This is a genomic window from Streptomyces sp. NPDC059668 (genome assembly GCF_042734135.1).
In the GTDB taxonomy this organism is placed as follows: domain Bacteria; phylum Actinomycetota; class Actinomycetes; order Streptomycetales; family Streptomycetaceae; genus Streptomyces.
Window position 1 is genome coordinate 31,163 of sequence record NZ_JBHWEL010000034.1, and the last position, 53,458, is coordinate 84,620.

Here is a 53,458-nt window from a genome sequence, read left to right on the forward strand (position 1 = left end):
GTTCCCGGGCCCCCTGGTGCCGGGGGCCCGGCAACACGCGAAAGAACAATGGCCTACCGCGCTGACTCTGTTGGACATGAAGCAGAACAGAAGGGCCGAGGATGTTGCCGGCATCCTGCGGCACGTTGGTGTGACGGGCAAGCCGACGGAGGTGGCTCACGCGGTGGCCGCGTGCAGGGCATGTGGGCTGGGTTCTGAGGCGGACGTGATTCTCCGGTACGCGCAGACCGGGCGTGATGCGCGCCAGCTTGCAGAGATCGCCTATGAGTTCATGAGGATCGAAGACAACGCCATGGCCCAGCGCGCACTCGGGATGTTCCTGGCTAGGTAGGAGCGTCCGCCTCGCTGGCGGGGGAGGCCGGACGCCTGGATAGCACCGCTTGGCGGATCGCTTCACTGCATTCTTCCGCCGGCTCGTGTTCCCAGAAGCGCAGGACAAGCCAGCCGGCTGCCCGCAGGCGCTCGTTTGTATCGCGGTCACGGGCCATGTTCCGGGCCACTTTGTCGGACCAGTAGCCGGGATTGGTCTTTGGGGAAACGTAATGCTCAGGACAGCCGTGCCAGTAGCACCCGTCGACGAAAACGGCTACTTTCGCGGGCCGGAAGACCATGTCGGCGGTGCGGCGGAGGTCGGACAGGGGGCGAGCCGCGACTCGGTAGCGCAGACCTTGGGCGTGCACCAGCCGGCGGATAAGCCGCTCCGGAGTGGTGTCCCGGCTTCGGATCGCCTGCATGTTGCGGCGACGCGCGGCAGACGAAGCCCAGGACCCCTCAGGCGGTACCCAGGTGGTCCCTGACGGATCTGGTTCTGACTTGGGGGTTGTCATCTGTGGTGATTTACCAGGTGGACAGAGTGGGTGGCAGCGTTCCGTAAGGGAGGAGGCGGCCTTGTTCGATGATCTCGTCAAGGTCGTCCCTTTGCTGGCTGCTGCCGACAGCGGCAACTGCGGCCTTCAGGGCGTCGAGAGCTACGTGGTAAATGGCATCGGCTTCTCCGGTCCCCCGCGCGATCGAGGCGATCCGGCTTGGCATTGGCTCCGCGGTCACGACCACTAGGTGCGGCAGTCGTCCGCGCCGGTGCCTGATCATTTGAAGGAACTCATGACGTACGTTTTGCACTCGATCTGACCTAATTGTCCATTTGCAGGATACTGCGGCATGCAGATGGTGGCAGGGCGCGACATCGGCCGCGGGGCTCGTAACGCCTACGGTCACATCAGGCTTGATGAGGTAGTCGCGGCCCAGGTCGACACGGAGAGTGACGTTCTTGCGGACCGCTTCGGCGACTCTGTCCAAATGCTCATACTGTGCGAAGTCGGCCACTGTCTTCTTGTGATCCACGTGCCATGAGCGCTCCGGGGCCAGGAGGGGCAGCGCCGTTTTCAGGTGATCGCAAACGGCGTGCTCCAGTGCGGGGCCAAGACTCTCAGGAGTATTGGGAAGTACCGCACCGGGCTCCACCCCCAACGCCTCAAGCATGTGTCCTGCGAGCAGCTTCGATGTATTGCTGTCGGAGTCAGCGGTGTTCGGGACGAGTTTTCCGGTCTTCTCCAGCTTTTTCCAGCCGAGGAGACGGGTGGCGAAAGGCGCGTGCATCGTCAATCCTGTCTGGTGTGTGAAGGCAAAGGTGGTGCGGATTCAATGGGGTCGTCTGGCTGGGCGAGGACCCATTGCTTTCCGTCCAGGACGGCCACGGGGGTGTCCTGGTGATGGGCCCGTGCGCTGACCACTCGGGCGCTGACGAACTCGCCTTCCTCCGGGAGGGGGAGCCCCAACTGGGCGGCGATCTCGCGATGGCTGGCGTAGTCCCCCATGATGAGGATTCCCTCTGTGCTGAGCGCCGACCGGCTGCCGCCGTTGCCGCGGACTCGCTTCATGTAGTCCTTCTGCTGGGCCACGGTGCGCACCACGTTGCGGCCGATGTGTCGCCTCTGGGCGCGCCGGAAGAGTTCGTTCAAGCGGCGTTGGCCTGAGTCCGAGGCGAACACCGCGGCCCGATCCGCGGTGTCCATGTGGAGGAGTACGTTCTCGGGAAGGGCTTCATTCCGCCACAACCACCGTATCTTGTTCCGGTGTTCAGCCTTGATCGTGAGCTTGAGGTCGCGGTTGTTCCCCGTGTTCAGCCACTCGTTGCGTATCCGGACGAGGCCGACACTCCAGAGGGACTTGTAGTCGTCCGCCCAGGCCAGCAGGCAGAGATGATCCATCGCCTCTGGCGGGATCATCCAGCCTCCGAACTGCTGGGAGTACTTGCAGTCCACGTCGACGCCGGCGATCTGATAGTCCATTGCGTCGCCGTCCGCGAACCTGAACTCACGCTGGAGATTGATCTCCACGAGAGTTCCCGCATGGGTCTTCTCGGTCTTGAAGAGTGTCTTCCAGTCGTAGCGCCCGGTCACCTCGCCGTTAAGCAACTGGTCGATGGTGTCGCGGAGGACCCTGGCAAACCGTCGGCCCGTAGGGTCCTGCGCCTTGATGCGGTCGTAGACCCGGTCCAGTTCAGGGTCCACTCCGGCCGCCAAGTTCGGTAGCGCGACCGAAACGGCGGCTCTGATGTCGGCCTCTTCGAAAGGAAGCATGTTCTCCCCGTTGGTGAGTGATCCGCTACGCGCAGAGCCTTCGCGCCTTAGTCTGCGTTGACGATAACCGCGTCCGGGCGAGTGGAGTCCTTGGTCCGGAAGCGCACGAGCTGCTTCTTCGTGTCGATGGCGGCCTTCGGTGGAATCACGGTGAACGCCATGATGACGCGGTCAGTTGCCGCAGCACCCGTCGTGGCGACGGCTTTGACCTCATCGTCCTGGGTGGCTTCTACGACGGGATACAGGAGCACTACGCCCCGAGTCGCTCCGAGCGCGGGGAAACCGTCTCCCGTGGAAGCAGAGTCAGGCAGTTCGATCAACTGCTGGGCGAACAGACGGTGTTCCAGGCCTGAAATGCGGCCGAAGGACTGCTTCCCAGACTGGCGGCTTCGGCGGAACAAGGAAAACGGTCCCTGGCCCAGCACGGTCGCCTCGATCCGGTTCCGTTGTGTTCGCTGCGGAGCGATGACCAGCCAGTCGTCGACCTTGGCCAGGCGGCCGTCAAGCTGGGACAAGTAGGTCAGGTGCGGGGCGAGAACGTTGCCGTCCTCCCACTCCAGCGAGCTCAGAACGGAAAGGAGCTGAGCGTGCGGGATGACCGTGGTTGCCGCCTGGAAGCTGCGGGGCAGGGGCGAAGTCTCGTCGGGCCGCAGAACGCAGGTCGCTGAGGTACCGCTGAGTGCCGCGAGGGCGAACTTCCAGCGCTCGGTGTTGCGCGAGGTCAGTACAGCGTCCTGCGGGTAAGCGGCCGGCTCGATCGGCTTGCCCGGCGACCGCACCTCCACCAGCTCCGCGTTGAACATCTTGTTCCGGGCCGACGGCTTTACCCACGGGAGGTGCTGGCTCACCAGGGGCGGGATCTGGGCGGGGGTGACCTGGGGGCGGCCGTCCACCAGCGGGGCGTAGCGGGCCAGTTCGGCGCGGAAGAGCTCCTCGTCCCGGCAGATCGCCTCGAAGGCCTCGTACAGGTCGACGGTCTTGGCGTTGCGGCCCTTGCCGAGCTGTTCCTCGCGGCCGATGTACAGCCGAACCAGGTCCCGGTAGCCGGCGCGGAAGCCGAACCAGCGGCCCATCTGCATCAGGGTGTCGGCCTGCTGGGTCGTACGGCGGTAGTACGTGACCGTCAGGCCCTCGACCGTGAACCCGCGGGACAGCTTGGTGCCACCGACCAGGATCTTCCAGACCTTCGGGGTGCGGTCGAAGTCCAGGTCCGGCTGGGCGTAGTCGCGCTCGCTCTCGCCATTGACGACGATGACGGGGCTGCCGCCCCGCTCGATCAGCTGGCATGATCCGGAGACGAACGGCTTGAGTTCCGCATACGTCTCGGGAGTGGGCAGGGAACTGTCCGCGTAGGTGCGGAAGTCTCTCTCGAAGAGAGCCGCCAGGCGTGCGTGGCCCTGCCCCTTGTACGCAGCGTTGCGCCACATCGTCTTGATGCGCTCGGCGAGCACCGCGTGCTCCGCCATGCGGACCGACTCGTGCACCAGCATCGTGTGGTGCCGGAACGGGTCGGAGGAAACACCGTGCTCCGCGCGGTAGATCTTCAGTGCGCCCGTGAGGACGAAGGCGTCCAGGGCCTCCTGGAGGCGGTCGCCGGTGTAGTCGTAGATGCCCCGGACGTGCTTCTTCTCGGCCTCGCCCTCGTCGTCGATCGTGTCCAGGTCATAGAAGTCCTGGACGCCCATGTAGTCGGTGGGCCGGGGCAGCGAGATCAGGAAGTCGCGCGGGAAGAGGTCTTCCTCGTCGCCCGGGTCGACGAACACGTTGGCGAACGGGGTCGCGGTGTAGCCGACGTACTGGGCGCGGGGCAGCAGCTTCAGGAGCTTGCTGATCTGGCCGTTGATCGCGGTGCGGATGACCTTGCCGTCCTCCCACTTCTTGGGGTCCGTGGTGTTCACGGAGGCCTGGTCCGACTCGTCGTCGATGATGAGGGCCGGGATCTCGCCGAGGATCGGACCCATCTTCTTGAGGTCCTTGACCAGCTTCTCCAGCACCGACTTGTTCTTCTTCACCACCATGATCCGTGCGCGGGCCGCGTGCAGGTTCGCCGGGTCGTGCAGGGGGCGGGTGCGGTCGGGCTTCTCGAACTCCAGCGCACTGATGCCGCGTTCCAGGGACATGTAGTCACGGTCGCGGGAGGTGAGCCGCTCGATGTCGAAGGCGCCGAGGTCGGAGGGGCGGGCGCCGAAGGAGACGAACTTGGCGGGCCAGTCCTCGTCGTCCTGGTAGTCGATGCCGACAAGAGCGTCCAAGTCGTTCGGGTCGGCGGCGCCGAGGATGTTCTCCTGGCCGATCAGTTCCATGTCGAGCCGGCGCTGGGTCTGGCCGCGCAGCAGGTTCAGTGTGCCGCCGAGCACGATGACCAGCCGGTAGCCGGCGTCGATGGCCTTGGCCGTGACTCCGGTGAAGTTGGCGGTCTTGCCGGACTGCACGTAGCCGACGACCAGTCCGCGCGCGCCGTACGGGTCGTCACGGGTGGGATCGGCCAGCCGCTCCACGACCGCGTGGGCGGCCTCGTCCAGGCCGGAGACGGCCGCGTCGCCCCAGCCCTTGCGGCGCAGCAGTCGCTCGTACGACGTCCAGTAGAAGGAGCGGTTCGCCGCCTGCTGCCGGGTGTACCAGGGCTGGAACTCCCGGCTGATGGTGACGGGTCCGGGTTCGGTGTGGACGGGGACCGCGGTGTCGAAGGCCTTGCGGAGATCCGCGTCCAGCGCGAGCTTGTCGTAGACCTCGGCGCGCCGCTCGAGGGTGCGTGCCGTCGTGGCCGACCACGAGGGGGACTGCTCGAAATCCCAGGCGGTGAGCTTGCGGCGCCAGACGGCGAGCAGGTCGTCCCCGGGGGTCGCGGCCAGGATGCGCTCGTGAAATCCGGCCACGTCCGTGTCCGCCGGCTCTTCGTCGTCGGCGAGCGCGAAGGCGAGCTTGGCGAAGTGCTTGGGGCCGCGCCGGCTCATCGCGTCGAGCACCTCGCCGTGAAGGTCGGTGAGGCGGTCGGGAGCGGGCGCGTTCTCGGCGGTCACGGTGGTCGGATGGCCTCTCTGGTGTGCGGGAAGTCGCGGGGTGAGCGGTGGACTAGTCGTCGACGCGGGCGAGTTCGGCTCGTACGGCGGTGACGAGCACGCTGTTCCACAGGGCGACCTTGTCGGTCTGGTTGGCCCAGACCCGCTCCTTCTGGAAGATCTCGTTGAGCATCAGGTAGAGAAGGCTCTTGAGGACCGGAGCGTCGTTGGAGCCTCCTCGCCGGCCGCCGTTGAAGGCGTGCCGGTAGTCCCTGTTGAGGACGACGAGGCGCTCCTTGTGGTCGATCGTGAAGAGGAGGTCGGCGGAGTCGACGCCGGCCGGTACGTCGAGTTGGGCCCAGACGAACGTGATGGGGTCGTCGCCCTCCAGCTGGGGCAGTTCGTCGCGCAGCGTCCGCTTCAGCTTGGGATCGATTCCCTTGCCGGGCGGAATGACGGCGGTGCGCTTGACCTCGGTACGCCGCTTGGCGGCTTCGCGGTAGGCCGTCTCCGCGTCCCGGACGTAGTCGGTGAAGGCGTGGCCGGTGTCGGCGTTCGCCGCCTTCTCCAGACCGCGAGCGAACGCCGGGGTGACCTGGACACCGTCCTTCTTGACGGTCAGGGAGAACACGTCGTTGGGCTCGGACGGCAGGTCCAGGGCGATCCTGGCGAGAGCGAGGTGGCCCTCCGGACTGCGGGTGTCGTTCCAGCCGCCTGCCTGGACGAGGCGGTTGTTGCGGTAGAGGTAGAAGCCCTGGCGTTCGGCGAGCGGGCCGATCCCGCGGTACGCGACCAGCGGAGACTTGGGCGGCCATATGTGCGCCGTGAACGAGACGTCTCCGAGGCCCTCCACAGGGGCGGTGTACGTGCGGGGATAGCCGGGGCGGCCGGGGACCCGGTACCCGAACGGGTCGATGGGCTCGACTCCCCGGTGGTCCAGCTCCTCCCGGGTGTGGACGTCCTCGACGACGATGTCCACGTGGAAACCCTCGCGGGCGAGGAAGCGATGGAGGTAGAGGCCGAGGTGGGTCTCGAGCCGTTCGATCGCGTCATTGAGGTAGCGGTCGGTCTGACCCGCGGTGATGGTCTCGAACGGGCGGACCTGATCCCAGCGCACGATCGTGCCGTGCCAGCCGATGATCCCGTCATAGCGGTCGACCAGGTCCTGGCAGTACGTCGCGTCGACGATGTCGCAGGTGAAGTCGGCCTGCGCACGGGCGGTGAGCCAGCGACGGCCGGTCGACGGGCTGCGCTTGGTCCGGCTGATGACGGTGAGTGCGTCGGCGTGCGAGAGGGAGGCCGCCTTCAGCCCGGCGCCGAAATGCCCGAGGGCCCCGGCGGCGTACTTCTCGCGCCCGCCGACGGTCATCGCCGTGTCCAGGCTTGCCTCGTCCATGCCGTGGCCGTCGTCGATGACGAGCAGACCGACGAGGCGGTCGCGGCCACCGCGTTCGCCCGTGTCGCGCAGGAAGCTCACGACGACGTTGTGGGCTCCTGCGTCGATCGAGTTGTCGATCAGGTCGGCGACGGCCGCCTCGAAGCCGTAGCCCTGGTGCGCGAGCGATTCGAAGGACCTGGCTGCCGGGGGGAGCCGCTTGCTTCCGCTGGTGGGTACGTCGAACTGCCAGTCCGAAGACGGCTGGTAGGGCGGCATACGTGTTCCTCGCGGGCAGAGCCGTGCCCGGGATGCGCGCGGGCAGGCCAGTTCAGCTGGTCACATGTGACGTTAGCGCGCGTGAGTTGTGAAGGAACAGTGGGATCGTAAGAAATGCGCCTGACGCCCCTGGACGTGTTCCAGGGGCGAACCTCAAGGGGTGTGACGTCGCCGGTGTCAAGCGTTCTGGATCCCGTGACACTCCCCATACCCCCGCCCGGACCCACACCAGCACACAACCCCCCGCTGAGGCGGCCAGGCCGTTGCGCGGCCTCGGGCTGCCAGGGTTGTCGCGTACTGGGGGAGGAGCGTCGTGTCGGACGGGGACGAGGCCTCCGAGGCGGAGAAGGCCTCGTAGGACGGGACCGTGCCGGTGACGATGCCCAGGTTGGGGGTGCCGGAGGCGGACAGTTCGCGCAGGGACGCCTCTATCGTCGCCAGGTGTTCCTCGTGGGACGGGTACTCCGTGGCGAGCGAGGGGTACGCGGCGAGGAGTTCCGCCAGTTCGTCGGCGGGCCAGTGCAGGACCGCGACCGGGAACGGGCGGGAGAGGGCCTCGCGGTGGGCGCCCAGTTCGGCGCGCAGGCGGCTGATCTCCGCCTGGAGCTCCGCCGGGTTCTCCGAGCCGAGTGACCACACGCGCTTGGGGTCGTGGAGCTCGTCGAGGGAGACGGGCGACGAGTGGAGGGTGTCCGCGAGGGCGTCCCAGTCGTCGTGGGCGACGCCCAGCATGCGGCGGACGCGGTGGCGGCCGAAGAGGATGGGGCGGGTGGCGTACGGCGGGTCCGTCACGTCGGTCAGGAGCAGCGTCGCGCCCTCCGTGAACGTCTCCTGCGCCGCCTCCAGCTCGTCGTGCGACTCCAGCGCCTCCGCCACGATCACCCAGGGGGCGGGGTCGCGGGGGGACGCGGCGCGCACTCCGTCGATGATCGCGCGTGCCTCCGCCTCGTGGCCGTACTCCCACAGGTTCGACGCCTTCAGGGCGCGGACCAGGTGGGGGCGCTCCAGGGGTGTCGGGGACGCCAGGAGGCGGTCGTAGAGTGCGCTGGCGCCGGGGCGGTCGCCGGCCAGTTCGAGGTGGGCCGCGGCCTGCAGGAGCAGGTGTTCGGCGTCCTCGGGATAGAGGCCGGCGGTCCGCTCCAGGCGTGCGGCTTCGGCGGTGTGGTCGACGTTGTCGGCAGGCGTGTCGGGGCGCATGGGGGACACCGTACTGCCGTCGCCTTACGAAATGGAGAGATCCGCTGGCCAGAGGGTGAGCGGGGGCGGCCGATACCCGTCACGGGGGACGGGGAGGGCGGAGGTGCCGGTGGGCGCCGGCGGCGGGTGCCCCTCCGGGGCGTGCGCGCGGTCGCGCACCGGGCTCAGGTCACCGCCCCGTCGACCTGCAGTGTCTGTACCGCCCCCGCCGCGAACGGCACGCTCAGTGACTTCCCGTTCAGATGTGTGTCCGAGTGTGCGGTGTAGAGGTCACCGCCACCGCCGGTGACCGTGTTCCAGCGGGGGACCAGGCCGCCGGTGGAGCCGGTCACCGTGGTGAAGCGGGAGAGGTCGAAGGTCAGGGTCTGGGCGGACGTGGACTTGTTCGCCGCGACGATCACCAGGCGCCTCGCCGTCGCGTCGTACGCCGCCACCGCGTGGTCCACGCCCGTGTCCACGATCGTCATCCCGGGGCGGATGTGGCGGCTGAACTGGGCCATGACGTAGAGCTTCGTCTCGACCGGGCCGGCCGTCAGGGTGCTCTCGTCGTACTTGATCAGGCCCCAGCCGGCCGTGGGGTCCATGACCTGCCAGTAGACCCAGGCGGTCGGGTGCAGCCAGCGGAAGTCCAGGAGGAGGTTGCTCGCCAGGCTGAGGCCGGTGCCGTCGCCGTCGCCGTACTCGGAGTTCCACAGGGTCTTGCCGCCGGTGGTCACGGCGTCCGTGTAGAGGAGGTCACGGCGGCCGCCCGACCCCTGGTAGCCGTGCACGTTGACCCGGTCGACCAGGGCCCTCGTCGTCGTGCCGAAGGAGTTCCAGGTCGTGCGCGCCAGGTCGTAGCTCGTCTCGTCGGACGCCGAGATCCTGGTGCCCGTGAGGCCACGCCGGTCGAGTTCGCCGCGCAGGTGGGACAGGACGGCGGACTGGACGGAGGCGTCGACGTGGCAGCCCTCCTGAGTGCCGGTGGCCGTCCACCAGTTGGAGGACGGCTCGTTGAAGGCCTCCACCGTCGAGAAGTTCACGCCCCAGTTGTCCCTGGCGTACAGGGCCACCGCGGCCAGGTGCGAGGCGTGCTGGCGGTAGTTCCAGGACTGGAGGTTGTTGCCGCCGCCGGACGCGCCCGACGGGTTGTGGTTCAGACACATCCACCACATCGGGGAGTTCGCGAACAGTTCGCTCACCGCGCCGCGAGCGGTCGCCTTCGTGAGGGCGGCGCGCTGGGTGGCGTCCGCCGTCCACTTCCAGGCCGACGAGGCGGGGTCCTCGTCGTTCCAGTCCTGCCAGTAGCCCTCGATCCGCTTGTACGCGGGGATGTTGGGCGACGCGGTCATGCTCTCGCCGCCGACGCTGTTCGTGCTGCAGGCGCCGAGGTTGTAGCGGGCGATGTTCAGACCGAGGCCGGGCAGGGTGACGCCGCCGTAGGTGACCGACCTGGTGGTGAAGAAGAGGTCCGCGAAGTCGTCCCGGGCCCCGAACACGTTGGCCCACCAGGCGAGCGAGGTGCCCCAGCCGTCCCATGTTCCATACGTGCAGCGGGGGTTGACGGCGATGGCCGCGTCGGCGTGCGCGGTTCCTGTCGCCAGGGCGCCACCGAGGAACGTACCGCCCGCTGCGGCCAGCAGTGTTCTGCGTCGGATCACGGCTCTCCACCTCTCCGGAACTCTCGACTGACGTTCTGGGGACGCGCGTTGGTTCGCCGGGTTGATGTCTCCGGCCCCGCCGAAGCCCTCAGGAAGCATCCGGTGTGGCGTGTGGGGTTGTCGAGGGTTGTGACATCCCTTTCTCAAACCACTGGAGGAAGCGGACCGGACGGGTGGAGGCGTACGGGGCTGGTGACTTGCGGGGGTACGGCTTATCGTGCGGCCCCGGTGAGCGCGAGGCGCGGCGGGGCGGGGCGCGACGGGGTGACGGGGCGACAGGATCACGGGGTTTCGGGGTTGCCGGCCGAGCGGTACGGGCCGGGGGAGAGGAGGGGCGCGCGTGCGGGTTCGGGTGGTGCGGCACAGCACCCTGCGTCGGCGGGCCCTCCGCAGGCGCGTCCTGTGGACCGGCGGGGAACTCCTCGTCACCGTCGGTGTCGTCCTCCTGCTCCTCGTCGCCCACCAGTTGTGGTGGACCAACCGGCAGGCCCGGCACGACGCCGAGCGCGAGGTGCGGGCGTTGGAGCGGGAGTGGGGCGCACCCGGGACGCCGGGGCCGGCCGGTCTCTCCGCGGAAGCCACGGGGGCGGCGGGAGCCGAGCGGGCGGCCACGGAGGCCGGGGGCGGGGACGGGAGCGCCCGGTCCCGGGAGCGTGAACGGGGGGCGGGGTCCAGCGACACCACCGGCGCGCCTCGCTGGTCCCAGGCGTACGCCGTCCTCACCGTTCCCCGCCTCGGCCTTCGCGTCCCCGTTGCCGAGGGCGTCGGCAAACGGGACGTCCTCAACAAGGGATACGTCGGCCACTACAAGGGGTCCCAACAGCCGGGCCAGGCCGGGAACTTCGCGGTCGCCGGGCACCGGAACACCCACGGGGAGCCGTTCCGGTACATCAACCGGCTGCGTCCCGGGGACACCGTCCGCGTCGAGACGGCGTCCGCCGTCTTCACGTACGCCGTCGACAGGACGCTGCCGCGGACCTCCGCGCGGGACGGCGGTGTGATCGGCCGGGTGCCGCGCAGTACCGTCCGGCCGTCCTACGGCTACAGCGAGCCGGGGTACTACATCACCCTCACCACCTGCACCCCCGAGTACACCTCCACGTACCGCCTGGTGGTGTGGGGGAAGCTGCGGTCCATGAAGCCCCGGTGAGTCTCGGTGAGCCCCGTCAAGTCCCCATGAGACCGGGGTCGCTGGAGAGGCGCCGCTGCCAGGAGCCGTGAATGCGCCGCTCGCGGAACCATCGGGCCCCTCCCGGACGTCGAAAGGGTGCCGGGCCCGGACTCGATCCCGACCCGGCGGGACCTGTGGGTGTGCGAGAGGGGGAGTGGCCGATGATCCGTCGCCGGGTGACCGTGCGCCGGCCCGCCGCGCCGTTCCGCCTCGCCCTGCCCCTCGTCCTCCTCTTCCTCGCCGAGGTCGTCCTGCTCGACGCCGGTGGCATCTCGGCCGCCGTCGCCGTCGCCCTCGCCGCCACCACGGCGGCCGGCACCGCCCTCGCGGTCTGCGCCGTCCTCGCCGCGCGCTGCGCCCCCGTCGTCCCGCGCACGAGGGTCCGGACGGCCCTGCGGGACCGCGAGCACCGTACGGCCTTCCTGCCGCAGCGTGATCCCGACGCCGCGGGGCGCCGGCGACCCCGGGCACCGGGGCCCGCCCTCCCGGCGACCACCGCGTAGGCCACGCCTCCTCCTCTCGTACGCGCCGCACGGTCCGTACGACCCCGTGCCTTCCGTGCGACCCCGCACGGTCCGTACGACCGACCGACGTGGCTCTCGCGGGTCGTCATGCCGACATCTGCTCCGACTCCGGCACGACGAGACCCTCGGAGGGCTCATCCATGTCCACGCTCATGGCCACTTTCGCCACACTGGTCGAGCAGGTCGCCGACCTGCTGCAGCCGTTGTTCCACGCCTCCGCGGCCGCCGCCGCGATCGTTCTGATCACCATGCTCGTACGGCTGCTCGTGCACCCCCTGTCACGCGCGTCGGCGCGGGGGCAACGGGCACGTGCCGCGCTGCGCCCGCAGGTCGCCGAGTTGCGCGAGAAGCACGGCCGCGACCAGGAGAAGTACCAGCGGGCGCTGCTGGAACTGCACGCGCGGGAGAAGGTGTCGCCCCTGGCCGGCTGCCTGCCCGGTCTCCTCCAGATACCTGCCTTCGTCCTCCTCTACCACCTGTTCTCCAGCACGACGATCGGCGGTGGCCCCAACGGCCTGCTGGACCACCGGCTGTTCGGCGCGCCGCTCGGCCACCGGTACGCGGACGCCCTCGGGGGCGACGGGGTGTTCGGGGCCCAAGGGCTCGTCTATCTGGGCCTGTTCGTGGTGGTCGCCCTGGTCGCGACCTTCAACTACCGGCGTACGAAGCGGACGACGGCCGGCGCGGCGTCGGAGGCCGGTGGCGAGCAGCAGATTCCCGGGCTCGGCGCGGTCGGCGCGGTCATGCCGTTCCTCTCCTACTTCACGCTCCTCACCGTGGCGCTGGTGCCGCTGGCCGCCGCGCTGTACGTGGTGACCAGTACGACGTGGAGCGCGGTGGAGCGGGCGGTGTTGTATCCCTGAGGGTGCGGGGGCGCCGTGTGAGCCACCTGAGCCGCTCGGGCCGGGTGGCCGTGGTGGGTGGCGGTGGGTGCTGGTGAGCGGTCGTGGGCGGTCCAGTCCGTGAACGGGGTATTGCGGACTGGACGTGCAGCTTGGAGGATCGACCAGTCCTCCGATGGCTGCACCCGTCGGGGCTGCCGCGATCGAGGGAGATTGTGATCATGAAGCTGCTGCGAGTCGGTACGGCGGGATCGGAGCGGCCCGCGCTGCTCGACACCGAGGGAATCCTCCGGGACCTGTCGGGCGTCGTCCCGGACATCGACGGGCCGCTGCTCGCCGACGGCGCCGCGCTCGGCCGGATCCGTGCGGCCGCCGAGTCCGGGGAACTGCCCGTGCTGGACACGGCGGGGCTTCGGGTCGGGCCGCCGCTCGCCCGTATCGGCAAGGTCGTCTGCATCGGCCTGAACTACCACGACCACGCACGGGAGACCGGGGCCGAGGCGCCCGCCGAGCCGGTGATCTTCTTCAAGGCGGCGGACACGGTGGTCGGGCCGCACGACACCGTGCTCGTGCCGCGCGGGTCGGTCAAGACCGACTGGGAGGTGGAGCTGGCGGTGGTGATCGGACGCACCGCGCGCTATCTGCCGTCCCACGAGGAGGCGCTCGCGCACGTCGCCGGGTACGCGGTCGCGCACGACGTCTCCGAGCGCGAGTTCCAGATCGAGCGCGGGGGGACCTGGGACAAGGGCAAGAACTGCGAGACGTTCAATCCGCTGGGGCCGTGGCTGGTGACCGCGGACGAGGTCCCGGACCCGCAGGACCTGGCGCTGCGGCTGTGGGTCAACGGTGAGCTCAAGCAGGACGGCACGACGGCCGAGCAGATCTTTCCGGTCGCCGAAGTGGTCCGCTACGTGAGCCAGTTCATGACCCTCTACCCGGGTGACGTCATCAACACCGGTACGCCGGCGGGGGTGGCGATGGGGCGGCCGGAGCCGAAGCCGTATCTGCGGGCCGGGGATGTCGTGGAGCTGGAGATCGAGGGGTTGGGGAGGCAGCGGCAGGTGTTCGGGGCGGCGTAGGGCTTTGCCGGGTGCGGGTGCGGGTGCGGGTGCGGGTGCGGGGCGGTGGGGGTTGGGCGCGCAGTTCCCCGCGCCCCTGGGAGGCATGGGGGCTGCGCCCCCGGCCTTTTGCGGTCGGTGGTTCTGTGTGGGGCTGTGGGGGTTGAGCGCGCAGTTCCCCGCGCCCCTTGGAGGGGCGGGGCTGCGCCCCAGCCCCTCTGCGGTCGGCGTGTTGGGGGCTGGGCGCGCAGTTCCCCGCGCCCCTGGTGGGGCGCGGGGGTCCCTCGGCTTACGGGGTCAGGAAGTGGGTCAGTGCCTCTACGACCATCGCGTGGTCGTCCAGTTGGGGCAGGCCCGAGACCACCACGGTGCCGATCACGCCCGCGCCCTCGACCGTGACCGGGAACGCGCCGCCGTGGGCCGCGTACGTGTCGGGGTCGAGGCGTGAGGACTCCTCGAACGTCGTGCCCTTGGCGCGGAAGCGGGTGCCGACCAGGAGCGAGGAGCAGCCGTAGCGCTCGACGACCCGGCGCTTGCGGTCGATCCAGGCGTCGTTGTCCGGGGTCGAGCCGGGCAGTGCCGCGTGGAAGAGCTGCTGGCCGCCCCGCCGGATGTCGACGGCGACGGGGGCGCGGCGTTCACGGGCGAGCTCGACGAGCAGCGTGCCCAGCGTCCACGCGTCGTCGTGGGTGAACCGGGGAAGCACCAACCGGCGCTCCTGCTCCTCCAGTTCCGCGATGTCCGGGGCGCTCACAGGGCCACCACCGTGTTCTCGCGGGCGGAGCGGTGCGCCGCCTCCAGCACGTCGAGCGCTGCCGCCGCCTCGTGCGCGGTGACCGGGTTCGGCCCGCCGTCGCGCAGGGCGGCCGCCACCGCCGCGTAGTACGCCGGGTACGCGCCCGGGAGCGTGGGCTCGGGCAGGCCGCCTCCGGTGAGCGGTGACTCGCCGGAACCCACGCGGCCCCACAGGGACTCGGGCTCGACACCCCACTCGGCCGTCGTGCCGGGCCGGCCGCCCTCGCGCAGCTGCGCCTCCTGCGGGTCGAGGCCGTGCTTCACGTAACCGGCCCGCGAGCCGAGGACGCGGAAGCGCGGGCCGAGCTGCGCGGTGGTCGCGGAGACGTAGAGGTGGGAGCGGACGCCGCTCGTGTGCGTGATCGCGATGAAGGTGTCGTCGTCCGTCACGGCGCCGTCACGACGGACGACCGCCTCGGCGTACACCGAGGCCGCGGGGCCGAAGAGGACGAGCGCCTGGTCGACGACGTGGCTGCCGAGGTCGTAGAGGAGACCTCCGATCTCTGCCGGGTCGCCGGACTCGCGCCAGCCGCCCTTGAGCTGCGGACGCCAGCGCTCGAAACGGGACTCGAAGCGCCATACGTCGCCGAGCTCGCCCTCGTCGAGCAGCTTGCGGAGGGTCAGGAAGTCGTTGTCCCAGCGGCGGTTCTGGAAGACCGAGAGGAGGAGGCCGCGCTCGTCGGCCAGGGCGGCGAGCTCCCGGGCCTCGGCCGCCGTGCCGGCGATCGGCTTGTCGACGACGACCGGGAGGTCCGCCTTGAGGGCGGCGGTCGCGAGCGGGACGTGGGTCTTGTTCGGAGAGGCGATGACGACCAGGTCCAGCTCGTCGGCGCGTGCCCAGAGGTCGTCCGGGGTGGCGGCGAAGCGCACCTGGGGGAACTCGGCGCGGGCCTGCTCCTGCCGCTCCGGGTTCGAGGTGACGATCGTGTCCAGGGCCAGGCCCTCGGTCGCGGCGATCAGCGGGGCGTGGAAGACGGAGCCCGCGAGCCCGTAGCCGATGAGGGCCACGCGGAGGGGGGCGCCGGGGGCGGAACCTGCTTCAGGACCTGTGTCAATCGTGCTTCCTGTCATGGCTCCACTTTGGCAACGCTGTTGCCAAAGTGCAAGCGCGGGGGACAATGGCGTACGTGAACAGGACCAGCGCGGAGTCGGGAGCGAGCCTGCCGGGGCGGCTCGAGGGGGCGGGGGCGAATCTGCTCGCCCTGCGCAGTCACAACGGGGCGCTCGTGCTCGACCTGCTGCGCACGGCGGGAACGACGGGCATCAGCCGCCTCGAACTCGCCGAGCGCACCGGGCTGACCCCGCAGGCCGTCAGCAAGATCACCGCCCGGCTGCGGGCGGACGGGCTGGCGGCGGAGGCGGGACAGCTGGCCTCGACGGGCGGCAAGCCGCGTACCGTACTGCGGCTCGTCCCCGAGGCCGGGCACGCGGTCGGGCTCCACCTCGACCGGGACGAGCTGACGGCGGTGCTCTGCGATCTCGCGGGCGCGGTGGTCGCCGAGCGGAGGGTGCCGCTCGGTCTGGGGGCCGGGGCGGAGGCCGTCGTCGCGGGGGCGGCGCGGGAGGTCGAGGCGCTGATCGAGGGGGCCGGGGTCTCCGTCCTCGGGGTCGGCGTCGCGCTGCCCGGGCCGCTCGACCACGCGCGAGGGGTGCTGCACCGGGTCACGGGGTTCCCCGAGTGGGACGGATACCCGCTGCGGAACGTGCTCGCGGGGCGGCTCGGGGTGCCGGTGGTGGTGGACAAGGACACCAACGCGGCGGCGCTGGGGCTGGCCGTGAGTGGGTGTGCGCCGGGGCGCGGCCCCGTGCTCGGACGCGACGGCGGGCTCGACGGAACGCCCGGTGACGGCGGCCAGGACGGGGGCGGCGACCACGGTGGCGGCGACGGCGCGGGTGGCGATGGCTCGGGTGGCGACGGCGCGGGCGGGGAGGCCTTCGCCTATCTGCATCTCGGTACCGGGCTCGGGGCCGGGCTCGTGTTCGGTGGGGCCGTGCACCGGGGCGCCCGTACCGGGGCGGGCGAGTTCGGACACCAGGTCATTCAGCTGGACGGCCCCCTGTGCGACTGCGGCAACCGTGGCTGTGTCGAGGCGCTGTGCCTCGCCGCGGTGGGACGAGGGGCCGTGGACGAGGCGGCCCGCGTACTGGGCGCGGGGGCCGCGAACCTGGTCGGATTGCTCGACATCGACCTGGTGCTGCTCGGCGGCCGTACGGTCGCGGCTCATCAGGAGGCCTTCGTACGGGGTGTCGGAGCCGTACTGGGGGAGCGGGCCCGGCGTGAGGGCACGGACACGGTTCCGGTGCGGATCGCTCCCGGCGGGGCGCGCGGGGTGGCGGAGGGGGCGGCGCAGTTGTTGCTGGCCCCGCTGTTCGGTCGGGGAGAGGGGCGCGGGGAGCGGCGCGGAGAAGGCTGAGGCGCGGGGCGGCGGGGCCGCGCGGGAGGGGGCGGCGAGAACCGCGGGAGGAGCGGAGCTCCGATCGGGAGGCACGGATTCCCTCGCCGCTGCTCCTCCGGACCTCCTCCGCTGTTCTTCCTGACTTCCTCCGCCGCTCCTCCGGCCTCCTCCGTGCCCCCCTCCCCTCTTCCGCGATCCGCTGTTCGAGGGGACTTCCGCCGCCGATCGGGGCCATGGGCGGGCGTGGTGGCGCGGGGGCGCCGGGTGGTGGTGGCAGGGTCTCGCGTGCCGTTGCCCGTTACCGCCTGACGTTCCTGGTCCCCACCGTCCTCGATCGGCAAAGGCCTTTCATGCGACCGCGCCCGTCCCTCCCGCCGCTCCTGAACCGGCTCCAGTTCGCCCCGACCGCCGCCGCGCCCGCCCTGGGTCTCGCCCTCGCCCTCGCCCTCGCGCCCGCCCCCGCGCACGCGCTCGCCGCCTCCACGGACCCCGGCCCCACCTGTGCCGCCCCGGACACCCGGACCTTCCCCGTCAAGACCAGGATCCACGGGGGGCCCGGCACCTTCGAGGCCGGTGGCGGCTTCGGGACCTGGTACATCGACCTGACCAACACCACGGCGCACACCTGCGGAGACATCCACCCGGTCGTCGTGCTGGTGGACGGCAAGCGGGCGCTGAAGCCGAAACAGGCGCGGATGGAGTTCTACGAGGGCGAGAAGCCGCACCCGGTCGTGTTCGAGAGGAGCGACGAGGACGAGAACGTGGGGGCGTTCGACGACGGGTTCCCGGGATTCACCGTCGGGCCCGGCCGGACGGTCACCGTGAAGGTCCGGCTCTCCGTGACCTCCGACGCCGTGCCGAACGACGTCGTCGCCAACGCGGCGGCCGTCCAGCGGCACGGCGACGACGGGGACTGGGTGGGGCAGTCGAACGACTACCGGTTCCGGATCGACGGCGGCGGCACCGACGTCCCGGGGAACGCGGAGACCCACGGTCACACCGACGGCGGCGGCACCGGCGGGGGGAACGGCGGGGGCACCGGCGGGGGCGGCAACGGAGGGGGGAGCGGTGGTGACGGCGGGGGCGGTACCGCCCAAGGCGGCAGTGGCGGCAGCGGCGGGACCGGCGATTCCGGTACCGGTACCGACTCGGGTACCGGCGGAGGCGGGTCCGGGGCCGGCGCCGGGGGTGTCGACGGTGGCGGAAGCGGCGGGGGCGGCGACGGGGGAACGGGCGGGGGCACGGACGGCGACGGAGGCACGGGTGGTGTCTCCGCCGCGGACGAGCTCGCCGAGACCGGTCCCGGCGCGCCGCACGGGTTCGGTGTGGCGGGCGTGATCGGCGTGTTCGCGACCGGCGTCGCCCTGTTCGTCGTGGCCCGCCGCGCCCGGTCCGACCGGCGCTGAGCCGTCCGTCCGCGCCCGGTCCGACCGGCGCTGAGCCGTCCGTCCGCGCCCGGTCCGACCGGCGCTGAGCCGTCCGTCCGCGCCCGGTCCGACCCGCGCCGAGCCGTGGGCCGGGGCCCGGGCCGGGCCCCGCCCCCCCCGCCCGCGCGCCCGGCCGCGAGCGCCCGGTCCGTAGCCGTCCGTCCGCGCCCGGTCCGACCGGCGCTGAGCCGTCCGTCCGCGCCCGGTCCGACCCGCGCCGAGCCGTTCGCCGGCTCCCGGTCCGGTCGCCGCCGCCCCCTCCCGCGGGCACGGCCGCGCGTCCCGTCTGCGACGATCCCACCCGTGGACTACCCGAACGACCAGGCCCCCGGCGCCCCCGTCCGCTCCGGCATCCCGGAGCACGGCCGCATCCCCAAGTACTACGCGGTGAAGGCGCACATCGCCCTGCTGATCGAGGAGTTGGGCGAGGGCGGCCTCCTGCCGACCGAGCGGGACCTCGCCGAACAGTACGAGGTCGCCCGCGAGACCGTACGCCAGGCCCTGCGCGAGCTGCTGCTCGAAGGGAAGCTGCGGCGGCAGGGGCGCGGGACGGTCGTCGCGGGGCCGAAACTGGAGCAGCCGCTCTCCCTCGCGAGCTACACCGAGGGCGTCCGGCGGCAGGGGCGCACCCCCGGCCGTACGCTGATCAGCCTCGATCGTTTCCCCTGCTCCGAGATCCTCGCCGCGGAGGCCGGGCTGACCCGTGGCGAGCCCGTCTGGCACATGGAGCGGGTGCTGCTCGCGGACGACGAGCGGGTCGGACTGGAGAGCACCTACGTCGCCGTGGCGCGCGTACCGCACCTCGACCGCGACTTCGTCCCGGACTCGTCCTTCTACGCGTACCTCCACGACCGGCTCGGGATCGCGTTCGGCGACGCGGACGAACGCATCGAGACCGTGCTGGCCACCCCGCGCGAGGCGCTGCTCATCGGTACGCCGCCGGCCCTGCCGATGATCCTGATCCACCGTGTCTCGCGGGACACGGAGCGGCGGCCGCTGGAGCGGGTGCGGACGCTGTACCGGGGGGACCGCTTCTCCTTCACGGCCCACCTGGGGGGATGATTCGAGCCATGTTCGGGCGGGCTCCGGCCCGCCTCTTTTTATAACGACCGAATAACGGGTCTAGCCCAAACGTGATGGGCAGTTCACCATCTGGTTGCAGTCCGGACCCTTCCGATTCCCCCGTACCGAGGAGCGTTGCCGTCGTGAGAGTGATAGTTGTCGGAGCCGGAGTGGTGGGCACCCTGCATGCCTGGCACGCAGTGGAGCGCGGCCACGAGGTCGTCCAGATCGAGCGCGAGGCGGAGGCCCGTGGGGCCTCGCTGCGCAATTTCGGGCAGATCTGGGTGAGCGGTCGCGCCGGAGGAGAGGAACTCGAGACCGCACTGCGGGCGCGGGAGCTGTGGGAGTCGATCGGGGCGCGCGTGCCCGGTCTCGGCTTCCGGGCCAACGGGTCGCTGACCCCCCTGCGCGGGGAGCGCGAGCTCGCCGTCGCCGAGGCCGCCCTGGCCCGTGACGACGCCGCCGCCCGTGGCTACAAGCTGTTCACGCCCGACGAGGCGCGCGCGGTGAACCCGGCCCTGCGGGGGACGTTCGACGCCGCCCTGTACTGCGAGCGCGACGCCGCCGTCGAGCCCCGCACCGCCCAGCTCGCCCTGCGCGAACAGCTGTCGCGGTCCCCCGGCTACACCTTCCTGCCGGGGCGCGAGGTCCGGGACGTGATCGGAGAGCACGCCGTGCGCGACGACCACGGGGACGTGCACACCGGTGACGTCGTCGTGCTGTGCACGGGCGCCTGGCTCGGCGGTCTCGTACGGGAACTGGCCGGTCCCGAGCTGCCCGTGCGGCGCGTACGGCTGCAGATGATGCAGACAGACCCGCTCGGCGAGCCGCTCACGACCTCGGTCGCGGACGCCGACAGCTTCCGGTACTACCCCGCCTACCGCAGCCCCGCCCTGGACGAGCTCAACACGCTCCAGCCCCAGGTCCCGACCGCCGCCGAGCACCGGATGCAGCTGCTCATGGTGCAGCGCGCGGACGGCGGACTGACCATCGGCGACACCCACGAGTACGAACACCCCTTCGCCTTCGACACCCTCGAAGACCCCTACGACCACCTCACCGAGGTCGTCGAGTCCTTCCTCGGACGCCCGCTGCCGAAGATCCGGCGCCGCTGGGCCGGGGTGTACGCGCAGTGCACGGACACCAGCCGGGTCGTGCACCGGCAGCGGGTGCGGGACGGGGTGTGGCTGGTCACCGGGCCCGGCGGGCGCGGAATGACCTGTTCACCGGCGATCGCCGAGACCACTGCCGACGAACTGGGATGGTGAAAGAGAGGATGAGGAAAATGATCACGGACACACGGCTCGTCGTCCTCGACATGGCCGGCACCACCGTCGCCGACGGCGGCCTGGTGGAGCGGGCCTTCGCGGTGGCCGCCGGGGAGCTGGGCGTCGAGCCCGGATCCGCGGACCACGCCGAGAAGCTGGACTACGTCCGGGCCACCATGGGCGAGTCCAAGATCTCCGTCTTCCGGCACCTGTTCGGCGAGGAACCCCTCGCCCAGCGGGCCAACTCCGCCTTCGAGAAGGCGTACGGGGAACTCGTCGACGGCGGGCACATCGCGCCGGTCGCCGGAGCGCGCGAGGCGATCGAGGCGCTCACCGGGTCCGGGCGGACCGTCGTGCTGAGCACCGGGTTCGCCCGTGTCACCCAGGACGCGATCCTCGACGCCCTGGGCTGGCAGGACCTGGTACCGCTCACGCTGTGCCCGGCGGACGCGGGAGGCCGGGGACGCCCGTACCCCGACATGGTCCTGGAGGCCTTCCTGCGGACCGGGGCCGCCGACGGCGTCCAGCAGATCGCGGTCGTGGGCGACACCTCGTACGACATGCTCAGCGGGGTACGCGCCGGCGCCGGCCTGGTCGCCGGCGTGCTGACCGGCGCGCACGACGACGCGGCGCTGCGCGCCGCCGGAGCCGGGCACGTGCTCGGCTCCGTGGCCGAACTGCCCGCCCTGCTCCTCGGATCCGACCGGCCCGGCGGGGACCGGCGATGACCAGCGGAATCCGCTTCGACCGGGTGTCCGTCGCCTACGACGGCACCACGGTCCTCGACGCCCTCGACCTGACCGTCGAGCCCGGCGAGGTCATGGCCCTGCTCGGCCCCTCCGGATCCGGGAAGACCACCGCGCTGCGGGCCGTCGCCGGGTTCGTGCGGCCCGCCTCCGGGCGGGTGTTCATCGGCGACCGGGACGTGACCGACCTGCCGCCCTACCGGCGTGGCATCGGCATGGTGGTGCAGCAGTACGCGCTCTTCCCGCACCTGCGCGTCGAGGACAACGTCGCCTTCGGGCTCAAGGCGCAGAAGGTCGCCAGGAGCGAGATCCGCGGACGGGTCGCCGAGGCGCTGGAGATGACCGGGATGGCGGCCTACGCCCGGCGCCATCCCCGTGAACTGTCCGGCGGACAGCAGCAGCGCGTCGCCATCGCGCGGGCGCTCGCCATCCGGCCCGGCGTGCTCCTCCTCGACGAGCCGCTGTCCGCCCTCGACGCGCAGCTGCGCTCCGGAATGCTCGCCGAACTCGCCCGGCTCCACCGTGACCTGCCGGACGTGTCGATCCTGTACGTCACCCACGACCAGGTCGAGGCGCTCACCCTGGCCGACCGGATCGCGGTCATGGACCGGGCGCGGCTGCGGGACTGCGGGACACCGCGGGAGCTGTACCGGTCGCCGCGGACCGAGTTCACGGCGTCCTTCGTGGGCAACGCCAACCTGCTGCCCGTGACCGTCGGGTCCGGGACCGTCTCCCTCGCCGGGACCGAGCTGAAGGTCGACACCGCGGACGCAGCGCCCGGCGCCTCGGCGACCCTGTGCGTACGGCCCCACCTCGTGGGCCTCGGCCCCGGACCCAACCAGGTGGCCGGGACCGTCAGCGAGGTGCAGTGGCGCGGCTCCACCCACCGGCTGTACGTCGACGTGGCGGGCCACCGGGTGATGGCGGACCTCCGCGAGCTGCGCGAACCCCCCGTCCACGGTGACCCGGTGACGCTGCACTTCGCGCCCGACGACGCCGTACTGCTGTCGGCGGGGGTGACCTCGGATGGCTAGCGCCGTGGCGGCCGCTCCCGCGACGGCGCCCACCGGGTCCCGCCGGCGGATACCGCCGTGGGCCTGGGCCCTGCCGCCCGTCGCCGTCCTCGGCCTCGTCTTCCTCTACCCCCTCGCCCTCGTCGTCCAGCAGTCCTTCCGGCCGGACACGGGAGGCACCTCGGCGCAGGCGTACGGCGACGTGTTCGCGTCCACCGCCTTCCGTGAGGCGCTCGGCACCACCGTGTGGCTGGCGGTCGGCTCGACGGCCGGGTGTCTCGTCCTCGGCTTCGCGCTCGCGCTGGTCATCGCGTTCGTGCCGTTCCCCGGCGGGAAGGCCGTCGCCCGGTTCATCGACGTCTTCCTGTCCTTCCCGTCCTTCCTCATCACGCTCGCCCTGCTGTTCCTCTACGGCAGCGTGGGCATCGCCAACGGGCTGTGGACGGACGCGACCGGGGCCGCCGAGGGGCCGTTCCAGTTCCTCACCACACCGTGGGGCGTGCTGCTCGCCGAGATCACCTACTTCACCCCGTTCGTGATGCGGCCCCTGCTCGCCGCGTTCTCGAACATCGAGACCGCCCAGCTGGAGGTGGCGTCCTCGCTCGGGGCGCGGCCCGCGCGGGTCGTGCGGCAGGTGATCCTGCCCGAGGCACTGCCCGCGCTCGCGGCCGGCGGCAGCCTCGTCCTGGTGCTGTGCCTCAACGAGTTCGGGATCGTGCTGTTCACCGGCGCGAAGGGGGTCACGACCCTGCCGATGCTCGTCTACAGCAAGGCGATCCTGGAGTCCGACTACCCGGGCGCCTGTGTCGTCGCCGTCATCAACGTCCTGATCTCCGTGGGCCTCTACGGCCTGTACCGGGTGGTGAGCCGTCGTGCTGGTGCATAGCCGCAAGGGGAAGTGGGCCACCTGGACCGTGTTCTTCCTGCTCTTCGTGCCCCTGTTCGCCCTGCCGCTCCTCGTCGTCCTGGCCGCCTCCTTCGCCACCAACTGGTCGAGCGCCCTCCCGTCCGGCTTCACGACCGGGCACTACACGGCCGCCACCCGCGGCGAGTCGCTCCAGGCCCTGACCACCAGCCTGGTCACGGCGCTCACCGCGAGCGTCCTCGCGCTGGTCGTCGGCACCTGGGCGGCGCTCGCCGCGCACGCCCTCAGGAGACGGGGCGCCCGCGTCCTCGACGCGCTGTTCATGCTGCCGGTCGCCGTGCCCTCGGTCGTCGTCGGCCTGGCGGTCCTCGTCGCCTTCTCCAAGCCGCCGGTGCTGCTCAACGGCACCCGGTGGATCGTCATCCTCGCGCACGCCGTTCTTGTCACGGCGTTCGCCTACCAGTCGGTGTCGGCCGCGATCGTGCGTCTCGACCCGGCGTACGAACAGGCGGCCGCCTCGCTCGGCGCCCGGCCCTCGTACGTGCTGTGGCGGGTGCGGCTGCCGCTGCTGCTGCCCTCGCTGACCGCCGCGGCCGGCCTCTGCTTCGCCCTGTCCATGGGCGAGTTGAGCGCCACCATGATGCTCTACCCGCCGGACTGGACGCCGCTTCCCGTCCAGATCTACGCCGCCACGGACCGCGGTGCCCTCTTCACCGGTTCCGCGCTCGCCGTGGTCCTCATGACCGCCACCGTGCTCGTCCTGTTCGCCGTCTCCCGGATCCGGACCAGGGCGACCTACCGCTGACCGGCCGATCCACCGATCCAGTTCGTCACCGATCCGCCCCGCCACGCAAGGAGTTCATCTCGCCATGCCCAGAAACACGCACCTCAAGTCGGTCGCCGCCGTCGTCGGCAGCCTCGCCCTCGCCTCCACCCTCACCGCCTGCGGTGGCGACTCCGCCGCCTCGGACGCCAAGGTCGTCACCGTCTACAGCGCCGACGGCCTCAAGGGCGAGAACGGCGACGGCTGGTACGACCAGGTCTTCAAGGACTTCGAGAAGCAGACCGGGATCAAGGTCAAGTACGTGGAGGGCGGCTCGGGCGAGGTGGTCCAGCGCGCCGTGCGCGAGAAGACCAACCCGCAGGCCGACGTCCTCGTCACCCTCCCGCCGTTCATCCAGCAGGCCGACGGCAAGGGACTGCTCCAGAAGTACGCCCCGAAGGGCTCCGACCAGGTCGACGGCGCCGACAAGGCCACCGACGGCACCTGGACCTCCGTCGTCAACAACTACTTCGGCTTCGTCTACAACAAGAAGGAGCTGAAGCAGGCGCCCACCAGCTGGGACCAGCTGCTCGACGCGGCGTACAAGAACAAGCTCCAGTACTCCACCCCGGGTGTCGCCGGTGACGGAACCGCCGTGCTCATCAAGGCGATCCACGACTTCGGCGGCAAGGACGCGGCGCTCGCCTACCTGAAGAAGCTCCAGGCCAACAACGTCGGCCCGTCCGCCTCCACCGGCAAGCTCGCCCCCAAGGTCGACAAGGGCGAACTGCTGGTCGCCAACGGCGACGTCCAGATGAACTACGCGCAGTCCAAGGACATGCCGAACCTCGGCATCTGGTTCCCGCAGGCCACCGACAAGGCCGCCGACGCCGCCGGCAAGCCCACCACCTTCGCGCTCCCCTACGCCGGGGCCCTCGTCACCAAGGCGCCGCACGGCGAGAACGGCAAGAAGCTCCTCGACTTCATGCTCTCCGCCAAGGCGCAGCAGCAGGTCAGCGAGATCGGCGGCGGCTTCTCGGCGCGGGGGGACGTCAAGGCCACCGACGCCAACGCCATCGCCCTGACCAAGCTCATGGACGGGGTCGAGGTCTTCGCGCCGGACTGGGCCGACATCGACAAGAACCTCACGTCGTACGTCGACGACTGGAAGTCGGCCACGGGCAGCTGACACCCCGGGCCCCACGCTCCACGCCCCACCCCGCAACGCCCCTGGAACCACCGGGGGCGCTGCCATGCCCGAAGCGCTGCTCGAAGCGCCGTCCGAAGCGCTGTACGAACGCGTCCGCCCGGCCGGCCGTTCGCCTTCGCCCCCACCCCCCATCTCCTTCACCCCCTCATCCGTGCCCCACAGCCCTCACCGGAGGACCACGTGTCGTCACGCATGTCCCGTCGCTCGCTGCTCGTCTCGGTGGCCGCCCTCGCGGCCTCCGCCGGGCCGCTCTCCGCCGTCGCCCGCGCCGCCGCCAGGACACCCAAGGTCCTGGTCATCGGTCTGGACGGCACCCTGCTGAACCGGATCAAGGACGCCGACGCCCCGAACCTCGACGCCCTGATGGCCGCGGGCCTCACCGCGCCCAGCAGCATCTACGCCAACCCCTTCGCGCCGACCCTGTCCGGCCCCGGCTGGTCCACGATCATCACCGGCGTCTGGCCCGACAAGCACAACGTCAAGGACAACAACTTCACCGGGCAGAAGTTCGCCCAGTACCCGGACTTCCTCACCCGGATCGAGACCGCGAAGCCGTCCCTGAGCACGTACGCCGTCTCGTCCTGGGCGCCGATCACGGACACCGTCTTCTCGTCGAAGGTGGACACCCGGGTGTCCACCCCCGGCGCCGAGTACGACACCGGCACCACCTCGCGCGCGGTGGCGACACTGCGCGGCGGCAACCCGGACGCGGTCTTCGTCCAGCTCGACAACGTCGACCACGCCGGCCACAGCTACGGCGCCGCCAGCCAGCAGTACCTGGACGCCATCCACGGCGTCGACACCCAGGTCGGACAACTGGTCGCCGCGGTCGAGGGCCGTGCCTCGTACCCGAACGAGGACTGGCTCATCATGGTCACCGCCGACCACGGACACACCGACGCGGGCGGCCACGGCGGCTCCAGCCGGCCCGAGCGGCAGACCTTCATGATCGCGACCGGGGCCGGGACGGCGCCCGGATCGGTGCGCCACGACATCAAGATGCCCGACGTCGCGGCCTCCGCGCTCGCCCACCTGGGCATCGCGATCGACCCCGCCTGGGGTCTGGACGGACGGCCTCTCCAGCAGCCGGTGGCCGACGACTTCGACGCGCTGCGACCCCAGTTGGGGACGCGCGTCGACGAGACCGGCATCGGCGCGGGCATCCTGGGCTTCACCCACACCCCGCCGGCGGGCTGGTCGGTCGACAACTCCGCGATGGGCACGGGCGGCGTCACGGAGTGGCGCGGCTGGTCCTTCACCACGGACGAGTTCTGGACCGCGGCCCAGGTCGACCAGCAGCGCGAGTCCAACGTCCGGGCCCGCGACGTCTTCGCGGTGGCCGACGGCGACGAGTGGAACGACAAGAGCGTGACGGGCACCTTCGACTCGACCCTGGTCAGCCCCGCCTACCCGGTCACCGGCGGCATCACGGCCACGCTCACCTACACCACGTACTACCGTCAGGAGGCCCCGCAGAAGGGCGAGGTGCTCGTCTCCTACGACGGCGCGGCGCCGGTCGCGGTGAAGACGTACACCGCCGACGCGCCCTCCCGCACCGAGACCCTCACCCTCCAGGTCCCGGCCGGTGCGCGCACGGCCCGCGTCCGGTTCCGCTACACCGGCGGCAACAACTGGTACTGGGTGATCGACGGAGTGCGGATCGCACAGGCCTGACCAGGTCGGGACAGTACGGCCCTGACTAGGCTGGGGGGCGTCGGCACAGCGTCGTTCCGGCGCCCCCGGATCCAGTGCGTACGAACGCCAGGACGGCAGGAGACCCAGCAGATGTCAGAGCGCAAGCCCATCGAGTCGTGGCTCACCGACATGGACGGTGTGCTCATCCACGAGGGTGTGCCGATCCCCGGCGCCGACGCCTTCATCAAGAGGCTGCGGGAGTCCGGGAAGCCGTTCCTGGTGCTCACCAACAACTCCATCTACACCGCCCGTGACCTGCACGCCCGGCTGCGCCGCATGGGCCTGGACGTCCCGGTGGAGAACATCTGGACCTCCGCCCTCGCCACCGCCAAGTTCCTGGACGCCCAGCGCCCCGGCGGCACCGCCTACGTCATCGGCGAGGCGGGACTGACCACCGCGCTGCACGACATCGGCTACGTCCTGACCGACCACGAGCCGGACTACGTGGTTCTCGGCGAGACCCGCACCTACTCCTTCGAGGCCATGACGCAGGCGGTCCGGCTGATCAGGGGCGGCGCCCGGTTCATCGCGACCAACCCCGACGAGACCGGCCCGTCCACCGAGGGCCCGCTGCCCGCCACCGGCGCCGTCGCCGCGCTGATCACCAAGGCGACCGGGAAGCAGCCGTACTTCGCGGGCAAGCCGAACCCGCTGATGATGCGGACGGGCCTGAACGCCATCGGGGCGCACTCCGAGACCAGCGCGATGATCGGCGACCGCATGGACACCGACGTGCTGGCCGGACTGGAGGCGGGGATGGAGACCTACCTGGTGCTGACCGGTCTCACCACGCGGGACGAGATCGAGAAGTACCCCTTCCGCCCCTCCAGGATCGTCGACTCGATCGCGGACCTCGTCGACCGGATCTAAACCATTCGTGACCCGTCCGGAGTAGTCGCGGACGTCAGCGGATGCGTCGTGGGACCCGTCGGGGGAGTCTCCAGATATCTGGAGGTTCACGATGGGTTCATGGAAACTCACTCTCTGCGCCGGTGCGACCCTGGCCGCCGCACTGACTCCCACCGCGTACGCGACCGCTCTGACCCCCGCCGCGTACGCGACCGTTCCCCGAAGTGACGCGGCGGCGGCCGTCTCGGTGACGCCCGCGGCCCCCGCGGCCGGCAGTGACATCCGGCTGCGGGCGCAGGGCTGCACGGGAAGCACGGGAACGGCCGCGTCCGACGCGTTCGTGTCGGACGCGCGGCTCACGGGCTCGGACGGCGTGCTCACCGGCGAGACCCGGGTCCGCACCTCGCTGTCGCCCGGCACCTACGACGTCACGGTCGCCTGCGAGGGCGGGCAGAGCCGGCGGCAGGTCAAGGGCAGCGTGACCGTCGGTGGGCAGGCGGAACCGCTCTCCACGCTCTCCGCCCCCGCGTCGCTCCCGGTCCCCGCCTCGCCCGTCGCCCCGGTGCACGCGGGCGGTGGCGGCACCGCGCGCGCCGACGGAAAGGGCACGCACACGGTGGCCGTGGACGCGCGGGCGACCGGCCCGGGGACCCGGCAGGCGGTGATCGGCCTCGTCCTCGCGGGCGTCGCCGCGGTGGCCGTGGCACTGCGCAGCGCCCGCCGGGGCCGAGACACCTCCGAGTGACATGCCGGACAGGGAGCGTTTCTCGGGTACGGGGCGGCTGCTCACGGGCGTCGCCTGGGTGCTGTTGCTGATCGGACTGTGGCTGTGGGGCCGGGAGGTGACCGACGTACGGCTGGGGATGTCGGCGCCGACCACGGGAGACATCGCGGCGGTGGGACGGCCGCCGGAGGTCCGGATGCCCTCCGCGCTGAAGCCGCTCGGCGGGGCGCGGCCGCAGCGCGTCGACATCCCGTCGATGGGGGTGCGGGCGCCGGTCGTGGCCCGCGGGCTCGACACGCAGGGCGCCATCGATCCGCCGCCCTACGAACAGCCGGGCGTGGTCGGCTGGTACGCCGCCGGAGTGCAGCCGGGGTCGGCCGGGACCGCGCTGTTCGTGGGACACGTCGACACCGAGACCCGGCCCGCGGTCTTCTACAAGCTCAGCGCGATGCGGCCGGGCCAGACGATCCGGGTGATGCGCGACGACGGGACCGTCGCGGAGTTCACCGTGGACGACGTCGCGGTCTTCCCGCGCGACCACTTCGACGCCCAACAGGCCTACGGACCGAGACAGTCGGGGCGGGCCGAGCTGAGGCTCGTCACCTGCGGCGGCACTTTCGACCGGACCCGCCGCACGTACACCGCGAACGTGGTCGTGTCCGCGTACCTCACCGGAAAGGGCTTCTGAGTCCGGGGCCGGCCCCCGTACGCGAAGACCCGGGGGCCGGGCACACCTGGCCCGGCCGGCGGCCCGCTCCCCCCGGGGCCACCGACCGGACTGGTCCTCGACCGCGCACGCACGGGCTGCGGGAGTAACCCGGCGACGGCGCGGGAGGTTCTGAGTCCATTCCGGACATCGCGAACCACGGGGGAGAAGCTCGGTGATCGGGACGGCCGGCATGGCGCGACCGGCCGGGGCCGGTGGCGTTCGAGGCAACTCTAGAGCCGATGGGCGTTCCGGCCTAGGGGCTGTCGGACGCCGGTCGACGGCCGGTGGCACTGTGTGATCCGCCCAGGTGACGGCGGCTTCCGGGCCGCCCGGTGAACGCCGCCGCGGGCCGGGGCCGTTCACCGTCCAGGCCGTCCCGGTCCAGCGAGCCGTCCAGGACCCGCGCCGCGGCCTCGCCGAGCGGCAACCGGTGCCGGAGCGCGTACCGGCGCAGCGCCGGGAAGGCCTGGTCCACACCGGTGTCCCAGCGCTCGGCGAGCATGCCCGTGGCTTGCTCGACGCGGACGCGGCGGGAGAGCGCCGACTGCAACCGCCCGGCCAGCGTGCGGTACTCCGCGTGCAGCCGCTGGTTGTGCAGCCCGGCGGCCGCCGCCTCGGCGAGGAGCAGCGCGAGCCGTACGCTCTCCTCGTCGCCGGGCGGCTCCTTCGGACGGGGCGGCCGCGCACGGCCGGGCGGCGGGGGTACGAACACGTTGAGCGCGCCGAGCAGGGTCTCGCGGCGGCGCAGCGGGACCGCGAAGGTCGCGGCGATGCCGTGGCGCAGCGCCCGCCGGGTGAAGTCCGGCCAGCGGGCGGCGGTCCGGGCGGCGCCGATCGGGACGTGCGGGACGGGCCTGCCCGTGCCGTAACTGTCCCGGCAGGGGCCGCCGTGTTCCGGGGCCGCCTGGACGGCCATCAGGTCCAGCGCGATGTCCTGGCGGCGGCTGCTGCCCGCGAACGAGACCTTCTCGCCGCCCGCGACCAGCATGATGCCGGCGGAGTGCGCGCCGACGATCTCCACGCAGTGGTCGGACAGACGCTGTAGATAGTGCCCGGTGTCGAAGCTGTCGGAGAGGGTGTCCGCGGCTTCCAGCAGCGCCGCCGCGAGCCGTTCCTCCCGGGTGCTCTGATGCATCTCCCGTACCCCGATCCCGTCGTCGTCGGCCCCCGTTCCCCTGTCGTCCCGGTCGGTGCGGTCCCGCCGTGCCGGGTCCCGTTCAGCGGCGCCTACCCACCGCGTCCGGGCCTGTAACAGGTCTCCGACAGGGCTCGGACGACCTCGTGGGCGAGGAGACACCTATGTCACGATTGACCCTCAACGCACTGCACCCGAGGGGGAGTTGCATGTACGGCGGCAAGGGGGCCGGGGCTCGGGCGTCCGTGGCGGTGATGGGGGCGGTTCTGCTGCTGGCGGGGTGTTCCTCCGCGGGGGGCGGCGGGGACGGGAGCGACGGCACGGGACCCAGGAGCATCCGACAGCCCGGGAATCCCGGCCCGTTCTGGGTCAACCCGGCGGGCAGCGCGGCCGCGCAGGTCACCGCGTACGTCAAGGCGGGCAGGAAGGACGACGCCGAGCAGATCCGCAAGATAGCCGAGCGGCCGACCGGCGAGTGGATCGGGCCGGAGAACCCGGAGCGGGAGGCGCGCGGCTTCACCCAGGCCGCCCAGCGGGCGGGCCGGACCGCCGTACTGGTCCTCTACAACATCCCGCACCGCGACTGCGGTCAGTTCTCGCGGGGTGGTGCCGCCGACGGCGACACCTACCGGAGCTGGATCGACGGCGTGGCCCGGGGGATCGGTGACCGTCCCGCCACGGTGGTCCTGGAGCCGGACGCGATCCTGCACCTGGTCGACCGGTGCACTCCGGCCGGGCTGCGGGAGGAGCGCTACTTCCTTCTGAAGGAGGCCGTCACCAGGCTCAAGTCCCTGAAGAACACGAAGGTGTACCTGGACGCGGGCAACGCGGGCTGGGGCCACCCCGACCAGATCTTCCAGCCGCTCGAACGGGCGGGCGTCGAGCTGGCCGACGGCTTCGCGGTGAACGTCTCCAACTTCTACTCGACCCGGGACTCCGTCGCGTACGGCAGGCGGCTGTCCGCGAAGGTCGGCGGCAAGCACTTCGTCGTCGACACCAGCCGCAACGGCAACGGGCCGTACACGGCGGGCAGGGCCGACGAGAACTGGTGCAATCCACCGGGACGCGCGCTGGGCGAGAGCCCGACGACGAAGACCGCCGATCCGCTGGTCGACGCCTATCTGTGGGTGAAGCGGCCCGGCGAGTCGGACGGCACCTGCAAGGGGGGCCCGAAGGCGGGCGACTGGTGGCCCGCGTACGCGCTCGACCTGGCGAAGGCCTCCGGGTGAAGGCCTCCGAGTAGCGGCCGGTACGTGACCGGGGGCGGGAACCGGTGGATCAGGGAACCCTGATCCACCGGGCCTTGGACGGCGTTCCCTGGTCGTCCGTCACGAACAGCATGTACCAGCCGGACTCCACGAGGTTCCGGTTCTTCGGCACGGTCACCGTGATCCCTTTCGCCGTCTTCCTGAGGTCCAGCGCGATGGAGCGCTGGTCGACGTCGGTGACATGGGTGGACGCGCTCGGCCGGATCAGGCGGGCCGTCCTGATGGACGAGGCGTGCGCCGTGGCGAAGGTCGCCGAGCCGCCGCGCGCGACGGTCTCGGGGCCGCCGGCCAGAGCGGGCCGGGAGCCGCGGTAGAGGTACGGCGGCGTGTAGATCTCGATGCGCTGCTCGAACGTGGCGGGCTTGGTGTCGGCCTTGTCCGCGTAGAGCGGGTTGGAGCCGAAGAACATCACCCGGCCGTCGGGCAGCAGGATCGACCCCGAGTGGTAGTTGCGGCCCACCAGGGGGTCGGCGACCCGGTCGAAGGTGTTGTCGCGGGGGTCGTAGATCCGCGCCTGGAGGATGTCGGAGGCGCCGCGCCCGCGGTAGTCCTCGGAGCCGCCGGACACCAGGACGGTGTCGTCGGGCAGGATCGAGGACTGCGGATAGCGGGTGCCCTTCTCCAGGTCGGGGCCGTCCACGAACCTCGGGTTCCTGTCCTTGAGGTCGATGAGCCGGGTCCTCCTGCTGGAGAGCCTGGACTCGCCGACTCCGCCGCCGCCGATCACCAGGTACTTCTCGTCCTGCGCGGGCGGCAGCAGTACCGTGCCGGAGGTCTCCATCAGGGTGGGATCGCTCAGGCCGGGCAGTTCGGTGAACCTGTTGGTCGCCACGTCCCAGACACCGGGGGCGCGGCCCACGTCGTCCGGCCCGTAGCCCGCGTTCGAGCCCGAGTAGAACATCTTGCCGTTCTGCATCAGGCTGATCGCCGGATAGGTCGGGAACTGACGGATGCCCTTGGTGTACATCCACTTCCTGGTCTTCGGGTCGAAGACCTCGTTCTTGCCGGGGACCAGCTGGCCGATCTCGTCCAGGCCGGAGAGGCTGAGGACCTTGCCGTCGCTCATGGTGGTCAGGGTCGGGTACCAGCGGGCCTCGTTCATCGGGTCGACCTTGACGTACCGCTCGGCGACCGGATCGAACTCGAACGCGTCCCTGATGCCCTGGAAGTCCTTCTTGTCCAGGGCGAGTTTCTGGGCGATGCCGTACGTGTTGCGCGCGTCCGGGCCCGTCAGGCCCCGGACGCGGTAGTTGTCCTGGGTGCCCGTCTCGTACCTACGGCCGCTCTTCTGCGCCTCGACGTAGATACGGCCCAGGCCCGGATCGTTGCGCAGGAACGCGCCGGTCGCCCGGTCGAAGACCTTCTTGGCGCGCGGGACGAGCACCGGGTCCTTGGAGACGAACGTCCTGCCGTTCTCCTTGCCGGTGAACCGGGTGCCCGCGGGCAGCGTGACCGGTCTGTCGGGGTTCTCGTTGTGGACGACCATCAGGCCGCCGGCCTTGGTGACGTCGCCCTTCAGCGTCTCGTAGCGCTTGGTGCCGCCGGCGATCAGCAGACTGCCGTCGGCGAGCTGGGTGTGGCCCGTGCAGAACAGGTCGGCCGGTGTCGGGATCGCCTTGACGGTCCCCTCGGCCGGATCCCAGAGCCGGGTGTCGAACTTCTTCGCGTCGAAGTTGTCCTGGTTGTTGCCCGAACCCGCGACCAGCAGGACCTTGCCGGTGTGCAGCAGGGCGGCGTGGATGGTGTTCAGGCGGTACCGCTGGGGGAACCGGACGATGTCCCAGTGGCCGTTCTCGGCTTTGTACTCCGGCTTGTTGATCGTGTACTGGTGGTATCTCTCCGTACCGAAGCGATAGACCCACGGCCCGTTCATCCCGGCCAGGGCGAGCACCAGAACCCCGCCCATCGCGAGACGACGGGCGCGGCGGCGGGCACCGTCGTTCATTTCTCACGTCCCCCGAGAGGCATCCGCGCGGGCGGGGGAGCGGTCCGCCCGGGCGGAACCGGGGGCTTCCTCCTGTCCTGGCGCAGGGTCCACTGCCAGGCGAGGACCGGCGAGGCCGTGATCAGCAGGGCGAAGCAGGCCCAGGTGATCATCGCGGGGTGGGAGTGCCCGAGCAGGAGTCCGGCGGCGATCGAGCCGGCGAAGACCAGAATGAAGAACAGGTGGATCCGGAAGGTCCCGAACAGTGTGTCCGGGCTCGCCGAATCCCCCTTCGGGGTCACCACGAACCTGCTCCTGCGGCGCAGCACGGCGTCCATCAGGGAGCGGGCGTAGACCGGCGCGGAGAGCGCCGACATGATCATGCCCGCCACGCCGCCGGAGCCCTCGGGCTCGTGCGGGGAGACGTTGTGCCGGCGGTTCCACACGTACAGACCGATCTGCAGTGCGGAGGCGTTGCCGTACAGCATCAGCCAGACCGTCGGGTCGATGTTCACGCCCGAGGCGCCCAGGCCCAGGAACAGCGCGCAACTCAGCGCCGCGAGGATCCAGTTGAGGGCCGACATCGGGTAGAAGATGATCATCATGGTGTAGTTGAAGAGCTTGCTCGGCGGCAGTGAGAAGAAGCCCTTCCAGTACTGCTTCAGGATCGTCTCGTAGGTACCCCGTGACCAGCGCAGCTGCTGGGTGAAGAAGTCCGTCCAGGCGTTCGGGCCCTCGCCGACCGCGAGCACGTCCGGGGTGTAGACCGAGCGCCACTTGCGCCCCGTGACCGGATTCCGGTGGCGGTGCATCTCGAAGCCGGTCGCCATGTCCTCGGTGATCGAGTCGTACAGACCGCCGATCTGTTTCAGTGCCCTGATGCGTACGGCGTTGGAGGTGCCCACGAACATCGGGGCGCCGTAGCGGTTGCCGGCCCGCTGGATCAGCGCGTGGAAGAGGAACTGCTGGGACTCGGCGGCCTTGGTGATGGGGTTGTCGTAGTTGCCGTACACCTGCGGGCCGATCACGAAGCCGATGTCCGGATCGCGGAAGAAGCCGAGCATGCGCTCCAGGTAGTTGGGCAGCGGCACGTGGTCGGTGTCGACGGAGGCGAAGAAGTCGTACGCGTCGCCGTGCGCCTCCAGCCAGGCGTTGTAGTTGCCGTGCTTGGTCCTGGCGCGGTGCGGCCCCTTGGCCTGGTTCCACTTCGCGACGCCCTTGCGGGAGAAGTGGTGCACCCCGAGGCGCTCGCAGACCTCCTTCACCCCGGGGTCGTCGCCCTCGTCGAGGAGCCAGACGTGCAGAAGGCCCCGGTGGCGCAGCCGGACGGCCGCTTCCAGGGTCCTGGTCACCATCGCGAGCGGTTCCTTGCCGGGCACGAAGGAGGTGAGGAAGGCCACTCTGGTGCCGGTCTCGGGCACCACCGGGACCGGGTCGCGGGCGACCAGGGTCGCGTGTGCGTTCGAGACCACGTTCATGCACCGGAAGAACTCGATCAGGCCGATCGAGACGAGCATCACGGTGTCGAGGACCGGCAGGAAGTCGTGCGCCGGGTAGTCGCGTTCGGTCCAGTGCTCCGGCTGGAGCAGCCAGCCGAGCAGGACCAGCGAGAGCAGTGGCGCCGCGCCCAGCATGAGGGCGGCCCGTACGCGGTGCGGCTCCTGGGACAGCAGGGAGCGGTACTGCACCTTGTACGGCTTGTTCGGATCGGGCCGTGTGAGGGGCCCCGCGAGCCTGCTGTAGTGCTCGTAGTCGTATCTCGGCAGGGTCTGTCCGATCCTGCCGTGGCCGCCGGTCCGCTGCGCCGGCACTCTGAGCCGGGTCGTCTCGGACGCGTCGAAGTCCTGTCGGGCGCCTGTCGGCGTCGACGTCATGAGTCATTCCCCCCACACGCACGGTCGGGTGCGTGTTCGTCGGTTCTTGTCGCCCGCCCGGTCCCCCTGGACCGGCACGGACGCGTGCTGGCAGGCAGCGTCACCGCTCCGTCCACACCTGCGAAGACCACGGAAACGCGGCCGCCCGGTTGCCCGGCGCCCCCTCGGCACCCGTTCGTGAGCGAGGCCCCCAACCCCGCACGGACGCAACCGGTCATCCCCCAACTGCCGTGTGCCGGCAGTCCCTTGACGCACAGGGTTCTATGGCGCCCGCCATGATCGCAAGGTGCGAAACGCGCTGTTAACCGGTCATACGCTCTAATTGGGACGTCTGTGCGAAGATGGGATGTCTCCGTACGACGAAGGGCCCCTCGCCGGTGGCGAGGGGCCCTTCTGTCGGTGCGCCGCCAGGGACTCGAACCCCGGACCCGCTGATTAAGAGTCAGCTGCTCTAACCAACTGAGCTAGCGGCGCCTGCTGACCCGAGAACTCTACCCGATGCGAACGGGTGCTCCCGACCGTGATGCGGCGCCCCTCCGCCCGCGGGCGGCCCCGTACATCATTCGGACCGTCAACATGCGCCACCGGATGACAGTTGAGAAACTGACGACTGTGCAGAAAAGCGGAGATTTCTACCTGGAGTGTGAGGGGCGACGCATGGAGACTCCGGAATTCGAGGAATTCGATCCCGCGAGTGACTGCGACTGCCCGGGATGCGTGCGCGAACGGCGTCTCCCGACCCCTGCCGTGCTCCCGGGAGCGGTCGGCCGTCCGGCGGCGAACAGGGTCTTCGTGATCGCCGCGGCGGCGGGCGCGGTCCTTGCCGCCGTCCCGTCGATGCCGGCCGTCGCCGCCGCGCACGGACCCGCCCGGCCGGGCGACCCCGCAGGTGACGAGCCCGACACGCCGCAGGGTGGCGAGGCCCCGCTGCACGGGCCGGCCGGTGGTCCGGCGAAACCGGGGACCGGGGTGGAGGCGCCCGCCACCACCCGCGCGGAGATCATCAACCGGGCCAAGAAGTGGATCGCCGCGCAGGTTCCGTACAGCATGAGCGCCTACTGGACGGACGGATACCGGCAGGACTGCTCCGGATTCGTCTCGATGGCCTGGAATCTGCCGGGAAACGAATGGACGGGCAGCCTCGACACGTTCGGCGTACGCATTTCCCGCGATCAGCTGCAGCCCGGCGACATTCTTCTCTTCCACAATCCGGCGGACCCCCAGAACGGTTCGCACGTCGTGCTTTTCGGCGGTTGGACGGACTACACGCACACGTATTACATCGCTTACGAACAGACCCGCCCGAGCACCCGCCGGCAGTCCACGCCGTACGCGTACTGGAGCAACTCCACCCACTATCTGCCCTACCGTCACAAGGGCCTGGCCGACGGCGCGAGCGGCGCGCAGCCCTCGGTACCCGGTACCAAGCCCGTCCCCTTCCCGGGCGCGTCCGCCTTCGGCCCCGGAGCGAACAACGCGTACGTCACCCAGCTGGGCCGGCTTCTGGTGGAGCGGGGCGGGCGCCGCTTCTACACCTCGGGGCCGGGGCCGCGCTGGTCGAACGCGGACCGGCGGGCCACCCAGGCGTTCCAGCTCGCCCAGGGCTGGAAGGGGGCGGGCGCGGACGGGCTGCCGGGGCCGCGGACCTGGTCGTACCTGGTGGAGAAAAAGGGCAGGGACATCCCGCCCGCGGCGGGCACGGCGGGCACGGCGGGCACGGCGAGTACGGCGAGTACGGCGAGTACGGCGGGCACCGCGGCTACGGCGGGGGCGGCCGGGGCGCCGTCCGCCGCCGTTCCCGCTTTTCCCGGGCGCGGGATGTTCCGGCCGGGAGCGCACAACGCGTACGTCACCCTGCTCGGAAAGCAGCTGGTCAAGAAGGGGTTCGGCGCCTTCTACGCGACCGGGCCCGGGCCGGACTGGGGCGAGTCGGACCGGCGCGCCGTCGAGGCCTTCCAGCGGACCCAGGGCTGGCGGGGCGGCACGGCGGACGGCTCTCCGGGTCCGGAGACCTGGCGGCGGTTGTTCTCGTGACCGGGTCCCCGAAGCGGCACGGAACCCGGGCGCGGCGCGGGTCCCCGAGTCGTCACGGCTGTCCCTGACGGGGCCGCACGGCCCGCGGTCCCGACGCGGCCCGAACTCGCACTTCCCCGCGCCGAGGCATGGAGGCAGGTATGACTTCGACCAGTTCACCCACCCCGGAGCCCGAGGAGGGTCCGGAGAGCGGCGCCGTCCGGTCCGCCCGTCTCATCCACAACGAGGCGACCACCGAGATCCCCGTCCACCTGCTCTTCCGGGACGAGCCCGATCAGGTGCCGGTTCCGCTCGCGCCCGCCGTCGTGGAGCGGCGGCCCGACACCACCGTCCCGCTGCGGGCTCGGGCGGGAAAGGCGGAGCGCGAACCGTCACGGGCGCGCAGGGCCGCGTCGGTCCGGACCGCGCGCCCGGTGCCGGAGGTCGATCCCGGTCTGGTGGAGCGGCCCGCGCGGGTGCTGCCCGCGGTGGCGGGTGTGCTGGCCGGGGCCTGCGGGGTGGCCGGATGCGTCCTCACCACCTGGTGGGCCGGGACGCTGCCGTCCGCCGTGGGACAGGCGTTCGGGCTGCCCGGGCACGCGGGTGCCGGGCTGGGGCCCCTGCAGTGGGGCGCCTACGCGGGAACGGGCGCGCTCGGACTGTTCGGCTTCGGCGGGCTGGCCCGCGGCCGGACCGGGCGGGCCTGGGTGCTCGGTCTCTTCGGGGACTACCGCGGCACGGTCCGGCGCACCGGCCTGATGTGGATCAATCCGCTGGTGATACGGCGCCGGGCCGACGTGCGGCTGCGGCACTGGCGCAGCGAGCCGATGTCGGTGGTCGACGGGAACGGCGTGGCGCTGCGGGTGGTGGTGCTCGTGGTGTGGCGGATCAAGGACACCGCGCGGGCCGTGCTCGGGGTCGAGGACCATGAGACGTATCTGCGCGAGTGCGTGGAGGCGGCGCTGTCGCGGGTGCTCGCCCGGCTGCCGGCGGACCTGCCGCCGTCGGTGGTCAAGGATCTGACCCTGCGCAACACCGACGCCGTCGGCGAGGCGCTGACCGGGCTGGTGGCCGAGGACGCGGCGCCGGTCGGTCTGGAGGTGTTCTCGGCGCAGCCGACCCGGATCGAGTACGCGCCCGAGATCGCCGCCGTGATGCAGCGTCACCGGATCGCCGCCCTGGACGCCCGGCACCGTGACTCCGTGCTCGACGCGGTCGTCGACTCCGTCGAGGACACGGTGAGCCGGCTGACCCTGCGCGGGCTGGTCGAACTCGACGACTACGAACGCAAGGCGCTGGTGAAGGACCTGACGGTGGCGTTCTGCACCGGGCGCAGGGAGGGCTCCCCGTAGGGCCTTTCGTCCGGGTCGCGGGCGGGAGGCGGGGCGCGGGGCGGGACCCGGCCGGCCGGGCACCGGGCCCCGGCGCCACCCGATCCGGAAGACAGGCCTCGGTGAGCGTGTGTGATTGGTCTGGACATGTTCAAGAAGCCGCAATAATCTGTGACTTGGTCTAGACCTGAAAAACGCGCGCACGGCTCACGAGAACCTCCCCCACGTCCTCCAGGAGCGGCAGCATGCGCATACGGACGACCAGGAACAACGCCAAGTGGTACGCGGCCGTCGTCGGCCTCGCCACCGCGGGAACCTTCGTGCTCTCCACCGGCAGCGCCGGCGCCCACGGCTACACCGACCAGCCCCTCAGCCGGCAGAAGATGTGCGCCAGTGGTGGCTCCGTCGCCAACTGCGGTGACATCCAGTGGGAGCCCCAGAGCGTCGAGGGTCCCAAGGGCTTCCCGGCCGCGGGTCCCGCCGACGGCCGGATCTGCTCCGCGAACCACACCAACTTCGGCCAGCTCGACCAGCCCAAGACCCCCTCGGGCGGCGCCTGGCCCACGACCAGGGTCACCGGCGGCCAGAGCTACAGCTTCCGCTGGCAGTTCACGGCCGTGCACGCCACGACCGACTTCAAGTACTTCGTCACCAAGCCCGGCTGGAACCAGAACCACGCGCTGACCCGGGCCGACCTGAACACCACACCGTTCCTCACGGTGCCGTACAACGGCCAGCGTCCGCCGTCCACTCTCTCCCACTCCGGCACCCTGCCCAGTGGTCTGAGCGGACATCACGTCATCCTCGGCGTGTGGACGATCGCCGACACCGCGAACGCGTTCTACTCGTGCGCGGACGTCACGTTCTGAGCGTGTCCCGACCGGAAATGTTCTGAGCCTCTCTTGAGGAGCCGGCCCACCCCCCACGGGTAGGTTCCACGCACGTCGCCATGACCATGACGGCGTGCGTGGAGCCGAACCTGGCAAACGGGGGAATGTCATGGAAGTTCTTTTCTTCGTCGTGCCCGCGCTGATGATGGCCGGTGCGATCCTCATGGCGGTCGTGGTGGTCCGCCGGTCGCGGGACGTGAGGCGGGCGTGGGACAGCGGCCTGACCGCGCAGGCGCGCTGTCTGCGGTCGTACGCGACGGTCAGCGGCGGCGGTGGTGACACCTCCGTGTCCACGACGCTGCACCACGTGTACGAGTTCGTGACGCGCGACGGGCGCACGATCCGTTTCGAGGAGCCGAACGGCCCGGCGACGGTCGTCGAGGGCGACCTCGTCACCGTCCACTACGTCGCCGACCGCCCGCAGAAGGCGACGGCCCACGCGCCGCGCCGGGGACTGCTGGCGGCGGGCACGGTCTTCGTCCTGGTCGTCTGCGCGGTGATCGTCCTCTTCTGCGTCGGCTTCATGGTGGGCGTCCACGAGTTCTTCTCGGTGTGGGACTCGGCCTGGAGCGGAGGGGACGACTTCGAGGGCGCGGGGCTCCCTTTCTGACGCTCCGTCAATTACCTTGTGGCCATGAGCTCCATGAGGCGAACCGTCGCGGAACTCGTGCGGGAGCGGTGGGGCGACCACCGGCCGGGGCTGTGGTTCGAGGGGCAGGTCCTGAGCCATCACCGGGTGACGGCGGGCGCGGCGGCGCGGGCCGCGCTCCTCGCCGACCTGCTGCCCGCCGGCGCCGAACCGCACCTCGGTGTCCTGCTCGACAACACCCCCGAGTATCCGATGTGGTTGAGCGCCGCCGCCCTCGCGGGTGCCGCCGTCGCCGGGATCAACCCGACCCGGCGCGGCCCCGAACTGGCCCGCGACATCCTGCACACCGAATGCCGCGTCCTGGTCACCGAGCGGAACCGGCTGCTCCTCCTCGACGGCCTCGAACTGCCCGGCGTACGCGTCCTGGTCACCGACACCGAGGACTACGGGGAACTCCTCGCGCCCTACGAGGGCGCGCGGCCCGACGCGGCACCCTCCGTGTCGCCGGACGCCCGGCTCCTCCTCTACTTCACCTCCGGCTCGACCGGCGCCCCGAAGGCCGCGATCTGCACGCAGGGCCGGCTGGCCGCCGCCGGGGGCTCGCTCGTCGAGCAGTTCGGGGTACGACCGGACGACACGCACTACATCTGCATGCCGATGTTCCACGGCAACGCGGTGATCGCCGACTGGGCGCCCGCGCTCGCGGCGGGCGCCGGGATCGCGCTCAGGCGCCGCTTCTCGGCGTCCGGGTTCCTCACGGACGTACGGGCCTGCGGGGCCACGTACTTCACCTATGTGGGCCGTGCGGTGCAGTACCTGCTGGCCACGCCCGCCCGCGCCGACGACCGCGACAACCCGCTGCGGACGGGTTTCGGGACGGAGGCCGGCGCCGTGGACGCGGCCGCCTTCGAGGAACGCTTCGGGGTGCGGCTGGTGGAGGGGTACGGCTCGTCCGAGGGCGGCGTCGCCATCCAGGGGACGCCCGGCGCCCCGGCGGGCGCGATCGGGCGGGCGGCACCCCGCGACGACCTCGCGGTGGTCGACCCGGCGACCCGGACCGAGTGCCCGCCCGCCGTCTTCGCCGAGGGCGGACGGCTCCTCAACGGCCAGGAGGCGATAGGGGAGTTGGTGAACCGCGGGCCCAACCCCTTCGAGGGGTACTGGCGCAACCCCGCCGCGGACGCCGACCGTCGCCGCTGCGGGGAGGGCTGGTACTGGACCGGCGACCTCTTCTACCGCGACGCCGGCGGCTTCCTCTACTTCGCGGGGCGGGCGGACGACCGGCTGCGCGTCGACAGCGAGAACCTTGCCGCGGCGATGATCGAGAACATCCTCGCCCGCTACCGGGGCGCGGCGGCCGTCGCGGTGTACGCGGTGCCGGACCCGGTGGCCGGCGACCAGGTGATGGCGGCGATCGCGCCGCGCGAGGGTGCCGGCTTCGACCCGTCGGCCTTCGCGGAATTCCTCCGGGCCCAGCCCGACCTGGGGACCAAGATGGCACCCCGCTTCGTCCGGATCGTGGAGCGGATGCCGGTCACCGCCACCAACAAGATCCACCGGGTGGGGCTGCGCCGCGCGGGCTTTTGCTGCGCCGACCCGGTGTGGTGGCGGCCGCCCGGCGAGCCGGCCTACCGACCGCTGGTCCCGGCGGACGTGCGGGGGCTGCTGGCCGAGTACCGCGCGCGGGGCCGCGAGGCCCTGCTGCCGACGGCGCAGGGCTGAAGTCCCTTCGCGTCCAACCTCGTTCCGATGGTGTGTACCGGTCTGTCCGCAAGGCCGTAGAGGTCGTGGGGAGGTCTCGGGCGACGGAGGAATCGCGGCCGTCCGACAGGGGGAGGATGCACCCGGACACCCGTGTCGCCGGTGCCGGTGCCGGGAACGGCACCGCGTCGAGGAAAGAGGGAACATGCGTCACCTGATCCGGGTCGGGCGGCCCGTCGGCGCCGCACCCCCGCGCGCCACGCGGGCGCGACCGGCCGTCCGCGCGAGCCGCGGACGGGCGGGCCGGGAGCTCCGGACGGTCGGGGCCGCTCGGGCCGTTCGGACGGCGCGGACGGCGCGTGGTGCGGCTCCGGTGACGGCCGGCGGGTGTGACGCCGGATGCGGAGCCCGACGGTCAGAGCCTTGTCATGTTCCTGTTCATCGTTGTCCGGGACGGGACTCCGCCGACCGGGCCGTCCGTGATCCACGGTGCGGACGGGGAGGGGGCGAGCGGTGTGCACGGTGGTCGTCGCGGCGGCGCCGGGGCCTTCGGCGGCCGACGCCGGGACCGGGAGCACACCCCGCCCGTGTCCCCCGGTGACCCCTCCCCGCCTCCGTTCGCCCCCGCGCGGCGGTCCGGCCCGGCCGCCGCGTCCTCCCTCCCGGATGTCCGGTCCGTGGTGCCCCGCCACGGTCCGGGAGTTCCCCGACGACCCGACCCGACCCGACCCGTCCTCCGTCCTCCGTCCTCCGTCCTCCGTCCTCCGAACCGTGCACTCGGCCGGACGGCCCCGCCGACCCGCTCCTCAACCCTCGTCAGTCCTTCCCGAAAGGCGTGAGCGCCCATGTCCCCCACACATGACCGCAGTCACAGCGACGATCTGCTGGCCTTCGTCCGCTCCAGCCCCTCGCCCTACCACGTGGTCGCGAACGCGGCCCAGCGCCTGGAGAAGGCGGGTTTCCAGGAGCTGCGCGAGGCGGACGACTGGGCGGCCGGCGCCGAGGGCGGCCGGTACGTCGTCCGCGCGGGAGCGCTGCTCGCCTGGTACGTCCCCGAGGGCGCTCCGGCCCGTACGCCGTTCCGGATCGTCGGCGCCCACACGGACTCCCCGAACCTGCGGATCAAGCCCGAACCCGACACCGGCACCGCGGGCTGGCGGCAGATCGCCGTGGAGGTCTACGGCGGGGTGCCCTTCAACACCTGGCTGGACCGGGACCTGGGCGTCTCGGGGCGGCTGCTGATGCGGGACGGTTCCAGCCGCCTCGTCCGGGTCGACCGGCCGCTGCTGCGCGTGCCGCAGCTCGCCATCCACCTCGACGGGGGCGTCAACGAAGGGGTCGCGCTGGACCCGCAGCGGCACCTCACCCCCCTGTGGGGACTCGGCGGCACCCGGCCCGGCGCCCTGCTCGGCCGGATCGCCGACGAGGCCGACGCCGACGTCGCCGACATCCTGGGCTGGGACCTGATGCTGCACGACATCCAGCCGCCCGGCTACCTCGGCGCGGACGAGGAGTTCCTCGTCTCCGCCCGCCTCGACAACCAGATCTCCGTGCACGCGGGCGTCACCGCGCTGGTCGCCGCGGCCACCGCCGCACAGCCGCCCGCCTACGTCCCCGTGCTCGCCGCCTTCGACCACGAGGAGGTCGGCAGCGGTTCCTGGTCGGGGGCCCAGGGACCGCTGCTGGAGCGGGTGCTGGGCCGGTCCGTCGGCGCGCGCGGCGGCAGCGCCGAGGACTTTCACCGGGCCCTCGCCGGCGGCTTCTGCGTCTCCGCCGACATGTCGCACGCCGTGCACCCCAACTACGCGGAGCGCCACGACCCGGGCCACCACCCGCTGCCCAACGGCGGCCCCGTCGTCAAGGTCAACGTCAACCAGCGGTACGCCACCGACGGCACCGGAGTGGCCGTCTTCGCGGCGGCCTGCGAGCGGGCGTCGGTGCCCTGGCAGCCGTTCGTCTCGCACAACGCCATACCGTGCGGGACCTCGATCGGACCGATCACCTCGGCCCGGCTCGGTGTCCCCACCGTCGACGTGGGCGTACCGGGGCTGTCGATGCACTCCGCCCGTGAACTGTGCGGGGCGAAGGACCCCGGTCTGCTGGCCAGGGTGCTGACCGAGTTCGTCACGGCGGGCTGAGCCCGCCCGGCGCCCGGACATGAGTGAAGGCCCCCCACCGTGGTGGAGGGCCTTCCTTCTGTGCGCCGCCAGGGACTCGAACCCCGGACCCGCTGATTAAGAGTCAGCTGCTCTAACCAACTGAGCTAGCGGCGCATGACTCCCGCCGTTCCGCTTCCGCGGTCGGCGACGAAAGAAATACTACCTGGTCCGGCGGGGTGCTCCGGACCACCCCGGACCACCCCGGACCGGCCCCGCCGCTCCCCGCCCGGAAGCCCGCCCGCCGGGGATCGCGGGACAGCCCTCACAGCGCGAGCGACACCAGCACCGGGGTCGCCTCGCGGTTCAGGGTGTCCGCGGCCCGGCGCAGCCGGTGGGCGTGCTCGACCGGGAGGGACAGGGCGAGGCAGCCGACCGAGGAGCCCGCGGTGATGGGTACGGCCGCGCAGACCGTGCCGATCGCGTACTCCTGGAGGTCGAGCACCGGCACCGTCGGCGGCTGGGCGTCGAGCCGGGAGAGCAGCAGTCGTTCGTCGGTGATGGTGCGCGAGGTGAGGCGGGCCATCCTGTGACGGGAGAGATGGTCGCGGCGGGCGTCGAGATCGAGTTGACCGAGGAGGCTCTTGCCCACGGCGCTGGCGTGGGCCGAGGAGCGGAAGTCGACCCATTCGTTGACCGCGGGGGTCGCCGGGCCCTCGGCGCACTGGGTGACCTGCACCTCGCCGTCGACGTAGCGGCTGAGGTAGATCGCGGCGCCGACCGAGTCGCGCAGCCGGTCCATGGTCTGCTGGAGCTTCTCGCGCAGTGCCAGGTCCCGGCCGCGGGCGGAGTCCAGCCGCCCGAAGGCGGCGCCGGCGACGAACACGCCGTCGGTGACCTGCTCGACGTACCCCTCCCGGCGCAGCATCCGCACCAGCGCGGTCAGACGGTCCGGGCCGAGGCGCGTCCTGCGGGCGAGTTCGGCGTCGGTGATGCCGGCTGAGTGCCGGGCCACCGCCTCCAGGACGCGCAGGGCGTCCTGGGCCGACTGGTACGGCGCGGTCGGCTCGTTCATCAGCGCCACGGTTTCCCCCTGCGCTTCCTGGGCCCTCGATCCGGACAGCTGAGCTCTTCCACGATAACTGTCAAACGGTGGACGATGAGGGGCTGTTGACCAGAATGTTCGTCCCGTGCGGTGCTCTCAGCAGCGACGTGACACCCTGGCATATGCCAAGGTCATGGCCCGCGGGGCATGACCCGCGGGCCGGACCTCGCACCTTCTCGCGTTCACTCCTTGTAGTCACAGCACGGCGCTGAGGAATTCCCGGGTGCGTTCGTGCTCCGGATCGCCGAACATCCGCTCCGGCGGGCCGGCCTCGATGACATGACCGGAATCGAACATCAGAACCTGGTCCGAGATGTCACGGGCGAAATTCATCTCGTGGGTCACGCAGAGCATGGTGATGTCGGTGGTGCGGGCGATGTCACGGAGGACGTCGAGGACCCCCGCGACCAGCTCGGGGTCGAGCGCGGACGTCACCTCGTCCAGCAGCAGCACCTGCGGCCGCATCGCCAGTGCCCGCGCGATCGCGACCCGCTGCTGCTGTCCGCCGGACAGCTGGCTCGGGTAGGCGTCGCACTTGTCCGCGAGGCCCACCAGGTCGAGCAGTTCACGGGCCCGCTGCTCGGCCTCGTCCCTGGACAGGCCGAGGACGGTGACCGGCGCCTCGGTGATGTTGCGGAGCACCTTCATGTTCGGGAACAGGTTGAACTGCTGGAAGACCATCCCGATCTTCTTGCGGACCTCACGGACCTGCTTCTCCTCGGCCGGGAAGAGCCGCTCCCCGGCCACCGTGATCGTCCCCTCGTCGGGCTTGGCCAGGGTCATCAGCAGCCGCAGGATCGTCGTCTTGCCGGAGCCCGAGGGCCCGATCAGCGTGACGTGCTTGCCGGTGTCGACACGGAAGTCGAGCCCGTCCAGGACGGTGTTGTCCCCGAAGCGCTTGGTGACCTTGTCGAACCGGATCAGTTCCCGGGTCTGCTGGTGAAGGGTGTCGGGGGTCTGGTTGTCGATGTCAACGGACAAGACGTCGCTCCAGGGCTCGCAGGAGGAGGGAAGCCGGATAGGAAATGAGGATGAAGGCCACGCCGATGACGGTGAGGGGCTCGGTGAACTGGAAGTGCTCCTGCGAGTACAGCCGCGCCTCGCCGAGCATCTCCAGGACCGTGATCGCCATCAGCATCGGGGTGTCCTTGAGCATCGATATGACGTAGTTGCCCAGCGCGGGCACCACCCGGCGGATCGCCTGCGGCAGGATCACCGCGGTCCAGGTGCGCCGCAGGGGCAGGTTGAGTGCCGTGGCCGCTTCCCACTGACCGGCCGGCACGCCCTCGATACCGGCCCGGTAGACCTGCATCGTGTACGTCGAGTAGTGCAGCCCGATCGCGACGACCCCGGTGGTCAGCGCGGAGAACGTGATGTTCCACTCGGGCAGCACGTAGAAGAGGAAGAACAACTGCACCAGCAGCGGGGTGTTGCGCACGAACTCCGTGACGGCACCCACCGGCCAGCGCACCCAACGGGTCGGCGCCCGCATCAGCAGCGCCCACACCAGCCCGAGGGCGAAGGAGATCAGCGAGCCGAGGGCCAGCGCCTTCAGGGTGACCAGCAGTCCGTCGCGGAAGAGCGGCATGAAGTCACCGACCGCGCTCCAGTCCCACGTCATGCGGCACCTCCCTGGTCGGCCGTCCTGTACCCGGTCATGAGGCACCTCCGCTCGCCGCGCCCACTCCGCTCGCCCCGGCACGGCGCGTCTCCCGCGCGGCGGTTGGGCGCTCGGGCGCCCTGCCGAGCCCGGCCTTCAGCCGCCGCTCCAGGACACGCATCAGCCGGGTGATCACGAAGGCGATCACGAAGTAGATCAGCAGGATGTACGCGTAGATCTCCGCGCTCTCCTGGAGCGCGAGCCGCACCAGATTGCCGCTGAAGGCCAGATCGCCCATCCCCATGATCGAGACCAGGGCCGTGCCCTTGAGCAGTTCGACCAGCAGGTTGCAGAAGGAGGGGATCATCTCGGGCACCGCCTGCGGCAGCAGGATCAGCCGCATCCGCTGCCAGGGCGTGAAGCTGAGCGCGATGCCGCCCTCGCGCTGGGCGGGGTCGACGGCGTTCAGGGCGCCGCGCACGATCTCGCTGCCGTACGCCCCGTACGTCAGCCCCAGCGCCAGCGTGCCCGCCCACAGCGGGACGAGCTGCCAGCCGAAGGCGAGCGGCAGCACGAAGTACACCCAGAAGATCATGATCAGCGCGGAGGTCCCGCGGAACACCTCGGTGTAGAGGCCCGCGAGGAAACGGACGATCCACCGCCGGGAGGTGCGCGCGACGCCCACCGCGAAGGAGACGGCTCCGGCCACCAGCGAGCCGAGGACCAGCAGCTGGAGGGTGACCCAGATCCCCTTGAGTACGAGTTCCCAGAGTCCCGGGGTCATCCGCGGCAGAGCTCCTTCGCGGTCAGATCGGTCATCTCGGCCCGGGTGAAGCCGAACGGCCGCAGGATGCGGAACAGCTCGCCGCTCTTCTTCATCTTCCGCAGCTCGACGTTGAAGGCGTCCCGCAGCCGCGTCTCGGCCGAACGGAACGCGAAGCCGCCGCCGTCGACGTGCGGCTTGCCCTTGACCAGGGGGGCGAACGGCTTGGTGCTCTCGGTCCTGCGGGACTTCCTGACCACCTCGCGGACGGTCAGCGCGGTCCCGGCGAAGACGTCGACACGCCCCGCCTCGACGGCGTTCAGCCCGGCGACCTGGTCGGGCACGATCAGGATGTCGCTCTCCTTGTACCCGGCCTCGACGGCGTACTGGATCTCGGCGTACCCGGTGCCGGTCGCGAACCTGGCCTTCTTCGCCACGACGTCCTTGTAGTCGTGCAGGTCCTTCGGATTGCCCTTGCGCACGACGAAGGCGTCAAGCATCTGGTAGTCCGGGTCGGAGAAGACGACCTGCTGACAGCGCTCCGGGTTGATGTACATCCCGGCCGACACGACGTCGAACTGCTGCGAGTTGAGCCCGGGGATGAGCGAGCCGAACTCGGTCGGCACCGGCTGGACGCGGTCGACCCCCAGGCGCTTGAACACCGCCTTGGCGAGTTCGGGCGCCTCTCCGGTCAGTTCACCGTTCCTGTCGATGTAGCCGAACGGGATCTCGCCCGCGATACCCAGCCGTACGACACCCTGCGCCCGCAGCCGGCCGAGGAGATCTCCGCCGTCGGTGCCGGCGGCCGTGGCCACCCGGCTGCAGCCCGCGGCGCCCAGCGCGCCGGCCGCGCCGAGCGCCGAGACGCCCGTGAGCAGCGCCCGCCGGCTCGGTCCTCGTGTCCGCGCACCGGGCCCGTCTCTTCCGTCATTGCGTAGTGGTGGAGCCATGGCGGCGCGGCTACCCGGGACCACACGATCCATTCCGGCCACCGCGCACCCCGACCCTCGATGAGGCGCTCTTGACCCCGGCGGGACCATGGAACGCATGACCGAGCGCATGACCGACCGGTACATCGAAGTCTCCCTGGTCAAGCGGGGAGCCCACTGCACGGCCAGACTGCTCGACGACCGGGCACCCCTCACCTGCGCGGCGGTGTGGGACGCCCTCCCCCTGGCCGGTGACGTCTATCACGCCAAGTACGCGCGCAACGAGATCTACGCCCTGTTCCCGCCCTTCGCGGCGGCCGGCGAACCCCCGCTGGAGAACCCCACGGTGACCCCCGTCCCCGGCGACCTCTGTTACTTCGCCTTCGCGGGCGCCGAGCTGGGCACCAAGGCGTACGGCTACGGCACCGAGGTGCGCCCCGGCACCACCGTCGTCGACCTCGCCCTCTTCTACGAACGCAACAACCTGCTGCTCAACGGAGACGTGGGCTGGGTTCCGGGCATCGTCTGGGGCCAGATCGTCGAGGGCCTCGACACCATGGCCGAGGCCTGCAACGACCTGTGGCGCTCCGGCGCGCTGGGGGAGACCCTCAGCTTCCGGCGGACATAGCGAGGGCGGGCGGCGGAGCGACCCCGGCAGCCCCCGCCTCGTACAGCGCGTGCGCCGTCCGCAGGACCAGGTCGTCACGGTGACGGGCGGCGACGATCTGCAGGCCGACCGGCAGCCCCGCGGCGTCGGTACCCACCGGGACCGACGCCGCGGGCTGCTGGGTCATGTTGAAGGGGTACGTGAACGGGGTCCATCCCGTCCAGCGCCGGTGCCCGGAGCCCTTGGGGACCTCGGTGCCCGCCTCGAACGCGGTGATCGGGAGCGTCGGCGTCACCAGCACGTCGTACGACTCGTGGAAGCGGCCCGTGCGGCGCCCCAGGTCCATCCGGACGTCCACCGCGGCCAGATGGTCCAGGCCGCTGAGCCGTGCGCCCTGCCGGCATATCTCCCGGAGCCCGGGGTCCATCAACTCCCGCTGCCTCGGTCCGAGTTGCTGGACCACCCGGGCCGCTCCGCCGAACCACAGGGCGTGGAAGGCGTCCACCGGGTCCCTGACGTCGGGGTCGGCCTCCACGACGTACGCGCCCAGCGCCGCCAGCCGCTCCACCGCCCGCCGTACGGCCGCCGCGACCTCCGGGTGGACCGCGACCTGCCCGCCGAGGGACGGCGAGTAGGCCACCCGCAGCCCGCGCACCCCGCCCCGCAGCGCGTCCACGAAGGAACCGCCGACCGGCCCGAGCGCCGACCAGTCACGTGCGTCGGGCCCGCTGATCACGTCCATCATCAGGGCCGCGTCGGCCACGTCCCGGGTCATCGGTCCCACGTGCGAGAGCGTCCCGAAGGGGCTCGCCGGATACAACGGCACCCTGCCGTACGTCGGCTTCAGCGCGAAGATCCCGCAGAAGGCGGCCGGGATGCGCACACTGCCGCCCCCGTCCGTCCCCAGCGCCAGCGGTCCCGCGCCCAGCGCGACGGCCGCCGCGCTGCCGCCGCTGGAGCCGCCCGCAGTGCGCGAGAGGTCGTAGGGATTGCGCGTGACCCCCGACAGCGGTGAGTCGGTGACGCCCTTCCAGCCGAACTCGGGTGTCGTCGTCTTGCCGAGGAAGACCGCGCCGTGCTCGCGCAGCCGGGCGACGGACGGCGCGTCCTCGTCCCAGCCGCCCTCCGGGGACACGGTCCTGGAGCCCCGCAGAGTCGGCCCGCCGCGCAGCAGCAGGATGTCCTTGACCCAGACCGGGACGCCGTCCAGCAGCCCCGCGGGCTCGCCCCGCCGCCAGCGGTCCGCGGACTCCGCCGCCCCCGCGAGCGCCGCGTCCGTGTCCAGGCGGACGAACGCGTTCACGGCCGGCTGGACCTCCTCGGCCCTGCGCAGCGCCGCCCGCACCGCGTCCACCGGGCCGAACTCGCCCTTGCGATAGCCGTCGACGAGTTGGACCGCGGTCAGCTCGGTGAGTTCGGTCATCGGCCTGCCCCTCCTGGAAGTTCGGCGGCTCAGTGTCCGGGCACGTACCCGCGTTTCTTGTCCACCACGTTCGGCAGCGGCCGGCCCGCCTCCCAGCGCTCGTACATCTCCACGAACTGCGCGCCGAGTTCGTCCCGCCAGCCGACCGTGTCCCCGCTCATGTGCGGGGACACGATCAGCCCGGGAACGTCCCACAGCGGGCTGTCCGGACCGAGCGGCTCGTGCTGGAAGACATCGAGGGCCGCGCCCGCGATCCACCGCTTCGACAGGGCCTCGGCGAGCGCCTCCTCGACGACGAGCGGCCCGCGCCCCACGTTGATGAAGCGGGCCGACGGCTGCATCATCCCGAAGCGCCGGGCGTCGAACATGCCGTACGTGGCCTCGGTGAGCGGCGCCGCCGAGATCACCCAGTCGGCGCGTGCCATCAGCCGGTCGAGCTCCCCGGGCCCGTGGATCCCGGTCCTCGGGGTGCGTCCCACCAGCGCCGTCGTCACCTCGAGTGCCTTGAGGGACTTGACGATCGCCCGTCCGATCGGCCCGGAGCCGACCACGCAGGCGCGGGTGCCCGCCACCCGCTGCGACTCCCGGTGCCGCCACTCCCGCCGCCCCTGGAGCTCCCAGGTCCGCGGCAGATCCTTCGCCATCGCCAGCACCAGTGCGGTGACGTACTCGGCGATCGGCCGTTCGAAGATGCCCCGCGCGTTGGTCACCACCGTGTCGGACGAGGCGAGTTCGGGACAGAGCAGATGGTCGACGCCCGCGCTCGCCGTGTGCACCCAGCGCGGCCGCCGGCCCTCGCCCGGCCAGGCGCGCCGCACCGCGCGCGAGGTGAAGTCCCAGACCAGCAGCACGTCCGCGCGCGGCAGCCGCTCGGCGAGTGTCGTCTCGTCGGCGTGCTCGATCCGCACCCGGCCGGTGAGCCTGCCGAGGCGGGGGAGCGGTTCGGCGTCCAGGACGAGCAGCGTGGTGCGCTCCCCGGACGCGTCGGCGGACAGCGGCGTGGACGCGGACGCGGGGCGGGGCGTTCGGGGGAAACCGTTTCGCAATGCGAGTCCGCTTTCCTGAGGGGACGAACCTGCGGGACGAGTCTGCGGGGCGGGCGTACGGGGACGGGAGTGCGGGGGACGGGCGCACTTGGGACACGGCCGAGGAGGGGGGTGGAGCCGGGTGAGCGGGGCGGGGCCGAGCCGTCTGAGATGCGCGGATTGACCACGCTCGCACCCGAACCTACCTTCGTCAACACGGTGGCGCGCACGGTCTGTTGTCCGTCGGTGCCTCCGCGTGGGTCCCACCTTCCGCCTTCGTGAGGCCGGTGCTGCCATGGACGTCTCCCTGGACATCTCGTTTCTGGGCGGTCCCCGCCCGCAGCGTGGGGTGGGCGTCGTCGCCCCCTTCGACTTCGCCCTCGACCGGGAGCTGTGGCGCTGGGTCCCGGACGAGGTCTCCCTGCACGTCACCCGCACCCCGTTCGTGCCGGTCGAGGTCAGCCTGGACCTGGCACGCCTGGTCTCCGAGCACGAGACCCTCGGCGACGCGGTCCGGGCACTGAACGCCGTCGCGCCCGAGGTCGTGGCGTACGCGTGCACCTCGGGCAGTTTCGTGGGCGGCGTCGCGGGCGAGCAGGCGATGTGCGAGGCCATGCGGCGGGCGGGCGAGGTGGCCGCGCTGACCACGTCCGGGGCGCTGCTGGAGGCCCTGGCCGAGCTGGGGGCGCACCGGATCGCCCTGGTGACGCCGTACACGGTCTCGGTCACCCAGTCGCTGGAGGAGTACCTCGCCGAGGCCGGCGCCGAGGTCACCGGGCGTGCCTTCATGGGCCTGACCAGGCATATTTGGAAGGTGCCCTACCGCGACGTGGTCGACATGGCGCGCCGCGCCGTCCGGAGCGGCCCGGCGGACGCGCTCTTCATCAGCTGCACCAACCTGCCGACCTACGACGTCATCGCCCAGCTGGAGGCCGAACTGGACATCCCGGTCATCTCGGCCAACCAGGTGACCATGTGGGCGGCGCTGCGTCATCTGGGTACCCGGGCAGTGGGCCCGCGCCAACGGCTGGTCCGGGGACACCTTCCCCGCCCCCCGGGTTCCGGGGGACAGCCCGCGCACCGGGCTCCTGTACTGCCGGAAGAACAGGAAGGCTGGACATGACCGCACTTGGATTCCTCTACCCGGGCCGCTCGGCCGAGGACGACTACCCGCGTATGGAGCAGCTCCTGGGCAGCGACGTCCGGCTGGCGCTGATCCACACGGACATCGGTGAGGACGCGCACCGGGTGGACGCCCTGCGCGAGATGGGCTCCCTGGCGCGGCTCTCGCCGGGCGTCGAGGAACTGCGGCTGTCCGGGGCCGAGGCGGTGGTCTGGGCGTGCACCAGCGGCAGTTTCGTGTACGGCTGGGAGGGCGCCCACGACCAGGTGCGCTCCCTGGCCCGTACGGCGGGCCTGCCGGCCTCCTCGACGTCCTTCGCCTTCGCGCACGCCGTACGGGAGATCGGGGCGCGGCGGGTCGCCGTCGCCGCGACGTATCCGGACGACGTGGCGGAGCTGTTCGGGGACTTTCTCCGCGAGGCCGGGGTGGACGTGGTCTCGGTGCGGGCTTCCGGGATCGTGACGGGGGCGGAGGTCGGGACATGGGGCGAGGCGGAGGTGTTCGCGCTCGCGCGGGGCGGGGACCATCCCGACGCCGACGCGGTGCTCCTGCCGGATACCGCGCTGCACACGGTCGCTCATCTGACGGCGCTGGAGAAGGAGCTCGGGAAGCCGGTGCTCACGGCGAACCAGGTGTCCGTCTGGGAGGCCCTGCGGCTGGCGGACCGGCGCGTGAACGCGCCGGCCCTCGGTGCGCTGTTCACCCGTGAGCCGCTGGTTCAGTTCTGACCCGGGGTGTCTCGTCCGTCCCCTGGGGGCTCCGCCCCCAGACCCCCGTCCGGCCTTAAGGGCCTTGTCCTCAATCGCCGGACGGGCTGGTGGTGCGGGCCTGCGCTGGAGGCGCAAGGGCGAGGTGTGAGGCTGCGCTGAATGGCTG

The 53,458-nt window shown here is 71.4% G+C and carries 47 protein-coding genes and 2 tRNA genes; 28 read left to right on the forward strand and 21 right to left on the reverse strand.

All coding sequences use genetic code 11. The annotated features are described in order from the left end of the window. The first annotated feature begins 76 nt into the window (after nt 1-76). Nucleotides 77-331 (forward strand): hypothetical protein, encoded by a 255-nt coding sequence (locus tag ACFV2J_RS23785; RefSeq protein ID WP_385440439.1) that lies wholly within the window; start codon nt 77-79, stop codon nt 329-331. On the opposite strand, the gene ACFV2J_RS23790 is transcribed toward ACFV2J_RS23785, so the two are convergent. The 7 genes from ACFV2J_RS23790 to ACFV2J_RS23820 all read right to left on the reverse strand — a co-directional run bounded on the left by ACFV2J_RS23790 (nt 324) and on the right by ACFV2J_RS23820 (nt 10,069). Continuing rightward, on the reverse strand, nt 324-827 hold the full coding sequence (locus ACFV2J_RS23790; RefSeq protein ID WP_385082308.1) for a very short patch repair endonuclease: 504 nt from the start codon (nt 825-827) through the stop codon (nt 324-326). The genes ACFV2J_RS23785 and ACFV2J_RS23790 overlap by 8 nt on opposite strands. Nucleotides 828-837: 10 nt before the next feature. Continuing rightward, entirely contained in the window at nt 838-1,596 is a 759-nt protein-coding gene (locus tag ACFV2J_RS23795; protein ID WP_385082307.1) for an NgoMIV family type II restriction endonuclease, read from the reverse strand. 2 nt (nt 1,597-1,598) lie between these two features. Further along, on the reverse strand, nt 1,599-2,579 hold the full coding sequence (locus ACFV2J_RS23800; protein WP_385440442.1) for a NaeI family type II restriction endonuclease: 981 nt from the start codon (nt 2,577-2,579) through the stop codon (nt 1,599-1,601). 47 nt (nt 2,580-2,626) lie between these two features. Then, a complete protein-coding gene (locus ACFV2J_RS23805) occupies nt 2,627-5,533 on the reverse strand; it encodes a Z1 domain-containing protein (RefSeq protein ID WP_385082342.1) in 2,907 nt (968 codons plus the stop codon). Nucleotides 5,534-5,651: 118 nt separating this feature from the next. Then, the gene (locus tag ACFV2J_RS23810) at nt 5,652-7,232 is read right to left on the reverse strand and encodes an ATP-binding protein (protein WP_385082304.1); all 1,581 of its coding nucleotides are present in this window, start codon (nt 7,230-7,232) and stop codon (nt 5,652-5,654) included. Nucleotides 7,233-7,409: 177 nt separating this feature from the next. Next, on the reverse strand, nt 7,410-8,429 hold the full coding sequence (locus ACFV2J_RS23815) for an SEC-C domain-containing protein (protein WP_385082302.1): 1,020 nt from the start codon (nt 8,427-8,429) through the stop codon (nt 7,410-7,412). Nucleotides 8,430-8,593: 164 nt separating this feature from the next. Further along, a complete protein-coding gene (locus tag ACFV2J_RS23820; RefSeq protein WP_385082301.1) occupies nt 8,594-10,069 on the reverse strand; it encodes a beta-1,6-galactanase in 1,476 nt (491 codons plus the stop codon). A gap of 340 nt (nt 10,070-10,409) precedes the next feature. On the opposite strand from ACFV2J_RS23820, the gene ACFV2J_RS23825 reads away from it, so the two are divergent. The 4 genes from ACFV2J_RS23825 (at nt 10,410) to ACFV2J_RS23840 (ending at nt 13,685) form a co-directional block, all read left to right on the forward strand. After that, complete coding sequence (locus ACFV2J_RS23825; RefSeq protein ID WP_385082300.1) at nt 10,410-11,219, forward strand: class E sortase; 810 nt, start codon at nt 10,410-10,412, stop codon at nt 11,217-11,219. A gap of 182 nt (nt 11,220-11,401) precedes the next feature. Then, nucleotides 11,402-11,743: a DUF6412 domain-containing protein gene (locus ACFV2J_RS23830; RefSeq protein WP_385082299.1), complete on the forward strand. Its 342-nt coding sequence runs from the start codon at nt 11,402-11,404 to the stop codon at nt 11,741-11,743. A 173-nt stretch (nt 11,744-11,916) separates the two neighbouring features. Beyond that, entirely contained in the window at nt 11,917-12,627 is a 711-nt protein-coding gene (locus ACFV2J_RS23835; RefSeq protein WP_385082341.1) for a YidC/Oxa1 family membrane protein insertase, read from the forward strand. Nucleotides 12,628-12,827: 200 nt separating this feature from the next. Then, nucleotides 12,828-13,685, forward strand: a complete 858-nt coding sequence (locus ACFV2J_RS23840; RefSeq protein ID WP_385082297.1) for a fumarylacetoacetate hydrolase family protein — start codon at nt 12,828-12,830, stop codon at nt 13,683-13,685. A 268-nt stretch (nt 13,686-13,953) separates the two neighbouring features. Here the strand turns inward: ACFV2J_RS23840 and ACFV2J_RS23845 are convergent, their stop codons facing one another. Both ACFV2J_RS23845 and ACFV2J_RS23850 read right to left on the reverse strand, forming a co-directional pair. Beyond that, nucleotides 13,954-14,418: a heme-degrading domain-containing protein gene (locus ACFV2J_RS23845; protein WP_356798563.1), complete on the reverse strand. Its 465-nt coding sequence runs from the start codon at nt 14,416-14,418 to the stop codon at nt 13,954-13,956. Next, nucleotides 14,415-15,530, reverse strand: a complete 1,116-nt coding sequence (locus tag ACFV2J_RS23850) for a Gfo/Idh/MocA family oxidoreductase (protein ID WP_385098257.1) — start codon at nt 15,528-15,530, stop codon at nt 14,415-14,417. Before ACFV2J_RS23850 ends, ACFV2J_RS23845 begins: the two co-directional genes overlap by 4 nt. 47 nt (nt 15,531-15,577) lie before the next feature. On the opposite strand from ACFV2J_RS23850, the gene ACFV2J_RS23855 reads away from it, so the two are divergent. From ACFV2J_RS23855 to ACFV2J_RS23915, 13 genes are all read left to right on the forward strand, one after another. Beyond that, nucleotides 15,578-16,873 carry an ROK family protein gene (locus ACFV2J_RS23855; RefSeq protein WP_385087977.1) on the forward strand — a complete coding sequence of 432 codons (1,296 nt, stop codon included), beginning with the start codon at nt 15,578-15,580 and terminating at the stop codon, nt 16,871-16,873. Between the two features lie 332 nt (nt 16,874-17,205). Beyond that, on the forward strand, nt 17,206-18,261 hold the full coding sequence (locus tag ACFV2J_RS23860; RefSeq protein WP_385087975.1) for a hypothetical protein: 1,056 nt from the start codon (nt 17,206-17,208) through the stop codon (nt 18,259-18,261). A gap of 324 nt (nt 18,262-18,585) precedes the next feature. Then, nucleotides 18,586-19,344 (forward strand): GntR family transcriptional regulator, encoded by a 759-nt coding sequence (locus tag ACFV2J_RS23865; RefSeq protein ID WP_385087973.1) that lies wholly within the window; start codon nt 18,586-18,588, stop codon nt 19,342-19,344. Nucleotides 19,345-19,487: 143 nt separating this feature from the next. Next, nucleotides 19,488-20,612, forward strand: coding sequence for a TIGR03364 family FAD-dependent oxidoreductase (locus tag ACFV2J_RS23870; RefSeq protein ID WP_385087971.1), 1,125 nt, complete (start codon nt 19,488-19,490; stop codon nt 20,610-20,612). Between the two features lie 17 nt (nt 20,613-20,629). Continuing rightward, nucleotides 20,630-21,340 (forward strand): HAD family hydrolase, encoded by a 711-nt coding sequence (locus ACFV2J_RS23875; RefSeq protein ID WP_385440452.1) that lies wholly within the window; start codon nt 20,630-20,632, stop codon nt 21,338-21,340. Beyond that, entirely contained in the window at nt 21,337-22,392 is a 1,056-nt protein-coding gene (locus tag ACFV2J_RS23880) for an ABC transporter ATP-binding protein (protein WP_385087967.1), read from the forward strand. Before ACFV2J_RS23875 ends, ACFV2J_RS23880 begins: the two co-directional genes overlap by 4 nt. Then, nucleotides 22,385-23,257, forward strand: a complete 873-nt coding sequence (locus tag ACFV2J_RS23885; protein ID WP_385087965.1) for a 2-aminoethylphosphonate ABC transporter permease subunit — start codon at nt 22,385-22,387, stop codon at nt 23,255-23,257. Before ACFV2J_RS23880 ends, ACFV2J_RS23885 begins: the two co-directional genes overlap by 8 nt. Then, nucleotides 23,244-24,041 (forward strand): ABC transporter permease, encoded by a 798-nt coding sequence (locus ACFV2J_RS23890; protein WP_385087963.1) that lies wholly within the window; start codon nt 23,244-23,246, stop codon nt 24,039-24,041. Before ACFV2J_RS23885 ends, ACFV2J_RS23890 begins: the two co-directional genes overlap by 14 nt. A 64-nt stretch (nt 24,042-24,105) precedes the next feature. Next, complete coding sequence (locus tag ACFV2J_RS23895; protein ID WP_385087961.1) at nt 24,106-25,188, forward strand: 2-aminoethylphosphonate ABC transporter substrate-binding protein; 1,083 nt, start codon at nt 24,106-24,108, stop codon at nt 25,186-25,188. 213 nt (nt 25,189-25,401) lie between these two features. Continuing rightward, the gene (locus tag ACFV2J_RS23900) at nt 25,402-26,883 is read left to right on the forward strand and encodes an alkaline phosphatase family protein (protein WP_385440477.1); all 1,482 of its coding nucleotides are present in this window, start codon (nt 25,402-25,404) and stop codon (nt 26,881-26,883) included. 111 nt (nt 26,884-26,994) lie between these two features. Next, nucleotides 26,995-27,774: an HAD-IIA family hydrolase gene (locus ACFV2J_RS23905; protein ID WP_385087959.1), complete on the forward strand. Its 780-nt coding sequence runs from the start codon at nt 26,995-26,997 to the stop codon at nt 27,772-27,774. A 91-nt stretch (nt 27,775-27,865) separates the two neighbouring features. Continuing rightward, nucleotides 27,866-28,498 (forward strand): hypothetical protein, encoded by a 633-nt coding sequence (locus ACFV2J_RS23910; protein ID WP_385087957.1) that lies wholly within the window; start codon nt 27,866-27,868, stop codon nt 28,496-28,498. Nucleotide 28,499: 1 nt separating this feature from the next. Further along, nucleotides 28,500-29,165, forward strand: coding sequence for a class F sortase (locus ACFV2J_RS23915; protein WP_385087955.1), 666 nt, complete (start codon nt 28,500-28,502; stop codon nt 29,163-29,165). 274 nt (nt 29,166-29,439) lie between these two features. On the opposite strand, the gene ACFV2J_RS23920 is transcribed toward ACFV2J_RS23915, so the two are convergent. Beyond that, nucleotides 29,440-30,321 carry an ANTAR domain-containing protein gene (locus ACFV2J_RS23920; RefSeq protein WP_385087953.1) on the reverse strand — a complete coding sequence of 294 codons (882 nt, stop codon included), beginning with the start codon at nt 30,319-30,321 and terminating at the stop codon, nt 29,440-29,442. Between the two features lie 209 nt (nt 30,322-30,530). Here ACFV2J_RS23920 and ACFV2J_RS23925 point away from each other — a divergent pair, with 209 nt between their 5' ends. Next, a complete protein-coding gene (locus tag ACFV2J_RS23925) occupies nt 30,531-31,550 on the forward strand; it encodes a glycoside hydrolase family 6 protein (RefSeq protein WP_385087978.1) in 1,020 nt (339 codons plus the stop codon). Between the two features lie 49 nt (nt 31,551-31,599). On the opposite strand, the gene ACFV2J_RS23930 is transcribed toward ACFV2J_RS23925, so the two are convergent. The 3 genes from ACFV2J_RS23930 to ACFV2J_RS23940 all read right to left on the reverse strand — a co-directional run bounded on the left by ACFV2J_RS23930 (nt 31,600) and on the right by ACFV2J_RS23940 (nt 35,861). Then, nucleotides 31,600-33,534 (reverse strand): galactose oxidase-like domain-containing protein, encoded by a 1,935-nt coding sequence (locus ACFV2J_RS23930; RefSeq protein WP_385095218.1) that lies wholly within the window; start codon nt 33,532-33,534, stop codon nt 31,600-31,602. Next, on the reverse strand, nt 33,531-35,387 hold the full coding sequence (locus ACFV2J_RS23935; RefSeq protein ID WP_385095216.1) for a glycosyltransferase family 2 protein: 1,857 nt from the start codon (nt 35,385-35,387) through the stop codon (nt 33,531-33,533). Before ACFV2J_RS23935 ends, ACFV2J_RS23930 begins: the two co-directional genes overlap by 4 nt. A 400-nt stretch (nt 35,388-35,787) precedes the next feature. Beyond that, nucleotides 35,788-35,861 (reverse strand) — tRNA-Lys (locus ACFV2J_RS23940). 183 nt (nt 35,862-36,044) lie between these two features. On the opposite strand from ACFV2J_RS23940, the gene ACFV2J_RS23945 reads away from it, so the two are divergent. The 6 genes from ACFV2J_RS23945 (at nt 36,045) to ACFV2J_RS23970 (ending at nt 44,049) form a co-directional block, all read left to right on the forward strand. Then, nucleotides 36,045-37,421 (forward strand): peptidoglycan-binding protein, encoded by a 1,377-nt coding sequence (locus ACFV2J_RS23945; protein WP_385440461.1) that lies wholly within the window; start codon nt 36,045-36,047, stop codon nt 37,419-37,421. Nucleotides 37,422-37,561: 140 nt separating this feature from the next. Further along, nucleotides 37,562-38,752, forward strand: coding sequence for an SPFH domain-containing protein (locus ACFV2J_RS23950; RefSeq protein ID WP_385440464.1), 1,191 nt, complete (start codon nt 37,562-37,564; stop codon nt 38,750-38,752). A 224-nt stretch (nt 38,753-38,976) separates the two neighbouring features. Continuing rightward, complete coding sequence (locus ACFV2J_RS23955) at nt 38,977-39,600, forward strand: lytic polysaccharide monooxygenase (protein WP_385088088.1); 624 nt, start codon at nt 38,977-38,979, stop codon at nt 39,598-39,600. Between the two features lie 130 nt (nt 39,601-39,730). Next, complete coding sequence (locus tag ACFV2J_RS23960; RefSeq protein ID WP_385088086.1) at nt 39,731-40,231, forward strand: DUF3592 domain-containing protein; 501 nt, start codon at nt 39,731-39,733, stop codon at nt 40,229-40,231. Between the two features lie 24 nt (nt 40,232-40,255). Continuing rightward, on the forward strand, nt 40,256-41,932 hold the full coding sequence (locus ACFV2J_RS23965; protein ID WP_385088084.1) for an AMP-binding protein: 1,677 nt from the start codon (nt 40,256-40,258) through the stop codon (nt 41,930-41,932). 824 nt (nt 41,933-42,756) lie between these two features. Then, nucleotides 42,757-44,049, forward strand: coding sequence for a M18 family aminopeptidase (locus ACFV2J_RS23970; RefSeq protein WP_385088082.1), 1,293 nt, complete (start codon nt 42,757-42,759; stop codon nt 44,047-44,049). A gap of 61 nt (nt 44,050-44,110) precedes the next feature. Here the strand turns inward: ACFV2J_RS23970 and ACFV2J_RS23975 are convergent. The 6 genes from ACFV2J_RS23975 to ehuB all read right to left on the reverse strand — a co-directional run bounded on the left by ACFV2J_RS23975 (nt 44,111) and on the right by ehuB (nt 48,425). Beyond that, nucleotides 44,111-44,184: transfer RNA gene (locus ACFV2J_RS23975), tRNA-Lys, on the reverse strand. A 148-nt stretch (nt 44,185-44,332) separates the two neighbouring features. After that, the gene (locus tag ACFV2J_RS23980) at nt 44,333-45,091 is read right to left on the reverse strand and encodes an IclR family transcriptional regulator (RefSeq protein ID WP_385088080.1); all 759 of its coding nucleotides are present in this window, start codon (nt 45,089-45,091) and stop codon (nt 44,333-44,335) included. Between the two features lie 216 nt (nt 45,092-45,307). After that, nucleotides 45,308-46,081 (reverse strand): ectoine/hydroxyectoine ABC transporter ATP-binding protein EhuA, encoded by a 774-nt coding sequence (gene ehuA, locus ACFV2J_RS23985; RefSeq protein ID WP_385088096.1) that lies wholly within the window; start codon nt 46,079-46,081, stop codon nt 45,308-45,310. A 1-nt stretch (nt 46,082) separates the two neighbouring features. Continuing rightward, nucleotides 46,083-46,733: an ectoine/hydroxyectoine ABC transporter permease subunit EhuD gene (ehuD, locus tag ACFV2J_RS23990; protein WP_168528279.1), complete on the reverse strand. Its 651-nt coding sequence runs from the start codon at nt 46,731-46,733 to the stop codon at nt 46,083-46,085. A 34-nt stretch (nt 46,734-46,767) separates the two neighbouring features. After that, nucleotides 46,768-47,496, reverse strand: coding sequence for an ectoine/hydroxyectoine ABC transporter permease subunit EhuC (ehuC, locus tag ACFV2J_RS23995; RefSeq protein WP_385088079.1), 729 nt, complete (start codon nt 47,494-47,496; stop codon nt 46,768-46,770). After that, nucleotides 47,493-48,425, reverse strand: a complete 933-nt coding sequence (gene ehuB, locus ACFV2J_RS24000) for an ectoine/hydroxyectoine ABC transporter substrate-binding protein EhuB (RefSeq protein ID WP_385088077.1) — start codon at nt 48,423-48,425, stop codon at nt 47,493-47,495. The genes ehuC and ehuB overlap by 4 nt, the downstream gene beginning before the upstream one ends. Nucleotides 48,426-48,534: 109 nt before the next feature. Between ehuB and ACFV2J_RS24005 the strand changes: the two genes are divergently transcribed. Continuing rightward, complete coding sequence (locus tag ACFV2J_RS24005) at nt 48,535-49,032, forward strand: DUF3830 family protein (RefSeq protein ID WP_385088094.1); 498 nt, start codon at nt 48,535-48,537, stop codon at nt 49,030-49,032. Here ACFV2J_RS24005 and ACFV2J_RS24010 read toward each other — a convergent pair. Together ACFV2J_RS24010 and ACFV2J_RS24015 are read right to left on the reverse strand one after the other, a co-directional pair. Continuing rightward, nucleotides 49,013-50,434 (reverse strand): amidase, encoded by a 1,422-nt coding sequence (locus ACFV2J_RS24010; RefSeq protein ID WP_385440471.1) that lies wholly within the window; start codon nt 50,432-50,434, stop codon nt 49,013-49,015. The genes ACFV2J_RS24005 and ACFV2J_RS24010 overlap by 20 nt on opposite strands. A 29-nt stretch (nt 50,435-50,463) precedes the next feature. Beyond that, nucleotides 50,464-51,429: a D-2-hydroxyacid dehydrogenase gene (locus tag ACFV2J_RS24015; RefSeq protein ID WP_385088092.1), complete on the reverse strand. Its 966-nt coding sequence runs from the start codon at nt 51,427-51,429 to the stop codon at nt 50,464-50,466. 325 nt (nt 51,430-51,754) lie between these two features. Here ACFV2J_RS24015 and ACFV2J_RS24020 point away from each other — a divergent pair, with 325 nt between their 5' ends. Together ACFV2J_RS24020 and ACFV2J_RS24025 are read left to right on the forward strand one after the other, a co-directional pair. After that, nucleotides 51,755-52,582, forward strand: coding sequence for an aspartate/glutamate racemase family protein (locus tag ACFV2J_RS24020; RefSeq protein ID WP_385088073.1), 828 nt, complete (start codon nt 51,755-51,757; stop codon nt 52,580-52,582). Continuing rightward, nucleotides 52,579-53,310 (forward strand): decarboxylase, encoded by a 732-nt coding sequence (locus tag ACFV2J_RS24025; RefSeq protein WP_385088071.1) that lies wholly within the window; start codon nt 52,579-52,581, stop codon nt 53,308-53,310. The genes ACFV2J_RS24020 and ACFV2J_RS24025 overlap by 4 nt, the downstream gene beginning before the upstream one ends. Nucleotides 53,311-53,458 lie beyond the last annotated feature (148 nt).

What these genes read in the sequence shown, in the direction of transcription:
- ACFV2J_RS23965 (WP_385088084.1), top strand. Translation starts at nt 40,256, where the DNA reads ATGAGCTCCATGAGGCGAACCGTCGCGGAACTCGTGCGGGAGCGGTGG.
- ACFV2J_RS23970 (WP_385088082.1), top strand. Translation starts at nt 42,757, where the DNA reads ATGTCCCCCACACATGACCGCAGTCACAGCGACGATCTGCTGGCCTTC.
- ACFV2J_RS23785 (WP_385440439.1), top strand. Translation starts at nt 77, where the DNA reads ATGAAGCAGAACAGAAGGGCCGAGGATGTTGCCGGCATCCTGCGGCAC.
- ACFV2J_RS23895 (WP_385087961.1), top strand. Translation starts at nt 24,106, where the DNA reads ATGCCCAGAAACACGCACCTCAAGTCGGTCGCCGCCGTCGTCGGCAGC.
- ACFV2J_RS23860 (WP_385087975.1), top strand. Translation starts at nt 17,206, where the DNA reads ATGCGACCGCGCCCGTCCCTCCCGCCGCTCCTGAACCGGCTCCAGTTC.
- ACFV2J_RS23795 (WP_385082307.1), bottom strand. Translation starts at nt 1,596, where the DNA reads ATGCACGCGCCTTTCGCCACCCGTCTCCTCGGCTGGAAAAAGCTGGAG.
- ehuC (WP_385088079.1), bottom strand. Translation starts at nt 47,496, where the DNA reads ATGACCCCGGGACTCTGGGAACTCGTACTCAAGGGGATCTGGGTCACC.
- ACFV2J_RS23935 (WP_385095216.1), bottom strand. Translation starts at nt 35,387, where the DNA reads ATGACGTCGACGCCGACAGGCGCCCGACAGGACTTCGACGCGTCCGAG.
- ACFV2J_RS24025 (WP_385088071.1), top strand. Translation starts at nt 52,579, where the DNA reads ATGACCGCACTTGGATTCCTCTACCCGGGCCGCTCGGCCGAGGACGAC.
- ACFV2J_RS23885 (WP_385087965.1), top strand. Translation starts at nt 22,385, where the DNA reads ATGGCTAGCGCCGTGGCGGCCGCTCCCGCGACGGCGCCCACCGGGTCC.
- ACFV2J_RS23800 (WP_385440442.1), bottom strand. Translation starts at nt 2,579, where the DNA reads ATGCTTCCTTTCGAAGAGGCCGACATCAGAGCCGCCGTTTCGGTCGCG.
- ACFV2J_RS24020 (WP_385088073.1), top strand. Translation starts at nt 51,755, where the DNA reads ATGGACGTCTCCCTGGACATCTCGTTTCTGGGCGGTCCCCGCCCGCAG.
- ACFV2J_RS23900 (WP_385440477.1), top strand. Translation starts at nt 25,402, where the DNA reads ATGTCCCGTCGCTCGCTGCTCGTCTCGGTGGCCGCCCTCGCGGCCTCC.
- ACFV2J_RS23960 (WP_385088086.1), top strand. Translation starts at nt 39,731, where the DNA reads ATGGAAGTTCTTTTCTTCGTCGTGCCCGCGCTGATGATGGCCGGTGCG.
- ACFV2J_RS23925 (WP_385087978.1), top strand. Translation starts at nt 30,531, where the DNA reads ATGTACGGCGGCAAGGGGGCCGGGGCTCGGGCGTCCGTGGCGGTGATG.
- ACFV2J_RS23880 (WP_385087967.1), top strand. Translation starts at nt 21,337, where the DNA reads ATGACCAGCGGAATCCGCTTCGACCGGGTGTCCGTCGCCTACGACGGC.
- ACFV2J_RS23930 (WP_385095218.1), bottom strand. Translation starts at nt 33,534, where the DNA reads ATGAACGACGGTGCCCGCCGCCGCGCCCGTCGTCTCGCGATGGGCGGG.
- ACFV2J_RS23835 (WP_385082341.1), top strand. Translation starts at nt 11,917, where the DNA reads ATGGCCACTTTCGCCACACTGGTCGAGCAGGTCGCCGACCTGCTGCAG.
- ACFV2J_RS23955 (WP_385088088.1), top strand. Translation starts at nt 38,977, where the DNA reads ATGCGCATACGGACGACCAGGAACAACGCCAAGTGGTACGCGGCCGTC.
- ACFV2J_RS23830 (WP_385082299.1), top strand. Translation starts at nt 11,402, where the DNA reads ATGATCCGTCGCCGGGTGACCGTGCGCCGGCCCGCCGCGCCGTTCCGC.
- ACFV2J_RS23790 (WP_385082308.1), bottom strand. Translation starts at nt 827, where the DNA reads ATGACAACCCCCAAGTCAGAACCAGATCCGTCAGGGACCACCTGGGTA.
- ACFV2J_RS23945 (WP_385440461.1), top strand. Translation starts at nt 36,045, where the DNA reads ATGGAGACTCCGGAATTCGAGGAATTCGATCCCGCGAGTGACTGCGAC.
- ACFV2J_RS24010 (WP_385440471.1), bottom strand. Translation starts at nt 50,434, where the DNA reads ATGACCGAACTCACCGAGCTGACCGCGGTCCAACTCGTCGACGGCTAT.
- ACFV2J_RS23810 (WP_385082304.1), bottom strand. Translation starts at nt 7,232, where the DNA reads ATGCCGCCCTACCAGCCGTCTTCGGACTGGCAGTTCGACGTACCCACC.
- ACFV2J_RS23910 (WP_385087957.1), top strand. Translation starts at nt 27,866, where the DNA reads ATGGGTTCATGGAAACTCACTCTCTGCGCCGGTGCGACCCTGGCCGCC.
- ACFV2J_RS23805 (WP_385082342.1), bottom strand. Translation starts at nt 5,533, where the DNA reads ATGAGCCGGCGCGGCCCCAAGCACTTCGCCAAGCTCGCCTTCGCGCTC.
- ACFV2J_RS23875 (WP_385440452.1), top strand. Translation starts at nt 20,630, where the DNA reads ATGATCACGGACACACGGCTCGTCGTCCTCGACATGGCCGGCACCACC.
- ACFV2J_RS23815 (WP_385082302.1), bottom strand. Translation starts at nt 8,429, where the DNA reads ATGCGCCCCGACACGCCTGCCGACAACGTCGACCACACCGCCGAAGCC.
- ACFV2J_RS23920 (WP_385087953.1), bottom strand. Translation starts at nt 30,321, where the DNA reads ATGCATCAGAGCACCCGGGAGGAACGGCTCGCGGCGGCGCTGCTGGAA.
- ACFV2J_RS23850 (WP_385098257.1), bottom strand. Translation starts at nt 15,530, where the DNA reads ATGACAGGAAGCACGATTGACACAGGTCCTGAAGCAGGTTCCGCCCCC.
- ACFV2J_RS23915 (WP_385087955.1), top strand. Translation starts at nt 28,500, where the DNA reads ATGCCGGACAGGGAGCGTTTCTCGGGTACGGGGCGGCTGCTCACGGGC.
- ACFV2J_RS24005 (WP_385088094.1), top strand. Translation starts at nt 48,535, where the DNA reads ATGACCGACCGGTACATCGAAGTCTCCCTGGTCAAGCGGGGAGCCCAC.
- ACFV2J_RS23855 (WP_385087977.1), top strand. Translation starts at nt 15,578, where the DNA reads ATGGCGTACGTGAACAGGACCAGCGCGGAGTCGGGAGCGAGCCTGCCG.
- ehuD (WP_168528279.1), bottom strand. Translation starts at nt 46,733, where the DNA reads ATGACGTGGGACTGGAGCGCGGTCGGTGACTTCATGCCGCTCTTCCGC.
- ehuB (WP_385088077.1), bottom strand. Translation starts at nt 48,425, where the DNA reads ATGGCTCCACCACTACGCAATGACGGAAGAGACGGGCCCGGTGCGCGG.
- ACFV2J_RS23905 (WP_385087959.1), top strand. Translation starts at nt 26,995, where the DNA reads ATGTCAGAGCGCAAGCCCATCGAGTCGTGGCTCACCGACATGGACGGT.
- ACFV2J_RS23840 (WP_385082297.1), top strand. Translation starts at nt 12,828, where the DNA reads ATGAAGCTGCTGCGAGTCGGTACGGCGGGATCGGAGCGGCCCGCGCTG.
- ACFV2J_RS23950 (WP_385440464.1), top strand. Translation starts at nt 37,562, where the DNA reads ATGACTTCGACCAGTTCACCCACCCCGGAGCCCGAGGAGGGTCCGGAG.